The organism is Clostridium formicaceticum (assembly GCF_001854185.1).
GTDB classification, from domain to species: Bacteria; Bacillota; Clostridia; order Peptostreptococcales; family Natronincolaceae; genus Andreesenella; species Andreesenella formicacetica.
Window position 1 is genome coordinate 2825905 of sequence record NZ_CP017603.1, and the last position, 57035, is coordinate 2882939.

Annotated in this window: 70 protein-coding genes (2 of these 70 only partly in view); 58 read left to right on the plus strand and 12 right to left on the minus strand. The window is 33.6% G+C overall.

Annotated features, from left to right (window positions below):
* From BJL90_RS12615 to polX, 3 genes are all read left to right on the plus strand, one after another.
* Positions 1 to 974 carry the 3' portion of a molybdopterin biosynthesis protein gene (locus BJL90_RS12615; RefSeq protein WP_070968524.1) on the plus strand. Its footprint begins 949 nt before the window's first position, so the window shows 974 of its 1923 coding nt (coding positions 950-1923); the start codon falls outside the window, past its left edge; its stop codon occupies positions 972 to 974.
* Positions 975 to 986: 12 nt separating this feature from the next.
* Positions 987 to 1421, plus strand: coding sequence for an MOSC domain-containing protein (locus tag BJL90_RS12620; protein ID WP_070968526.1), 435 nt, complete (start codon positions 987 to 989; stop codon positions 1419 to 1421).
* 108 nt (positions 1422 to 1529) lie between these two features.
* On the plus strand, positions 1530 to 3245 hold the full coding sequence (gene polX, locus BJL90_RS12625; RefSeq protein WP_070968528.1) for a DNA polymerase/3'-5' exonuclease PolX: 1716 nt from the start codon (positions 1530 to 1532) through the stop codon (positions 3243 to 3245).
* Between the two features lie 70 nt (positions 3246 to 3315).
* On the opposite strand, the gene spoVB is transcribed toward polX, so the two are convergent.
* Positions 3316 to 4860 carry a stage V sporulation protein B gene (gene spoVB / locus BJL90_RS12630; protein WP_070968531.1) on the minus strand — a complete coding sequence of 515 codons (1545 nt, stop codon included), beginning with the start codon at positions 4858 to 4860 and terminating at the stop codon, positions 3316 to 3318.
* Between the two features lie 27 nt (positions 4861 to 4887).
* Between spoVB and BJL90_RS23065 the strand changes: the two genes are divergently transcribed.
* The 4 genes from BJL90_RS23065 to BJL90_RS12645 all read left to right on the plus strand — a co-directional run bounded on the left by BJL90_RS23065 (position 4888) and on the right by BJL90_RS12645 (position 6990).
* Positions 4888 to 5022, plus strand: a complete 135-nt coding sequence (locus tag BJL90_RS23065) for a hypothetical protein (protein ID WP_257786384.1) — start codon at positions 4888 to 4890, stop codon at positions 5020 to 5022.
* A gap of 207 nt (positions 5023 to 5229) precedes the next feature.
* Complete coding sequence (locus tag BJL90_RS12635; protein WP_070968534.1) at positions 5230 to 5856, plus strand: diguanylate cyclase; 627 nt, start codon at positions 5230 to 5232, stop codon at positions 5854 to 5856.
* Between the two features lie 86 nt (positions 5857 to 5942).
* On the plus strand, positions 5943 to 6185 hold the full coding sequence (locus tag BJL90_RS12640) for a hypothetical protein (RefSeq protein ID WP_070968536.1): 243 nt from the start codon (positions 5943 to 5945) through the stop codon (positions 6183 to 6185).
* A gap of 112 nt (positions 6186 to 6297) precedes the next feature.
* A complete protein-coding gene (locus tag BJL90_RS12645) occupies positions 6298 to 6990 on the plus strand; it encodes a beta/alpha barrel domain-containing protein (protein WP_070968540.1) in 693 nt (230 codons plus the stop codon).
* 48 nt (positions 6991 to 7038) lie between these two features.
* Here the strand turns inward: BJL90_RS12645 and BJL90_RS12650 are convergent, their stop codons facing one another.
* The 4 genes from BJL90_RS12650 to BJL90_RS12665 all read right to left on the minus strand — a co-directional run bounded on the left by BJL90_RS12650 (position 7039) and on the right by BJL90_RS12665 (position 13223).
* Positions 7039 to 7872 carry a histidinol-phosphatase HisJ family protein gene (locus BJL90_RS12650; RefSeq protein ID WP_070968543.1) on the minus strand — a complete coding sequence of 278 codons (834 nt, stop codon included), beginning with the start codon at positions 7870 to 7872 and terminating at the stop codon, positions 7039 to 7041.
* A gap of 77 nt (positions 7873 to 7949) precedes the next feature.
* Positions 7950 to 9167 (minus strand): arginine deiminase, encoded by a 1218-nt coding sequence (gene arcA / locus BJL90_RS12655; protein WP_070968546.1) that lies wholly within the window; start codon positions 9165 to 9167, stop codon positions 7950 to 7952.
* A 262-nt stretch (positions 9168 to 9429) separates the two neighbouring features.
* On the minus strand, positions 9430 to 11460 hold the full coding sequence (locus BJL90_RS12660) for an ABC transporter ATP-binding protein (protein WP_070968549.1): 2031 nt from the start codon (positions 11458 to 11460) through the stop codon (positions 9430 to 9432).
* Positions 11461 to 11474: 14 nt separating this feature from the next.
* Positions 11475 to 13223, minus strand: coding sequence for an ABC transporter ATP-binding protein (locus BJL90_RS12665; protein ID WP_070968551.1), 1749 nt, complete (start codon positions 13221 to 13223; stop codon positions 11475 to 11477).
* Positions 13224 to 13469: 246 nt separating this feature from the next.
* Here BJL90_RS12665 and BJL90_RS12670 point away from each other — a divergent pair, with 246 nt between their 5' ends.
* The 6 genes from BJL90_RS12670 to hutH all read left to right on the plus strand — a co-directional run bounded on the left by BJL90_RS12670 (position 13470) and on the right by hutH (position 24169).
* Positions 13470 to 13661 carry a hypothetical protein gene (locus BJL90_RS12670; RefSeq protein WP_070968554.1) on the plus strand — a complete coding sequence of 64 codons (192 nt, stop codon included), beginning with the start codon at positions 13470 to 13472 and terminating at the stop codon, positions 13659 to 13661.
* A 115-nt stretch (positions 13662 to 13776) separates the two neighbouring features.
* A complete protein-coding gene (gene pdxR, locus BJL90_RS12675; RefSeq protein ID WP_070968557.1) occupies positions 13777 to 15252 on the plus strand; it encodes a MocR-like pyridoxine biosynthesis transcription factor PdxR in 1476 nt (491 codons plus the stop codon).
* Positions 15253 to 15308: 56 nt separating this feature from the next.
* Positions 15309 to 16199 carry a diacylglycerol/lipid kinase family protein gene (locus BJL90_RS12680; protein ID WP_070968558.1) on the plus strand — a complete coding sequence of 297 codons (891 nt, stop codon included), beginning with the start codon at positions 15309 to 15311 and terminating at the stop codon, positions 16197 to 16199.
* A gap of 353 nt (positions 16200 to 16552) precedes the next feature.
* The gene (locus tag BJL90_RS12685) at positions 16553 to 21946 is read left to right on the plus strand and encodes a diguanylate cyclase (RefSeq protein ID WP_070968561.1); all 5394 of its coding nucleotides are present in this window, start codon (positions 16553 to 16555) and stop codon (positions 21944 to 21946) included.
* Positions 21947 to 22010: 64 nt separating this feature from the next.
* Entirely contained in the window at positions 22011 to 22253 is a 243-nt protein-coding gene (locus tag BJL90_RS12690; protein WP_070968564.1) for a YkuS family protein, read from the plus strand.
* 392 nt (positions 22254 to 22645) lie between these two features.
* Positions 22646 to 24169 (plus strand): histidine ammonia-lyase, encoded by a 1524-nt coding sequence (gene hutH, locus BJL90_RS12695; protein ID WP_070968567.1) that lies wholly within the window; start codon positions 22646 to 22648, stop codon positions 24167 to 24169.
* 34 nt (positions 24170 to 24203) lie between these two features.
* Here the strand turns inward: hutH and BJL90_RS12700 are convergent, their stop codons facing one another.
* The gene (locus BJL90_RS12700) at positions 24204 to 24488 is read right to left on the minus strand and encodes a hypothetical protein (RefSeq protein WP_070968570.1); all 285 of its coding nucleotides are present in this window, start codon (positions 24486 to 24488) and stop codon (positions 24204 to 24206) included.
* A 198-nt stretch (positions 24489 to 24686) separates the two neighbouring features.
* Here BJL90_RS12700 and BJL90_RS12705 point away from each other — a divergent pair, with 198 nt between their 5' ends.
* From BJL90_RS12705 to BJL90_RS12725, 6 genes are all read left to right on the plus strand, one after another.
* Complete coding sequence (locus tag BJL90_RS12705) at positions 24687 to 25472, plus strand: hypothetical protein (RefSeq protein WP_070968573.1); 786 nt, start codon at positions 24687 to 24689, stop codon at positions 25470 to 25472.
* Positions 25473 to 25543: 71 nt separating this feature from the next.
* Positions 25544 to 25714, plus strand: coding sequence for a DUF896 domain-containing protein (locus tag BJL90_RS21505; RefSeq protein WP_081561978.1), 171 nt, complete (start codon positions 25544 to 25546; stop codon positions 25712 to 25714).
* Between the two features lie 176 nt (positions 25715 to 25890).
* Positions 25891 to 26373, plus strand: coding sequence for a hypothetical protein (locus BJL90_RS12710; RefSeq protein ID WP_070968577.1), 483 nt, complete (start codon positions 25891 to 25893; stop codon positions 26371 to 26373).
* A gap of 246 nt (positions 26374 to 26619) precedes the next feature.
* A complete protein-coding gene (locus BJL90_RS12715) occupies positions 26620 to 27771 on the plus strand; it encodes a sensor histidine kinase (protein WP_081561979.1) in 1152 nt (383 codons plus the stop codon).
* Between the two features lie 26 nt (positions 27772 to 27797).
* Entirely contained in the window at positions 27798 to 28442 is a 645-nt protein-coding gene (locus tag BJL90_RS12720; protein WP_070968584.1) for a response regulator, read from the plus strand.
* A 39-nt stretch (positions 28443 to 28481) separates the two neighbouring features.
* The gene (locus tag BJL90_RS12725) at positions 28482 to 29306 is read left to right on the plus strand and encodes a DegV family protein (RefSeq protein WP_070968587.1); all 825 of its coding nucleotides are present in this window, start codon (positions 28482 to 28484) and stop codon (positions 29304 to 29306) included.
* Between the two features lie 212 nt (positions 29307 to 29518).
* Here the strand turns inward: BJL90_RS12725 and BJL90_RS12730 are convergent, their stop codons facing one another.
* Complete coding sequence (locus tag BJL90_RS12730) at positions 29519 to 30418, minus strand: selenium metabolism-associated LysR family transcriptional regulator (RefSeq protein ID WP_070968590.1); 900 nt, start codon at positions 30416 to 30418, stop codon at positions 29519 to 29521.
* 66 nt (positions 30419 to 30484) lie between these two features.
* Complete coding sequence (locus BJL90_RS12735) at positions 30485 to 31402, minus strand: cation diffusion facilitator family transporter (protein WP_070968594.1); 918 nt, start codon at positions 31400 to 31402, stop codon at positions 30485 to 30487.
* A gap of 239 nt (positions 31403 to 31641) precedes the next feature.
* Between BJL90_RS12735 and BJL90_RS12740 the strand changes: the two genes are divergently transcribed.
* Positions 31642 to 32091, plus strand: a complete 450-nt coding sequence (locus tag BJL90_RS12740) for a hypothetical protein (protein WP_070968596.1) — start codon at positions 31642 to 31644, stop codon at positions 32089 to 32091.
* A 71-nt stretch (positions 32092 to 32162) separates the two neighbouring features.
* Here the strand turns inward: BJL90_RS12740 and BJL90_RS21960 are convergent, their stop codons facing one another.
* From BJL90_RS21960 to BJL90_RS12755, 4 genes are all read right to left on the minus strand, one after another.
* A complete protein-coding gene (locus BJL90_RS21960; protein WP_156778778.1) occupies positions 32163 to 32318 on the minus strand; it encodes a hypothetical protein in 156 nt (51 codons plus the stop codon).
* Positions 32319 to 32548: 230 nt separating this feature from the next.
* Positions 32549 to 34114 (minus strand): recombinase family protein, encoded by a 1566-nt coding sequence (locus BJL90_RS12745; RefSeq protein WP_070968599.1) that lies wholly within the window; start codon positions 34112 to 34114, stop codon positions 32549 to 32551.
* Positions 34115 to 34131: 17 nt separating this feature from the next.
* Positions 34132 to 34605, minus strand: a complete 474-nt coding sequence (locus tag BJL90_RS12750; protein WP_070968601.1) for an ImmA/IrrE family metallo-endopeptidase — start codon at positions 34603 to 34605, stop codon at positions 34132 to 34134.
* Between the two features lie 23 nt (positions 34606 to 34628).
* A complete protein-coding gene (locus BJL90_RS12755; RefSeq protein WP_070968604.1) occupies positions 34629 to 35246 on the minus strand; it encodes a helix-turn-helix domain-containing protein in 618 nt (205 codons plus the stop codon).
* A gap of 229 nt (positions 35247 to 35475) precedes the next feature.
* On the opposite strand from BJL90_RS12755, the gene BJL90_RS12760 reads away from it, so the two are divergent.
* The 38 genes from BJL90_RS12760 to BJL90_RS12915 all read left to right on the plus strand — a co-directional run.
* On the plus strand, positions 35476 to 35712 hold the full coding sequence (locus BJL90_RS12760; protein ID WP_070968607.1) for a helix-turn-helix domain-containing protein: 237 nt from the start codon (positions 35476 to 35478) through the stop codon (positions 35710 to 35712).
* Between the two features lie 28 nt (positions 35713 to 35740).
* On the plus strand, positions 35741 to 36277 hold the full coding sequence (locus tag BJL90_RS23190; protein WP_081561980.1) for a BRO-N domain-containing protein: 537 nt from the start codon (positions 35741 to 35743) through the stop codon (positions 36275 to 36277).
* A 15-nt stretch (positions 36278 to 36292) separates the two neighbouring features.
* Positions 36293 to 36481 carry a hypothetical protein gene (locus BJL90_RS12770; protein WP_070968610.1) on the plus strand — a complete coding sequence of 63 codons (189 nt, stop codon included), beginning with the start codon at positions 36293 to 36295 and terminating at the stop codon, positions 36479 to 36481.
* A 114-nt stretch (positions 36482 to 36595) separates the two neighbouring features.
* A complete protein-coding gene (locus BJL90_RS23070; protein WP_257786385.1) occupies positions 36596 to 36718 on the plus strand; it encodes a hypothetical protein in 123 nt (40 codons plus the stop codon).
* A gap of 26 nt (positions 36719 to 36744) precedes the next feature.
* Positions 36745 to 36912, plus strand: coding sequence for a DUF6906 family protein (locus BJL90_RS22415; RefSeq protein ID WP_169824217.1), 168 nt, complete (start codon positions 36745 to 36747; stop codon positions 36910 to 36912).
* On the plus strand, positions 36912 to 37160 hold the full coding sequence (locus BJL90_RS23140; RefSeq protein WP_070968613.1) for an AbrB/MazE/SpoVT family DNA-binding domain-containing protein: 249 nt from the start codon (positions 36912 to 36914) through the stop codon (positions 37158 to 37160). The genes BJL90_RS22415 and BJL90_RS23140 overlap by 1 nt, the downstream gene beginning before the upstream one ends.
* Positions 37161 to 37164: 4 nt before the next feature.
* The gene (locus BJL90_RS12780) at positions 37165 to 37362 is read left to right on the plus strand and encodes a hypothetical protein (RefSeq protein ID WP_070968617.1); all 198 of its coding nucleotides are present in this window, start codon (positions 37165 to 37167) and stop codon (positions 37360 to 37362) included.
* Positions 37355 to 37651: a hypothetical protein gene (locus BJL90_RS12785; RefSeq protein ID WP_070968620.1), complete on the plus strand. Its 297-nt coding sequence runs from the start codon at positions 37355 to 37357 to the stop codon at positions 37649 to 37651. The genes BJL90_RS12780 and BJL90_RS12785 overlap by 8 nt, the downstream gene beginning before the upstream one ends.
* 45 nt (positions 37652 to 37696) lie before the next feature.
* Positions 37697 to 37906: a hypothetical protein gene (locus tag BJL90_RS12790; protein ID WP_070968623.1), complete on the plus strand. Its 210-nt coding sequence runs from the start codon at positions 37697 to 37699 to the stop codon at positions 37904 to 37906.
* A gap of 217 nt (positions 37907 to 38123) precedes the next feature.
* On the plus strand, positions 38124 to 38876 hold the full coding sequence (locus BJL90_RS12795) for a rolling circle replication-associated protein (RefSeq protein ID WP_070968626.1): 753 nt from the start codon (positions 38124 to 38126) through the stop codon (positions 38874 to 38876).
* Positions 38877 to 38895: 19 nt separating this feature from the next.
* A complete protein-coding gene (locus BJL90_RS21965) occupies positions 38896 to 39060 on the plus strand; it encodes a hypothetical protein (RefSeq protein WP_156778779.1) in 165 nt (54 codons plus the stop codon).
* A gap of 18 nt (positions 39061 to 39078) precedes the next feature.
* The gene (locus BJL90_RS12800; protein ID WP_236904911.1) at positions 39079 to 39594 is read left to right on the plus strand and encodes a Holliday junction resolvase RecU; all 516 of its coding nucleotides are present in this window, start codon (positions 39079 to 39081) and stop codon (positions 39592 to 39594) included.
* A gap of 439 nt (positions 39595 to 40033) precedes the next feature.
* A complete protein-coding gene (locus BJL90_RS21970; protein WP_156778780.1) occupies positions 40034 to 40198 on the plus strand; it encodes a hypothetical protein in 165 nt (54 codons plus the stop codon).
* A 6-nt stretch (positions 40199 to 40204) separates the two neighbouring features.
* On the plus strand, positions 40205 to 40429 hold the full coding sequence (locus tag BJL90_RS12805; protein WP_070968629.1) for a hypothetical protein: 225 nt from the start codon (positions 40205 to 40207) through the stop codon (positions 40427 to 40429).
* 39 nt (positions 40430 to 40468) lie between these two features.
* Complete coding sequence (locus BJL90_RS12810) at positions 40469 to 41095, plus strand: sigma-70 family RNA polymerase sigma factor (RefSeq protein ID WP_070968632.1); 627 nt, start codon at positions 40469 to 40471, stop codon at positions 41093 to 41095.
* Between the two features lie 19 nt (positions 41096 to 41114).
* Positions 41115 to 41909, plus strand: coding sequence for a hypothetical protein (locus BJL90_RS12815; RefSeq protein WP_070968635.1), 795 nt, complete (start codon positions 41115 to 41117; stop codon positions 41907 to 41909).
* Positions 41910 to 41921: 12 nt separating this feature from the next.
* Positions 41922 to 42155 carry a hypothetical protein gene (locus tag BJL90_RS12820; protein ID WP_070968638.1) on the plus strand — a complete coding sequence of 78 codons (234 nt, stop codon included), beginning with the start codon at positions 41922 to 41924 and terminating at the stop codon, positions 42153 to 42155.
* A gap of 14 nt (positions 42156 to 42169) precedes the next feature.
* The gene (locus tag BJL90_RS12825; protein WP_205684240.1) at positions 42170 to 42583 is read left to right on the plus strand and encodes an RNA polymerase subunit sigma-24; all 414 of its coding nucleotides are present in this window, start codon (positions 42170 to 42172) and stop codon (positions 42581 to 42583) included.
* Positions 42584 to 42724: 141 nt separating this feature from the next.
* Positions 42725 to 42871, plus strand: coding sequence for a hypothetical protein (locus tag BJL90_RS21975; RefSeq protein WP_156778781.1), 147 nt, complete (start codon positions 42725 to 42727; stop codon positions 42869 to 42871).
* A 178-nt stretch (positions 42872 to 43049) separates the two neighbouring features.
* A complete protein-coding gene (locus tag BJL90_RS12830; RefSeq protein ID WP_070968645.1) occupies positions 43050 to 43598 on the plus strand; it encodes a hypothetical protein in 549 nt (182 codons plus the stop codon).
* A 112-nt stretch (positions 43599 to 43710) separates the two neighbouring features.
* Entirely contained in the window at positions 43711 to 44196 is a 486-nt protein-coding gene (locus BJL90_RS12835) for a hypothetical protein (protein WP_070968648.1), read from the plus strand.
* Positions 44197 to 44440: 244 nt separating this feature from the next.
* Entirely contained in the window at positions 44441 to 44839 is a 399-nt protein-coding gene (locus tag BJL90_RS12840) for an HNH endonuclease (protein WP_070968652.1), read from the plus strand.
* A gap of 84 nt (positions 44840 to 44923) precedes the next feature.
* Positions 44924 to 45451, plus strand: a complete 528-nt coding sequence (locus tag BJL90_RS12845; protein WP_070968655.1) for a P27 family phage terminase small subunit — start codon at positions 44924 to 44926, stop codon at positions 45449 to 45451.
* Positions 45441 to 47009, plus strand: a complete 1569-nt coding sequence (locus tag BJL90_RS12850) for a terminase large subunit (RefSeq protein WP_070968658.1) — start codon at positions 45441 to 45443, stop codon at positions 47007 to 47009. The genes BJL90_RS12845 and BJL90_RS12850 overlap by 11 nt, the downstream gene beginning before the upstream one ends.
* A gap of 26 nt (positions 47010 to 47035) precedes the next feature.
* A complete protein-coding gene (locus BJL90_RS12855) occupies positions 47036 to 48280 on the plus strand; it encodes a phage portal protein (protein WP_335617852.1) in 1245 nt (414 codons plus the stop codon).
* A gap of 13 nt (positions 48281 to 48293) precedes the next feature.
* The gene (locus BJL90_RS12860; protein WP_236904912.1) at positions 48294 to 49043 is read left to right on the plus strand and encodes a head maturation protease, ClpP-related; all 750 of its coding nucleotides are present in this window, start codon (positions 48294 to 48296) and stop codon (positions 49041 to 49043) included.
* A gap of 48 nt (positions 49044 to 49091) precedes the next feature.
* On the plus strand, positions 49092 to 50264 hold the full coding sequence (locus tag BJL90_RS12865) for a phage major capsid protein (RefSeq protein WP_070968664.1): 1173 nt from the start codon (positions 49092 to 49094) through the stop codon (positions 50262 to 50264).
* A gap of 45 nt (positions 50265 to 50309) precedes the next feature.
* Positions 50310 to 50612, plus strand: coding sequence for a head-tail connector protein (locus tag BJL90_RS12870; RefSeq protein WP_070968667.1), 303 nt, complete (start codon positions 50310 to 50312; stop codon positions 50610 to 50612).
* On the plus strand, positions 50609 to 50938 hold the full coding sequence (locus BJL90_RS12875) for a phage head closure protein (RefSeq protein ID WP_070968670.1): 330 nt from the start codon (positions 50609 to 50611) through the stop codon (positions 50936 to 50938). The genes BJL90_RS12870 and BJL90_RS12875 overlap by 4 nt, the downstream gene beginning before the upstream one ends.
* Positions 50938 to 51363, plus strand: a complete 426-nt coding sequence (locus BJL90_RS12880; RefSeq protein ID WP_070968673.1) for an HK97 gp10 family phage protein — start codon at positions 50938 to 50940, stop codon at positions 51361 to 51363. Before BJL90_RS12875 ends, BJL90_RS12880 begins: the two co-directional genes overlap by 1 nt.
* 8 nt (positions 51364 to 51371) lie before the next feature.
* On the plus strand, positions 51372 to 51818 hold the full coding sequence (locus tag BJL90_RS12885; RefSeq protein WP_070968676.1) for a phage tail terminator family protein: 447 nt from the start codon (positions 51372 to 51374) through the stop codon (positions 51816 to 51818).
* Positions 51819 to 51822: 4 nt separating this feature from the next.
* Positions 51823 to 52920 (plus strand): phage tail sheath C-terminal domain-containing protein, encoded by a 1098-nt coding sequence (locus BJL90_RS12890; protein WP_070968680.1) that lies wholly within the window; start codon positions 51823 to 51825, stop codon positions 52918 to 52920.
* 15 nt (positions 52921 to 52935) lie between these two features.
* On the plus strand, positions 52936 to 53349 hold the full coding sequence (locus tag BJL90_RS12895) for a phage tail tube protein (protein WP_070968683.1): 414 nt from the start codon (positions 52936 to 52938) through the stop codon (positions 53347 to 53349).
* Positions 53350 to 53425: 76 nt separating this feature from the next.
* Positions 53426 to 53809 carry a hypothetical protein gene (locus tag BJL90_RS12900; RefSeq protein WP_070968686.1) on the plus strand — a complete coding sequence of 128 codons (384 nt, stop codon included), beginning with the start codon at positions 53426 to 53428 and terminating at the stop codon, positions 53807 to 53809.
* A gap of 20 nt (positions 53810 to 53829) precedes the next feature.
* Entirely contained in the window at positions 53830 to 53973 is a 144-nt protein-coding gene (locus tag BJL90_RS21980; RefSeq protein WP_156778782.1) for a hypothetical protein, read from the plus strand.
* A 10-nt stretch (positions 53974 to 53983) separates the two neighbouring features.
* Positions 53984 to 55987, plus strand: coding sequence for a phage tail tape measure protein (locus BJL90_RS12905; protein WP_070968692.1), 2004 nt, complete (start codon positions 53984 to 53986; stop codon positions 55985 to 55987).
* A gap of 11 nt (positions 55988 to 55998) precedes the next feature.
* Complete coding sequence (locus tag BJL90_RS12910; protein ID WP_070968695.1) at positions 55999 to 56418, plus strand: hypothetical protein; 420 nt, start codon at positions 55999 to 56001, stop codon at positions 56416 to 56418.
* Positions 56419 to 56420: 2 nt separating this feature from the next.
* Positions 56421 to 57035, plus strand: partial view of an XkdQ/YqbQ family protein gene (locus tag BJL90_RS12915; protein WP_070968700.1) — the 5' portion only. It continues 390 nt past the right edge of the window; 615 of the gene's 1005 nt are visible here — the first part of the coding sequence; its start codon is at positions 56421 to 56423; its stop codon lies off the right edge, out of view.

Here is a 57035-nt window from a genome sequence, read left to right on the forward strand (position 1 = left end):
AATACAACCGACAAACCTTATCAGAAGGTCAAAAAATAAAAGCAACTTTAAGCAGGCGAATTGTCTCTTCCCTCAAACATGAGGAATATATTCGATTAAAGTTAGGAAGAGTAAGAGATAAAATGATAGCGACGCCGTTAGAGCGTGGCGCTGGTGTGACGATGTCTTTAGTAAAGGCGGACGGTATACTGGTGGTGCCCCAACAAACGGAGGGTTATGAAGCTGGAACAGAGGTAGAGGTTACGCTACTGAAGCCTCAGGAAGAGATTGATCATACCATCGTATCTATAGGCAGTCACGATCTTGTGATGGATATACTAGGGAATCAACTTCACAAAGAGAATCCTGACATGTTTTTATCTTCAGCTCATGTAGGTAGCATGGGAGGGATTATGTCCATGAAAAAAGGAGAAGGACATATAGCACCTATACATTTATTAGAGGAAAGTACAGGGGAATATAATGTAGCTTATGTAGACCGCTATTTAAAGGGTGAAGATATGGCCTTGCTTAAGTTTGTAAAACGGAGCCAAGGGTTAATGGTTCAAAAAGGTAACCCTAAAAATATTCAAGGGATAGAAGATTTAACAAGAAAAGAAGTACAATTTGTCAATAGGCAAAGAGGTGCTGGAACAAGGATTCTTTTAGATTACTATCTAAAGAAAAAAGATATAGAAGCTTCTAATGTAAATGGTTATGACAGAGAAATGACCACCCATATGGCGGTGGCTGCAGCGGTGGCTAGTGGGTCTGCAGATTGTGGCTTAGGTGTATATTCTGCAGCAAGATCTATGGGTGTAGACTTCATTCCTATAGATTGGGAGGATTATGACTTGCTTATTCCGCAAAAAGAGTTGAATAATAAAGAAATCATCAAGCTTATAGAGGTGATGAAGAGTGAAGATTTCTTAACGCTAATTGAGGAACTAGGTGGCTATGATACAAAAAATATAGGTGAGGTAATAACAATCTAAGGAGGGGTCAAGGTGGCAAAAGTAGTGGCGATTAACATTAGTCAAAAAAAAGGCGAGAAAAAAATTCCTGTTGAGAAGGCAATATTTATTGAAAACTTTGGTATAGAGGGAGATGCTCATGCAGGAGACTGGCATAGACAAGTAAGCCTTTTGGCAGAGGAAAGTGCCGATAAAATTAGAGCAGCAGGTATGCCAGAAATTAAAGAAGGAGATTTTGCCGAAAACATTACAACATATGGCATTGAAGTAAGTAAGCTACCTATAGGTACCAAATTAAAAATTGGTGAAACTCTACAGGAGGTTACTCAGATTGGTAAAGAGTGTCATCAACACTGTGCTATCTATCACCAAGTTGGAGATTGTGTTATGCCTAGAGAAGGTATTTTCACTAAAGTATTAAAGGGTGGCGTTGTAGCTGCTGGAGATCCTATAGAAATTGTAGATTAAGAAAAGTGCTATAAAAAAGCTCTGCGTAGAATCTCGCAGAGCTTTAAATATGTAGACAAGAGGGTATAATGCTATAGAAAAGAAACAAATGAGTAGAGGTGTTGTAGTATGGATAAAAAAGAAGTGAGTAAGATATTAGAAGAAATAGGGATTCTGTTAGAAATACAGGGGGAAAATCCCTTTAAAACTAGAGCTTATTTTAATGGCGCTAGAACAATAGAGTTGCTGAAGGAAGATATAAGCATTTTAGTAGAAGAAAATCGGTTGGGAGAGGTCAAGGGTATAGGCAAGGCTTTACAGGAAAAAATATCGGAGTTGGTAAGGACGGGAAGATTAGCATACTATGAGGAGTTAAAATCACAGCTGCCTGAAGGAATATTTGATTTACTTAAAATACCAGGACTAGGGCCTAAAAAAGTAAAGCTTCTGTATAGTGAACTAGCTATTAAAAATCTAGGTGAGCTAGAATACGCATGTCTAGAAAATAGGCTCTTACATTTAAAGGGCTTTGGAGAAAAGACACAGAATAAAATATTAGAGGGGATTGACCATCTAAAGAAATACAGAGGGCAGCATCTGTTATCTACTGGTATTCTTTTCAGTAGACCAATTCTAGAGAAATTACAAAAAAATCAAGCAATCATAGGGGTGAGTTTAGCAGGAAGCATAAGAAGGCAAAAAGAACTGATTAAGGATATTGATATCATCGCTAGTTGTCAAGAGGAAAAAAGAGAAGCAATTATGGAAGAATTTACTTCCTTTTCAGAGGTGGAGAAGATTATAGCCAAAGGAAATACGAAGTCTAGTGTACTACTATCTTCAGGCGTCAATATAGATTTAAGATTGGTGGAGGAGGAGGAATACCCTACAGCCTTACATCATTTTACTGGCAGCAAAGAGCATAATACCGCTATACGCCATAGGGCGAAAACTTTGGGACTAAAAGTTAATGAGTATGGTATTTTTCGTGGTGATGAAAAAATAAAGGTAGAGGATGAAGAAGACTTTTTTCAGACGTTACGGTTACAGTATATTCCTCCAGAATTGAGAGAAAACAATGGGGAAATAGAGGCAGCTGAAGCAGGAGATATCCCCACCCTGGTGGATTTGGAGGATATTAAGGGGATATTTCATGTACATAGCAATTATAGTGATGGTATAAATACGCTTGAAGAATTGATAAAAGCGGCTATAGATAAAGGTTTCCAGTATATAGGCATATCTGACCACAGCAAAACAGCAGTTTATGCCAATGGTTTAAAGGAAGCAGCAGTAAAGAAACAACATGAAGAAATTCAACAATTGAGAATAAAGTATCCACAGATAAAAATATTCAAGGGTATTGAGTCGGATATCCTTCCTGATGGTTCTCTAGATTATGGTGAGGAAGTATTATCCCAATTTGACTACATTATAGGTTCTATACACTCTCATTTTAATATGGATAGAGAATCTATGACCAACCGTATTAAAAGGGCAGTGGAAAACAAGTATTTAACCATCTTAGGACATCCTACAGGAAGACTATTGCTATCCAGGAAGGCCTATGATGTAGATTTAGAAGCCATCATAGAAGCCTGTAGTGCTAATGCGGTTGCGATTGAAATTAATAGCAATCCCCATAGACTGGATTTGGATTGGAGAATGTGTAAATATGCTAAGGAAAAAGGTGTAAAACTAGTGATTGAACCAGATGCCCACAGAATCTCTGGTTTTGACGATATTGCTTATGGGATTGGTATTGCAAGAAAAGGCTGGTTGGGGGCGGAGGATGTCTTAAACTGTAGAGAAGCAGAGGAAGTGGAGATGTTGTTTAAAAAATAATCATTCGTATGAGCTTAAATAAAAAAAGCCCAGCATATATTAGCCTAAGCAAATGTGCTGGTTTTTTCTCTTAATCTTTGATGGTTTCTATTAGGTGTTTTAAGTCAAAGGTTTTGGTTATAAGTAATAATATAAAGTACAAGCCAGCTCCTACGAAAGAAGAAATGATGGTACTCCATCCATTGCTTTGGGAAATGCTATAAAAAGCTTTATAACTATAAATCATTGAAAGAATCATAAGAATAGATGCTAAAAGTGGCTTCAGTATAGAATGTACAAAAGGCAAATCAATTTTGATATATTTCATCAATGTAACAAGATTTAAAGCAAAAATAGTAAAAGTCGATAATAGAAACCCGATAAAATAACCATAAATGCCGTATTTAGGATTAGGGATTAAGAAGTAAGTACAATAAAGCTGTAGTATCATACCCAGCAGATAGTTAACAGTAGTAACGACTTGTTTTCCCATACCGTGTAAGATACCAGACAATGTATGTTGCATACAGAGAAAGATAGTGCCGTAGCTAATGAGGGAGAGGTATTTACCTACCTCCTCGCAATTATAAACCAGTTCTGCAAGATGATTACCGAAGATAACATAGACAATGGTAGTAGGGATAGCGATTAATAGGGTCATTCTAAGGGCTAAGCTAGACTTATACGTTACATCCTTCCAATTATTTACTGCCAGTTGCTCTGAAATATTAGGTATAATGTTAATCACCAAGGCGGTTGTTACGGTAAAGGGTAAAAACAATAAGGGCATCGCCATCCCTGATATCTTTCCAAAGGTCTCAATAGCGACGGTGGAAGAATAACCTGCTACCTGTAATCTTTGTGGGATAAGGATAGAATTTACTGTTTGCATAATTACAGAAATTAAACGACTTAAGGTGATGGGTATAGCAACATATAATAAATGATTAAGTATTTCAAGAGAAGAATCACTATAGGCCTTTAAAAAGTGTGGTTTCGTTGCTATTTTTTTAAAATTAAATCTTAAAACTAAATAAAGAAAACCAAAGACTTCGCCTATTGAAATACCAATAATCGCGATGGTAGCTGCTGCTACAGGGTTAGAGGGTGTCTTGTAATAGAGATAAGACAAGACAAAAATAATGCGACAGAGCTGCTCAATAATTTGGGCAGTAGCAGCTGGAGCCATTTCCTTTAGACCATAAAAAAAACCTCTTAAAATGCTGGAAAAAGTAATGATACTGATAGCAGGAATTGTCCATAGAACAGGATAATAGAGGCTTGGATTTTTTAATAGCCTATGAACGATAAAATCAATTTTTAAAGATACAAAAACTGAAAGAACAAAAGCAGCTAGTCCTCCCATCAATAGAGAAAGAAATAATACTTTATAAATACCTTCTCGATGATGCACTGACTTTTCTTTGGCCACCAATTTAGAAACGGCAATAGGAATTCCGGCAGTTGGAATTGTAATGATGACCATTAAAAATGGGAAAACCATTTGGTATAAACCAATAGCTGTAGCACCGATCAACCTAGAAAGAAAAATTTTATAGATAAAACCTAGGGAGCGAACGACTACATTGACCAATGCTAATAAAATTGTACCAAAAATAAAAGAAGACTTCTTCAAGGTTATACCACCTCAATTAATAAATTCATGATGATATTCAATAAATATTCTTCATCAGCAGCGATTATTACAGGTGACAAAAAGTATATTTTTCTAAACAAACAAAAAAAAAGAAGTCTTTTATCTGGTGATGAAGATAATATAAGGGATGTATGGCAATGAAAAGACATATATATTTATCAGAGATATTAACTTAACCCAAGGATCTTTAAAAACCCTCTTGGGTTGCCATATTGGGTATAGTGAAGGATATTATTGCATCAAACTAGGCTGTGGAGAAATTTTCAAATGACAAACGATGGATTAAACTAACGCTAATGATATATTACTATAAATGCTACGAAAAGGGAGATAGATGGAGGTTGTTATATGATTGAAAAAATTCAAGGAATTATGATGAAGGAAGAGTTTGATGAAATCGTAGAAGTGAAAATAAATGGTGCTTCAGAAACCTTTACCCTTGCTATGATAGACATCGATAATTTTGAAACGGTAAACAGCTATTATGGGGAAACTGTAGGAGATAGGGTGATACAAAAAATAGCTTCTGTTTTAAAACAAAATCTTAGATCCAATGATTTAGTGGGTAGATACAATAAAGATGAATTTTATGTGTTATTTAGTAATACCAATGCAGAAACAGGTTTTATTATTATGGAGGAAATAAGAAGGTATTTTGATGAGAATACATTTCAGCTAAGCGATCGTAAACAAGATATTCGCATTAAAATTAGTGCTGGTGTGGCTAATTTTCCTAGAGATGCCAAAAATCCCGTAGAGCTTTTAAGAGCTGCCGGTAGTGCTCTTTTTCGAGCAAAGCGAGAGGGAAAAAATAGAGTGTGTCTTGCAGAAAGTGAAAATATGATTTTAAAATCTAATTATTACACAAAGACACAGCTGGAACGGTTAGGTGAATTATCTAAAAAAACGGATAAAACTGAGGCTTTTCTGCTAAGGGAAGCACTAGATGATCTGTTTGCAAAATATAGTAAATAGATAAAAAAATTCGTATTATAGGCATTGAATATAGCCTGCTAGCAGATAATATATTTAAGCATAATATTTAAGGAGGCATGATCTATATGGAAATGGTTTGTCCCATATGCAATGGTTTATCCAGCTATGTGGTAAAATGTTCTTTTTGTGGAAGTACAATGGAGGCTCAAGCGGCCATTCAAGATTATTACGATGACTATAGTCCCTACCTAGATAAAGAAATTACGGAAAAACTAGATGGCGTTTCAAAGGTCCAGTGTCTGCATATATTTTATTGTCCTCAATGCCATAGGGATAAGAGAATACCTATCGACAAAATGCTTATGTAATTATTGTAGTTATAGGAAAAACAGGCAGAGAATAACTGATTGCAATCTTCATGACGAAGGAATATAATAAAAGTATCTCATGGTATTGATATTATTCAAAGGGGGTAGTGTAATGGAGAAAAATAATCAACAAATCAAAAAAGTAAAATACGTACCAGAAATTAAAGGTGTCTTAAGAAGCAATTATATTGAACTACCTACTTGTATTGCAGAAGCCAGTGGCATAAAAATCTTTGGTAAAAGAATGAAATCTATCTTATTTAGTACGGATGTTGCTATCATTAAAAATACCAATGCAGATGCAGTAATAGCAGTATATCCCTTTACACCACAATTACTGATTACGCAAGCTTTAATGCTAGCTTCAGATGTGCCTGTTTTTTGTGGCGTAGGAGGAGGATTAACCACAGGAAAGCGTTGTATTAATATAGCACTTCATGCAGAATTCCAGGGGGCTATAGGGGTTGTTTTAAATAAACCTACACCAAATGAAATTGTAACAGAATTAAAAAATACCATAGATATTCCTGTTGTTATTACAGTTGTATCGGAGGATGAGGACTTTCAAGCAAGGCTTGAAGCAGGAGCAGATATTTTAAATGTTTCTGGAGCGGCTAATACACCAAAAATTGTAAAAAGAATTCGGGAGGTTAGCAGTACTGTACCGATTATAGCTACGGGAGGTAATAGCAGAGAATCCATACTACGAACCATTGAAGCAGGAGCCAATGCTATTACTTACACGCCGCCTTCAACTGCAGAAATATTTACCGAAGCAATGAAAAGATATAGAGGACAACTCTAAAATAAAAAAACAGCTAGAAAAGTGGGTTTTTAGCTGTTTTTTTAATACTTACAAGTTTCTCTGCATATTCCCCCAATCCAATAACTTGTTAATAGGGTGAAAACTAGGCTTCATTTGTTTAAAGGTAGTAATATATTGAAAACCTATTTCCTTAAGTTGTTTTAAAGCATGATGAAAATCAAAGGCTACATGATGAGGATAATGAGCATCAGAACCCAAGGTAATAACTTCTCCTCCAAGACGATGATATAGTGTTAGAATATCCAAAGAGGGATGGTAATCTCCTAAGTTATAACGAATACCAGAGGTGTTTATTTCAATGCCTTTGCCTTTTTCAATAAGTTTTTTAAAAATAACAGTTGTAAATTCTTCATATGTTTCTAAAGGAAGAGAAATATCAAAATTTCCATAGCGTTTAATAATATCTAAATGACCTAATACACAGTAACCATCGTAATTATTTACGATATCTGCTAATTCTTCAAAATAAATTTCATAAGCTTTTTTTTGAGTTTTGCCATGAAAAAAGTTATTTAGAAATAACTCTGATTTTTCAACGGAATGGATAGAAGCGATAACAAAGTCAAAAGGATACTTTTCTATGTCTTCTTGGCATCTGTTTATGATATGGGGCTGCACACCCATTTCAACACCTTTGTTTATGACGATTTTATTAGCATATTTCTTCTGACATGCTTCTATCGATGAAAAGTATTTTTTATAATCAAATTTATAGTTATTACCATTACCATCATAATCATAGTCCATGTGATCTGTAAAACAGATTTCTTTTAAACCTTTCTCGATCGCAGCTTCAACAGCTTCTTCCATCTGCATAAATCCATCTGGTGAAAAATTACTGTGGATGTGAAAATCATACATAAAATTGCCTCCCTAACCATTTATAGTTTATCATCACCTTTTATTTTATCTCTATCTGGCGATGAAGTCAAAGGCAGCTATAGCTTTTCTCTTTTGAGAGGCATACTCATACAACGAGGACCCCCACGACCGCGGGATAGTTCATAGGACTCAAACTCTAGAACCTCCACACCATGTTGTCTTAATGCGGCATTGGTGACATGATTACGATCGTAACAAATAACTTTTCCAGGAGAAAGGGCCAAAGTATTGCTACCATCACTCCATTGTTCTCTACCAGCAGCAATGACATCTCCATTACCACAAGGAATTAAATCTACAGCAGGAAGCTTTAAGTATTTTTTTAGTATAGAAGAAAGCTCGCTAGCTTCGTAGGAAATCTGCAATTCTTTCCCTTTAGATATGCTATAAACATCCAAAGGAGATACAATACCTGGATAGATGGTAAACTTATCATAGTCTACCATAGTAAATACTGTGTCTAGATGCATGTAGGCACGGGTTTTAGGTATATCAAAGGCAAGAACAGTTTCAAAAGGCTCGTTAGAATGAAAAATATTTTTTGTCATTTTTTCAATAGCAACAGCATCTGTACGTTCACTGATACCCACGGCAACTATTTTTTCAGAAAGAACTAACAAATCTCCACCTTCAATAGGATGACTTTTATCACGATTATACCAGCGTGGAATATTTTGAAATCTTGGATGATAGTCAAATAAATACTTTGCAAACAAGGTTTCTCTATTTCGTGTTGTACTGTGCATCACATTCAGCGTAACACCTTCTCCGATGGAAGCAAAGGGATCTCTCTGAAAATACAAGTTTGGAATAGGATCAAGGTAAAAAGGATAAGGGTTTCGTACCATATCACCTAGAGATTTCGGATTGATATCAGCCAGTTCCTCTGTTCTCACACCAGCAATGCATTTTCGAATCATCTCAAGAGGAGACATAGGAGAAAAAAATTCCCTGAGAGCTTCTTTAATTCCTTCTGTTCCTACAGGGGCTTCTTCCATAAAATCCTCCAAAAAGCGATCTCTGACTTCTTTGGAGGCTAGTATTTCTGCCATTAGTTCTGTAAGATATAAAACTTCCGTTCCTTCTTGTCTCAAGAGACCTGCAAACTGATCATGTTCTTTGCGAGCCTGTTTTAGATATGCAATTTCATCAAAAAGTAATCTTCTTAAATAATCTGGTACAATATTTTCGATTTCTTCTCCTGGGCAATGCAGCAAAACACTCCTCAATTGACCTATTTCATTATAAACAGAAATGCCTTCATGCTTTGTCATTACACCACCTATCCTTTCTACTTATTTTATTGTTACTTTATTTTTACTATTAAGTATATCATTATATTTTATCCTTCGGTTACAATTCAGTGGGCGTAAAACTTCCCCCTGGATTAAGTCTTATTTTATAATATTGAGGACACTTCCTATTCTATAGTGTTACAAATTTGCAGCAGATTTATGAGGAAAGTATAAAAGAAAAATATTATGTAATTCTTAATACATAGTAGCATAGAAAGGTGAAGGGAATTTCCTTCGCCTTTCATTTGTTTTGTACTAAATTAATATTTTCCTTATATTGCAGCTGGTAAAGATGGTAGTAGATTCCTTTTTGTTGAAGCAACTGTTGATGGTTACCAGATTCTCGAATATGTCCTTTATGTAGCACAATGATCTTATCACAATTCTGTATTGTAGATAAACGATGGGCAATCGCTATGGTGGTTTTATCTTGTATGACCCTCTTAATCGTGTCTTGAATCAGCCCTTCAGTTTCTGTGTCGATATTGGAAGTAGCCTCATCAAAAATTAAGATAGGAGGATTAAAGATTAGCGCTCTAGCGAAAGCCAATAGTTGGCGTTGACCTGTAGAAAAATTGTTTCCTTTTTCTGCAACGGGCTCGTTATATTGTTGCGGTAATCTTTCTATAAAATGATGAGCATTTACATATTTTGAAACCTTAATGATCTCATCTTCAGTAAAATCTTTATGATTTAAGACAATATTATCTTTAATGGTACCAGTAAACATAAATACGTCTTGCAGAAGGATACCGATGTTTTTTCGCAAATCTTTTAAAGGAATGTTTTTGATATTGATACCATCTACTAAAATTTCTCCTTTTTGTATATCATAAAAACGACCAATAAGTTGGATGATGGAAGACTTCCCTGCCCCTGTAGCACCTACAAAGGCGATGGATTCTCCTGGATGAATTTTAAAACTAATGTCTTTTAAGACCCATTCTTCATCTTGATAAGCAAACCAAACGTTTTTAAATTCGATTTCTCCTTGAAAGCAATGATCTTTGATTACAGAGGCGCTATCCTTAATAGCGGGTTCTTCATCTAACAATGCAAAAATTCTCTCTGAGGAAGCCATAGCCGATTGAAGTACATTATATTTTTCTGTTAAATCATTGATAGGTTGAAAAAACTGTTTCATATAATTAATAAAGGCAAAGAGAACACCAAACTCTATATGTTGACGTAGAATCTGTCTTCCTCCATACCAAAGAATAATAGCGGTACCTAGTGAATAAATAACCTCCATAGAAGGTCTAAAGATAGCAAAAATAAAGTTTTGTTTTTTATGAGCATCAAGGAGTTCTTGATTACTTTGATTAAATTCTTGAAACTGTTGTTCTTCTCTATTAAAAATATGTATGGTTTTTATGCCAGAAAAATTTGCGTTTAAAAGAGCGTTGACAGTGCCGAGTTTTGTTCTTACCTCTCTATAGACGGCTCTAACCTTAGCACGGAAAAAGGCAGCTGAAATAAGAATGATAGGCACTACGCTAAAAGACAAAAGGGCTAACTTAACATTCATTTTCAGCATGATAAATATAATGCCACATAAGACAAAAATATCTTTAAATAAATTCACTAAGACACCTGTATACATTTCATGTAGTGTCTCGGTATCGTTGGTAACTCTTGTAACCAATTGTCCAATGGAATTTTTATCAAAAAAACTAAGCGGCATTTTTTGGAGCTGTTCAAATAATTGATTGCGAATCTGTAAAACAATTTTATTGCTAGTATAATTTAGTAAATAAACTTGTATATAGTTAAAAAGCACTCCTAGGGAAATTAATATAAGATAAAGGATACTTAAGATCCCAAGAGCGTGGATATCTTTTTTTAGAAAGGCTCTTACTTCTTCAGAAGACAGGCTTTGAGCTTCAAAGATCTGATCCTCTGTTACTAACTGATACTGATGATTCACTTTACTGATATGGTAACTTTCTTCACTGCTGTTAAAAGTACCGTTAATTAAGTAGGTGCTTCCCCCATAGCGTATTAACTGTAAAGCAGAAGAGGGGATGAAGCTAAAATCAATAGTATCTTCATACTCAGTAATAGGGCGATCATAAACCCTCATATAATCATCTATCGCTATTTTTATAATATAGGGACGTGCTATATCAATACCAGCAATTAAAGTTAATAACAATATTGATATTGTTAAAAAAATCCAATAATCTTTAGCATATTTCAAAAGCCGAGCCATTAATTTAGCATCATAGGATTTGCCTGTAGTTGCTTCGTTAAAACGATGAAAATTTTTCATAAAATCACCTATCTTTATTCCATATTTATCTTTTCTTCCAACAGCTGTTTTTCATAAAAATCATGATATAGGCCCCTATAGGATAATAAATCTTCATGGGTACCTTCTTCTATGATAACACCATTATCTAGGAGGATAATTTTATCGCAGTGTTTTAAAGTAGAAACGCGATGAGCGATGATGATTGTGGTTTTATCCTTTACCTCATTTTTTAACGCTGTCAATATTTTTTCTTCTGTATGGGTATCCACTGCTGATAGACAATCATCTAAAATTAAAATTTTGCTTTTTTTCATTAAAGCTCTTGCAATAGAAACCCTCTGTCTCTGCCCCCCTGATAGGGTAACACCTTTTTCTCCCACCATAGTTTCATAGCCTTTTGGGAAGCTCATAATATCTTCATGTATTCCTGCTATTGCAGCAGCTTGTTGAATTTCTTCGATCTTATAATGATCTATACCAAATCCTATATTCTCCATAATTGTAGTAGAAAATAAAAAGCTGTCTTGGTCTACAAAGGCAATATGCTCCCTCAAACTTTTCAAAGGAATTCCTTCAATAGGATATCCCCCTAAAAAGATATTACCTTTATTGCTATCATAAAGCCTTAACAATAAGTTTGCGATGGTGGTTTTTCCGCTGCCGGTTCTGCCGATAACGCCTACTTTAAAACCCTGTGGAATCTCTATAGAAAAGTTATTGAGGGCATAATGTTGGGTATTAGGATATTTAAAGAAAATTTGATTGAAAAGGATAGAAGCCTCTATTTCATCAGGTTTTAGTTTAATATCACTATCTTTGATCTCAGGTTTTTCTTCCAAAATTTTATTTAGTCTTTCCATAGAGGCGCTGCCTCTTTGCATAACATTGATTACCCAACCAATAGCAGAAATAGAGGATACTAATAAACCTAGATAAGTAATAAAAGCAACAAAGTCGCCTAAAAGCATGCCTCCTTCGATCACCAATCCTCCCCCATACCAAATAGCGATAATAAAGCTTAGAGAAGATAAAAACTGCACAAGAGGATGAAAAATTCCAAATAACTTAGCTAATTCCATATTTCTATCAAAAAGTGCCTCGCTTTTTTTATTAAATTGTGCAATCTCAGTATCTTCTTGTACAAAGGCTTTGATTACACGTACTCCTGCTAAATTTTCCTGGGTCTTATCTGTCACAGTTGCGAAGGTCTCTTGTACAGATTTGAATTTGGTATGAATTTCTTTACCGAATTTTGTCATAGAGAATATTAAGAGGGGCATGGGTAATAAAGCCAAAAGTGTTAGTCTAAGATTTATGGTTACAGCCATCATCACCATAGCTGTAATATTTAAAAAAATAGCATCTGTCATAGCTACAATTCCTGGGCCAAAGGCCATTCTTACCGCATGAATATCATTCGTAAGATGTGCCATTAAGTCTCCGGTTTTGTGCTGATTATAATAGTTTGTAGATAGGGTAAGTAAATGGGAAAAAAGCCTATTTCTTAAGTGATATTCCAACTCCCTAGAGGCTCCTATAATCAGCATTCTCCATAAAAATCGAAAAAAACCAATACCAATGCCTATGAGAAGAATATAAAGACTATACATAAGTACATCGTTGCTGGTTAAATGATTTTTCTGTAGTTGATTGGTTATACTTCTTAGTACTTCTGGGATAAAGAGTTGTAGTATATCTACAAACAATAACCATAAAATGCCTAGAAGGTAGGGCCACTTATTTTTAATAAGAAAAGGTTTTAGTGTTTTAAAACTATACATATCCTTCACCTCTGAATATAGCCTTTATAAATTCATTATATTTTATACCAAGCGATGACATACATCAAGTTTATATCCTATTTAAGAAAAAAAGTTTTTATATAAATAACAACTTTTTAAAATATTCCTTTATATTCTTTATATTATGAAGGAAGCTGAAAAATTATTTTTTTGATACATAATTGATATTTTAATTTGCAAAACTAACAGTAGCAACAATAATAAAATATAAAGGAGTGTTATAGGATGAATCTTGAGACAAAAGATATGATTACAAAAAAATTATTAGATGCACAGGAAATGGTAAGGGATTATGAAATGTTTTCAAAGCATACGGATGATAAGGATGTGGCAGAAACTTTTAAAAATTTAGCAGAAGAAGCTGGTATGCAGGCTAGAACCCTTCAAAAATTAGTAGATAAGTATAAGAGAGACTAAAAGCAGGCACGAATTACGTGCCTCAATTATTTTCCATTGCTTTTGTAAGAAATACAAACATATGGTATAATGTAATAAAATTGTATGGAAACATTTAAAGTGATGGTGATGAAGAATGAAACTATTTGAAAAAATTAAGTTAGATAAAGACGTATCTTCGCAGCATTTATATATACAGCTATACAAAGCTCTAAAGGGTTTCATCGTGGAGGGGAAGTTGAAGAAGGGGGACAGACTTCCTCCTATCAGAAAATTATCAGAGATGTTAGAAGTAAACAATGTTACTGTTGTTAGCAGCTATAGAATGTTGGAAGAAGAAAAGTTAGTTTATAAAAAAATAGGTAGTGGTACTTATGTAGCCTTTGATCTTCACAATAATGAGGGATTTGATCACGGGCCAAAAACTTCCTTGATAGAACAGGGACACATTCAGCTAGAAAAAAATACGATAAATTTTGCCAGTGCTACACCGTCTACTGATTTATTTCCTGTAGATGATTTTAAAGAAGTATTAAATGAAGTATTAGACCGTGACAAGGGCTCGGCCTTCGGTTATCAGGAAAGTCAAGGATATTACCCTTTGAGACTTGCTTTAAAGGAATACATAGATAATTACAATATTATTACAGATATAAATAACATTCAGATTATCTCTGGAGCGCAACAAGGAATTGATATTATTGCTAAAGGGTTACTGAACTATGGAGATTATGTGATGATAGAAGGACCTTCTTATAGGGGAGCTATGGCGGTTTTTGAATCTAGAGGCGCAAAAATTATAGATATACCTTTAGAAAAAGACGGCTTAAATCTACAGGATTTAGAAAAGAAAATTATTGCCTATCAACCGAAATTTTTGTATATGATGCCTAATTTTCAAAATCCAACAGGGATTTCTTATAGTTTAGAAAAAAAGAAAAAAATATTAGAGATTGCAGAAAAGTACCATTTGTTAATTGTGGAGGATGATTATTTAAGTGATTTAAATTTCTATAACAACGAAAATATTACACTAAAGAGCTTGGATCACAAAGATTTGGTAATATATATAAAGAGCTTTTCTAAAATTCTTATGCCGGGTTTAAGACTTGGTTTTTTAGTGGTACCAAGACTTGTTTATGGAGAGGTGCTATTGGCAAAACATACAACAGATATTTCTACATCGGGACTTTTGCAAAGAGCCTTAGAATTATATTTAAAAAAAGGTACTTGGCAACAGCATATTCGGTATATGGGTACTCAGTATATGGAAAGATTTGAAGCAATGGTTAGGAGTATAAAAGAATATATGCCTCAGGAGGTAGAATATACCTTACCAAAGGGTGGTGTAAACTTTTGGTTTAAGTTACCGAAAGGATTATCTTCTAAGGAATTATATGAGATGACGGTAAAGCAAAAGATTGTTTTTGCCCCAGGACATTTGTTTTTCTTAAATAATAAAGAAACTTCTTATTTTCGATTAAGTACTGCAGCAGTAAACGTCGATGAAATTAAATATGGTATAAAAGAACTTAGTGACATGATTAATGTCTTTATGAGAAAAGAAAATCATCATTCTACACAGACAAATGAGTATACACCTATATTATAATATGATATATTAGACATAGATAAAAGTAAAAGAAGTTGTTGGTGGAAGGGGATACTATGGAAAGAATTCAAATTATTTGTAATCCTAATGCTGGAAGACAAATAGTGCAAAAAAACATTCCTAAATTGGTAGAGCTTTTAAAAAAAGGTGGAAGAAAACAGGTAGATGTGGTTTATACGATGGAGCATTTACATGCAAAAAAATTAGCTTTTGAAAATGCCGGTAAGTACGATTTAATCATAGCAGTTGGAGGAGATGGAACAGTAAATGAAGTAGTAAATGGTATCATGGAGAGTGATATTAAACCTGCTTTAGCGATATACCCTGCTGGAACTGTCAATGATTTCGGCAGCTATTTGAAAGTCCCTCGTCATGTAGATGAATTTAGTAAAATGATTCTTCAGGGAAACCTCATGAAGGTGGACGTTGGTAAAGGAGGAGAACGGTACTTCTTAAATGTAGCAGCGGCAGGCCTACTACCAGAGGTTGCTCATAAAGTTTCTTCTGAGGCTAAAACTGTGATGGGAAAGTTCGCTTATTATATAGAAGGAATTAAAGAATTTTCAAAACTAATGTTTAGACCAGTAAAAATAAAAGTTCAAACCAACGGTCATGAGGAAGAAAAAGAAATCTTATTTTTTATCATAGCCAATAGTCCCTCCGTAGGAGGGTTTAAATATATTGCGCCCCAGGCTAAAGTAGATGATGGGCAGCTGGATTTGTTGATTGTGGAGCATAGTCAATTAAAGGATGTAGCAACGATATTTCTAAAAATTTTCACCGGAGCTCATGCGAAACATCCAGCATTAAAATATTTACAGGTGCAGGAGTTTACCATCCACAGTGATGATGCAATTGATTTAGATTTAGACGGAGAATTTGGAGGGAGATTGCCCACAAATTTCACTGTTGTAAAACAGGGACTAAACATAGTGATACCTAAATAAAAATAACTAAGGTTGAGGTACCTCAACCTTAAACCAGTTTTTGATTATTCTTTTAAAAAATGAATAACTATACATCTTGAATTTCAATTTGCTAAAAACTTTATTTACAGCATTTACTTGTGTTTTTTAGTCAAGGGTGAAACCCATAGACCTTGGCTATTAAAATTTAGGTTTAGAGCATATAACTATAAGGTATCGATTTTAACAAAAGACCTATAGGCTGACAAAGAAAATTTCCAAAAAATCAAAAATATGGTACAATAGTCCTAGTTAGTAATATAAATGTTTATTACATATATATAGATATATGTTTCGTTTTGGTAACAAAAAATGTTTTTTAGGGATGGGATACTATGGAACTAATTAACAATAGATATAAAATCATTCAATCTTTAGAAACGAATCAAAAGCAATATGTTGCAATAGATCTATTTAAAGGAGAGCAAAAAGTTTTTTTATATATTGTTGATGATATTAAGCTCAATAAAGAATTTATTAATTATTGTATAACTTATTTTTATGAAATTTCTTCTCTAATTCATCCCAATATTCTTTCAGTCTATCATTTTAATATTATAGAAACCATTGATGATCAACCTATGAAGAAAACAAAGTATTATTATACGACGGAATACGTTAATAATGAAAAATCTTTAAAGGTGGATACTCCTTTTGATAAGAATAAACTATTACTGTTGTATCGCCAAATTTTTAGTGGGATAGAGTTTTTACATTTTCATGGAATGATCTATAAGTTTATAAGTTTGGAAACATTATTTATACAAGAATCTGAGGATGGTTTTACAGTTAAGCTTTTAGATCTAATCACGATTAAAAAGAAAGAAATAGATAAAAAGTATAGAGAATTTTCTACTGATTCTTTTATAGCGCCAGAGGTAGTTTGTGACTTTGCTTTAGGAAATTATACTGACATTTACTCTTTAGGAGGAATATTGTACTATTTTTACACCTTAGAAGTTGTCAGTGCCAGTAGGTTAACGCAAAAGATTAATTATTTTCACTGGAATGGTGAGAAAAGTTGGGAAATAACCTTGTTTAAGTTAATTCAAAGGATGATTCATACTGACTTAAGCGATCGGTTTCACACCATTTATCAAGTAAACGAAGAAATCGTGAAATTATATGGCATAGAAGAAAAATTCGAAAATCAGAAACAACTAGAGAAGTTAAACTTTAAAACCCCTATCATAGGAAGAGATAAAGAACTACAACAAATACTTTCTCTACAGAAGTCAAATAAAGATAGTCTGGATGAAAATTATAAAAGCTTAGTACTAATTCATGGAGATGAGGGTATCGGTAAAACTAGACTAATAAAAGAAGTTTTGTACAGAGTAAGATTAGAAAAACATAAAACCTTTAACACCAGGATTTTATCAGAAACGCAAGACTTTTATAGTGTAATACCAAAACTTATAAGGCAAATGCTAAGTTTAGCTACGCCAAATATTATAGAAAAATATTATATTGAGCTGCTTAGATTGACACCGGAAATTGGTGTCAATAAAAATATTACCTATGATACAGAACTGTCAGAAGATAAGGAAATATTAAGACTCTATGATAGAGTGACAAACTTTATTATAGATTTATCTTTAAAACACCCTATCATGATTACATTGGATGATATACATTTGGCGGATGTATCTGTTGTTAGGTTTGTAGACTATTTTCATAGTATTAATACTATGAAGAAAGCTTCAGTGACAATCATTGCTACATTTAACAAGGAAAACCATCGCTATACTGAAATAGAAGAGTATATAAAAAGATGGTCTAGGTTGGATTATATTCTTGATATTAAGCTAGGAAGACTTACAGTTGAAGAAACAGCAAAACTAATAAAGCACATATTAGGCTGCAGCAAAGAACCCTTAGATTTTGCTACAGAAGTGATGAAGGATACAGAAGGAAACCCTGGTGTTATAGAGGAGCTATTAGAAGAGCTCTATGCTCAAAACCTATTGACCGTGGATTATTATGATGTTCATAAAGGGTGGTTGTGGAGAGTAACAGAAGATGATTACTCAAAAATAAAGCTATCGAAGGGCTTTGATCAAGCCCTATTAAAACAGATAGATGGGATAGATGATGTACAAAAAAAAGTATTAAAAATCATGGCGGTGTTTAAAACTTCCGTATCTTTAGAGATTATTACTAAATTGTTAGGAGAAGATGAAAACTATATTAATCACATTGATCGTTTAGTGGCATTAAAAGTTTTAGATGAGAAATTAGAGGATTGGGGATATGCTTATAGTTTTCATAGTAAGCAGTTAAAGTACTATATCTATTATAATATAGACAAAGAAGAAAAAAGAAGGTTACATGTTCTTATAAGTGAAATATTAGAAAAGCTTTATAAAAAAGAAGATAGAGAGAATAAAGAAGAATTGATTTATCATTTACTACAGTCAAATCAACGGGATAAAGCGATACATTATTGTATAGAGGCTGGGGATGGAATGTGCCGCTTGAGGATTTATACAGAAGCGTTAACTTTTTATGAAAATGCGTACAGACTGCTAGGGGAAAACGATGAACGAAAGCTACAAATTTTAATTAAACTAGGAAATACCTACCAAAGACAAGGAAAAAGTGAAAAAGCTATTCACTATTATAGGGAAGCAGTTTATTTGGCTGAAGCAGAAGGAGCCTACAAAGCCCTTATCGATATAAAAAATAAAATAGGCTATATTTATCTGCTGAAGAATCAATTGAAGGAAGCTATTAACAGATTTGAAGAAAATATAGAAATGGCAGAAAATCATAGTTATTTCCGAGGATTATTAGAGGCGGGTTATCTTTTGAGTACAGTATATATAAGTACTAGAAGAATAAAAAAGGCTGAGTTTCTTTGTAATACATACCTTAATCTAGCTTATAGTCATAACAGCTTGGAATATATAGGTTTATTCTTGAACCAAAAGGGTGTTATAAAGCATTTAAGAAGCGATGCTCTAGAAGCGATTAGGTTTTTTAAAGATAGTATAGGCTATTTTGAAAAAGCTAACAAAACCCAAGAAATAGCAGGTACCTTAAACAATATAGGAAATGTTTTTGTAGAGTATTTTCAAAATAGTGAAAATGCTAGAAAGTATTATGACAAAGCATTAAAAATTGCTCAACAGTATAACGATTTTGAAATGATGATAAAAATCTATAATAGCATAGCTGTTGCTTATATTTTAGAAGAGGAATATGAAAAGGCAATAGAATTGTTAACAAAAAACACCTCTCTATCATTAAACTTTCCAGACCACACGACAAGATTTCTTTTATACATCTACTTTACGCAATGTTATTTAAATACTGCAGAATATAATAAAGCATATAGCTATTTAATCAAGGCAAAGGAAGAACTGCAATTATATTCTGAAGAAGCTCTATATTTTGAAATGTACTATGAGGTGGAGACTGAATTATATATGGCAATGGGGGCATATGAAGAAGCGTTAGAAAGTTGTAGGATTTTCTTTACGGATTTTAATAAATCTCATCCTAAACGAAAACTAAAAATGAAACTGATGAAGTTTTTTGCTTCTTATTGTCTAAATGAAGAAGATGCAGATATCCTGCTTGATATTATGAAAGAATATAAGAAAACCTTCTATAGTAAAGATATAGGAGAGCTTTTATTTTACTCTACGCTATATTACTGCTATAAAAAAGATGCGGCTAAAGTACAACAAATACTACAAAGAGATCGTGAATTAAAAGATGTTACCCGTACCAAATATTCTCCTTATAAAAGGAGGTATATAGAAGCATTAGTAGAGGATTCTCCTAAGGAAAAAATAAGACACTTAGAAGAAATAGCCTCTGAAAAGTGTCTAGAAGGTTATAAAGAGCTAAAATGGAAAATTTATCAGGAACTAGGAGAAGCTTATTATCAGCTAAGGGATGATTACCATGCTATAAATTATTATTTAAAAGCCATATATACCATTAAGATGATATTTTTAAATGTACCAGAGAAATTTAAAGAGAAGTATATATTAAGTGAAAAAAAATATGATATAAAACTAAAATTATCTACGATAGAAGCATCTATAAAAAACAAACCTTTACCTGATTTAAGTAACAGCAAAGTTGATTTAGATAGTTATTTTAAAATAAGCCACCTACAGCAGCTGTTTAAAAATCCCGACTTTTATGAAAAGGCTATAAAGCAGTATGAAAAAAATTTCCCGGTAGGAATTAACAGTATCGAAGAATTACTAAGTCAGCTAGTATATCATACAAATCAAAACTTAGATTTAGTATTAAAGTTAGCTGCAAAAAAAGTGTTGGCAAAAAAAGCAATCATTGTTAGTGCATACAATCATCAAGAAGAAATTGCGCGTTTTGGTGAAAAAAGCGATATAGAAAAAATAACAGATATCTTAGAAAGCGTTTCTAAGAAACAAAAAGGATTAATCATTGACAATATCAAAAGTTTGATAGAAAGTGATAAGGAGTTTCTCCACTATGAGAGGAATGCCTTTATTTGTTTACCTATTTTTCAGAAGGGGGAACAAAATAAAAATATAGAAAATGACTTAAGAAGGGAAAACGTAAAAAAAATATTAGGCTATTTATATATGGAAACCAATGAGGTATTTCACAATTTTACTTTGGAAGGATATGAGGCCTGCGAAAAACTCTTGCCATTGACTTCGATTTTATTAGATAATTATTACTTAAAAATTTCTTCCTTTGTGGATAAACTGACAGGGGTATATACTAGAAAGTATTTTGAACATATGTTGTTAGAGGAATTTGAAAAAGCAAAAAATCAAGGGGGCACCTTTTCTATTATTATGTGTGATATTGATCATTTTAAAAAGATCAATGATACTTATGGTCATCAACAAGGAGATTTTATACTGACAAAAGTAGGTAAAGTGTTGATGAAGAATATTCGTAAAACAGATATTGTTGGGAGGTATGGAGGAGAGGAGTTCATCATATTATTACCTGATACTACAAAACAAGAAGCTTATAAGGTAGCAGAAAAAATGAGGAAGCAGTTTGAAAAACTGGAGTTGTTGGAGAATAAAGATAAAATTACCTTAAGTTATGGCATAGCTTCCTATATGGAGGAAGGTATGCATAAAGAAGCCATTATCGAAAAAGCCGATCAAGCTTTATATGCTGCGAAGGAAAGAGGACGAAATCAAACGGTAGTTTGGGAAGCGGGTATAGGGTTTACTGACAAGAGAATCGATAAGTTGGCAGGTATTGTCAAAGGCAATATTGTAGAAGATCAACGAAATGTATTAGTATTGATGGAGGCAATAGAACTAATAGGAAGTACTGAGGAAGTTGCTAATAAAATATTTATTTTATTAGGAAGACTGATAGAAACCCTAGAGGCTCAGGAAGGTATCTTATTTAAGGTAGAAAACGCAAGAGTCGTGCAGCATTTTAATAGAAGAAGATTTTGTAATGAGTGGGTAGATGAGATAAATTATAATCAAGATTTAGTAAAAAAAGCACTACACACAGCAAAAGGAGAATATTTAATTGATTGGCAAGATATTAAAACCACCAATATTCTAACTGGAACACCCAACTGGAAGTCTATTATTATCGTGCCTATACTATTCTGCGGAGAAATAAAGGGAATACTGTACCTTTCGGTACCATTGATGGAGAAGGAGTTTGATTTTCAATCCTATAATCTTGCAAAAACAACCAGTAGTATTATAGCACCCATACTAAATACGATGGATGTAGAATAATATCTCTTACAAATTCAAATAATAGTAGTGATGCTATTGAACTTTTAGGAGGTATCTATAAACAATGAAGAAAAAAATTGCTATTGAAGATGGATTAGCAGATGTAAGAAACTATTTGCAAGAAAAAGGTTATGAAGTAGAAGGTCTGAAAAACGATAACTTAAATAAGTATGATGCAATCATTATAGCTGGACAAGATAGCAATGTATTAGGCATGGAAAATGCTGTAACAAAGTCTCCGATTATTTCAGCGCGAGGACAGTCAGCAGAAGAAGTATACCAGCAACTTCAAAGTAGAATAAAATAACTTTTAAAGCCCTGTAGGAATTACAGGGCTTTTTATGAGGAATAATATAGCCCTTAGCATGTTGAGATGCATAGCCGTATATTTATGGCTTTATAACTTTAACCAATTAAAAAGTTAGATTGCTAAATAAATTGTAAATGTTGCAAAAAAATTGTAAAGAAAGTATAATATGAATAGGAAGAAATATCTTTACAATTTGAGTTGTGCAATTATTTAATATCGTACAAAAAATTAAATAGCATGCTTGTGTTTCGTTTTAAGAATTGACGGCGTTAAAATTTTTTCAAATGCTTTCTAATGAATACATTTGATTCTCTTTTAAAGGAACTAGAAAAGTTGTACAAGTGGCGTTTACGGGTATTGTTAATTTTCCATATAAAGGAGCGAGTAGATTGCATACAATTTTAATTGATGGAAACAGTTTGACACTAGAAGCGATTGTAGAGGTGGCAAGAAAGGATTACAAAGTAGATTTAACACCTACGGCAGTAGAGAAGGTGAATAGAACAAGGGCATTAGTAGATAAATTTGTGGAAGATGAAAAAATAGTTTATGGTATTACTACGGGATTTGGTAAATTTAGTGATGTGGCAATTTCTAAAGATGAAACAGCAGAACTTCAAAGAAACTTGATCATTAGCCATGCTTGTGGTGTGGGAAATCCTTTAGAGGAAGAAGTTGTAAGGGGAATTATGTTATTAAGAGCCAATGCTTTAGCAAAGGGACACTCTGGAATTCGTTTAAGCACGATAAAAACCTTGATAGAAATGCTAAATAAAAGAGTACATCCCATCATCCCTGAGAAAGGATCTTTAGGTGCTAGTGGAGATTTAGCGCCACTTTCTCATATGGTACTGGTGATGATAGGGGAAGGGGAAGCAATATATCATGGTAAACGAATGCCGGGAAGAGAGGCCATGGAGAAAGCTGGTATACCAACGATTCAATTAACCTCTAAAGAGGGATTAGCACTAATCAATGGAACACAGGTAATGACTGCAATAGGAGCTTTAACTGTTTATGATTGTAAACAATTATTAAAGCTTGCGGATATAGCAGCAGCGCTTACAGTAGAGGCACAAAGAGGGATTGTAGATGCTTTTGATTGGAAGCTTCATCATATAAGACCTCATTTAGGACAACAGCAGACTGCTAAAAATCTATTAAACCTATTAGAAGCTAGTACTTATACCACAAGGCAGGGAGAGTTAAGGGTACAGGATGCTTATACCTTAAGATGTGTTCCTCAAATTCATGGGGCTAGTAGAGACGCTCTTGCTTATGTGGCGTCAAAGATAAATATAGAAATTAATGCTGCTACAGACAATCCTCTTATCTTTCCTGATGAAGAAGAGGTAATTTCTGGTGGAAACTTTCATGGCCAACCGATGGCATTACCCTTTGATTTTTTAGGTATAGCCATTGCAGAGATTGCTAATGTCTCTGAGCGAAGAATAGAAAGACTAGTAAATCCACAATTAAGTGGACTTCCAGCTTTTTTAACAGCAAAGGGAGGGTTACACTCAGGCTTTATGATTGCTCAGTATGCTGCCGCAGCTTTAGTTTCTGAAAATAAGGTCTTAGCACATCCTGCCAGTGTAGATTCTATACCATCCTCTGCAAACCAAGAAGATCATGTTTCGATGGGGACGATTGCAGCAAGAAAGGCCAGAGAGATCTATCGTAATACGGTAAACGTTTTGGCTATTGAGCTAATGGCAGCAGCACAAGGAATAGATTTTTATAAAGGCTATTCACTTGGGAAGGGAACAAGTAAGGCTTATAAATTAATAAGAGAAAGTATACCTATGCTTCAAGAAGATAGGGTGATGTATTTGGATATTAATAAAGGGGCAACGTTAATAACAACCCACCGAATTGTCGAAGCCGTAGAAAAATATGTGGAACTACTATAGATAGCTGAAAATGAGAGGAAAATCCTCTCATTTTTTAATAGCCCTCCAGAATCTCTAAAATTCTATCTAATTTAGCCTTCTGTTCTTCATCTAAAAAAGGTAGCATCTGGTCAATAATTTCTTGCTGGTTAGGGATAAGGTGTTTAAGCCTACCTAACTCCTTTAGGATTTCTTCTTCAGATTTTTGACTATATTGATTGAAAATATTAAGTGCTTTCTGATAATCTTCTTCAGAAACCATGCTCTTAACCTCCTCAAGTTTTGAATAGTCTCCTTTTTTAGCAGCTTCAAGAAGCTCATTTAACTTTCTTTGATCCATTATTCTCCCTCCTGATTTTTATGAATTCACTTTAATATTTTTCTTAATAATTTTTCTATCTATATAAATTATGCATAGAAGATTGTTTTTGCCACTAAATAATAGGAATTTTATTAAAAGCATTTAAAACTTTAATAATTTTGCAGGCAATGAATATACATTTAATATTGGAGTTTATATATAACAAGGAGGTAATTTATGGAAAAAACCAATAATAAAGAGAAGATAAATATAATGCTGAGTGAGGGTCATATAAAGTTTTTTGGTCTAATATTTTTATTTTTTTTACTAACTTCTGTAAAAAAACCTATCAACAAGTTTAGTTTAACAGAATTAGATGATATAGAATTAGAGAAAAAATGTAGACTCCTTAATAGGATTAAAGGATATATGAGCAAAGAAGAACAGTACGTTGTTCATAGAGCAGAAGTCATTCTACAGATTATTGGTAAATTAAAATTGTTGCTAGAATCACCGCAGTTACATAGTGCTGAGGTAGCTTATCACTCTTTAAGCCTAGAGGAGAGAAAAAGAAATATGTTGCTAGACTTGAGTAAGCATATGGAGGGAGATCAAAGAGAGATCATCCATACAGTTATTGATTTAGATATGAAAACAAAAACTATAGAAAAAAAATTGAGAGAATTAAGTGAGGTTACTCAAAGTGGCATAAATCTGGAAAATATTGAAAAATTTATAGAAATCGTAGAGCCCCTACTGGGAGGAGAAATAAAGGACAAAACAAAAGATATTAAAAAAATCACAGGCATGTTTAAACTGATAAAATCATTGGAGGAAAAGGGCACTTTAAATGAAGAAGACCTTCTGCATATAATATCTCCTTATATAGAACCACAACAAAGAGATTCTTTAATGAGGATGATGCAAATTGCTAAAGCGGTTAGCGGTAGCCTAAATAATCCTCCTTCCAGCGAGGCAAATTCTCCCTCTCAAAAGGAAGAAAATAAAGAAATAGATACCTAATGACCTTTAAAGAATAAAAATTTTGTGGTATATTGTTACTAGCACAAGATTAGTAAGGAGTTGTTTTAGTTATGTTATCAAAAGAAAAAATCCAAAGAATTAATGAATTAGCAAAGCTTTCGAAGACAAGAGAACTTACTTTGCAGGAAAAAAAGGAACAGGATACTTTGAGGAAAGAATATATAAAAGTTTTTAGAAGTTCTTTTAGGAAACAATTAGATTCTATAGAAATTGTAGATTAAGATTTCGGTGTCTCTTCAACAGAAAGCTACAACATATTGTGTGATATTGGATGGATGAAAAAAAATGGCACTAAATGTTGAAAAATTTTTAACCGTTTGTACCAAAATAAACTAAATTTCTTAATCCTCCTTCTTTATAATGAGTAGTAATTAAACAAAAGAAGGGGGATTATATTGTGAAAAAAATAGTAGTACTTTTTTTCTTGGTTGTTTTATTGATAGGGCATGAAAACTTTATCTTTGCTTCCTATAAAAATGAAGAGGTTTCAGAAGAGGAAATACAACAACAATTACAGAAAATTTTTGATAAAAGAATAGATGTATGGAATGCTTTCATGGTAGGACAGTATTCTTCATTGGAAAGCATACAAGGTGATTTAGAAGATTATACTGCGGAGCCTTTATTGTCCATTGACATGAATACTTACGAAGGGATTATGAGCAGCCCTAGTTCCTATGAAATTATTAAAGAAGTGAATATGATAGATTGTAAAGCTATAAAGACCAATAATATAAAAGGGACTTATCTGGTTAAGATTCTTTGGGGGATACAAAGTTATGAAGGATTTTCCTATGAGGAAGTAGAATACATAGTAGAAATGGTCAATATTAAAAATAGATGGTTATTAAGTGATTATCAGTTAGCGACAAAATCATGATAGGAGAGAAATCTCCTATTTTTATTGCAAAAATTATTATAATTATAAAAATTATTATGATAGAATGATTTTTATAATTATAATAATTTTTTACAGTGGTTAGAGAAAAACACCTTTTGTGGAAATAAAAAAGGTAACAACTTCCTATTCGTTATAGAAAATAATTATTCGTGTAGAAAGGAATTATGTCATGCTTTGTAGAAATAATTTATAGTGGAAAAGCTTTTAATGAGGGGAAGGACATCAATGAATAGTCATGTATTGGGTATAACAAAAATGAATGAAATTTTTACTAAAATATTAGTGTCCATAGAGGAAAGCAAGTCAGAAATTTTTGATATTGCTGAGAATATTATGCGAGAATGTAGCCAGTTAGAGGGACAGCTAGAGGAAATAAAGGAGAATATACGACATCTTATTAAAGAAGTAGATGAGTTGGAAGGATTAGAAAAACAAAGCAGAAGGGAACTTCTAAAGGTAAGCAAGGATTTGAAAAATTACCGAGAAGAAGATATTCGCCAAGCCTATGAAAGAGCCAATAAACTGCAGATACAATTAATTGTAAAGCGACAACAAGAAAATGAATTCATTAAAAAAAGAATAGAGGTTGAGGTAAGATTAAAAAATGCAAAAAAGACGCTGGAAAAGGCAGAGGGTCTTACATCAAAAATGGGGGTTGTTCAGGAGTTTTTAGAGGGAAATTTGCAGGATATTAGCAATGCATTACAGGATATTAAACAGAAACATATTATGGGAAGAAAAATTATTCACACACAAGAAGAGGAACGTAGGAGAGTGGCACGGGATATTCATGACGGTCCTGCTCAATCCTTAGCGAATTTAGTAATTAAAGCAGAAGTATGTGAAAAGCTATTAGAGGTAGATATGCAAAGAAGCAAGGCAGAGCTTCAGGACTTAAAAAAATGTATTAGAGAAAGTATCAAAGACATTCGAAAAATTATCTATAATTTGCGACCCATGTCGATAGATGATGTAGGATTTATCCCAACAATTCAGAGATACATAGAAAACTTTCAAAATGAAACAGACATTATCGTAGATTTTATTAGATTATCTGAATTTACATTAGAAGACTCGATTAAAAGCCTATGTCTTTTTCGGATTGTACAAGAGGCTTTAAATAATGTAAGAAAACATGCAAAAGCTACCAGGGTGAAAATTCATGTTGAAATGAATCAAAAGGACATAGCTTTAAATATTACAGACAATGGAATCGGTTTTGATATGGAAGAGATAAAGCTTAGGGAAAAGGAAGTAAGTGGATTTGGCTTGCTTAGTATTCAAGAAAGAGTAGAACTGTTAAATGGTGATGTGGATATAAAGAGTGTCTCTAATAAAGGCACAAAGATTTCAGTAACAATACCGATACAAGATTAAACATAGGATGGAAGTGAGGAGCTTATATGAACAAGATTCAAATATTATTAGTAGATGATCATTCTTTAGTAAGACAAGGATTAAAACAGATACTAGAATTAGAAAATGACCTACAGGTCGTAGGGCAAGCTGGAGACGGAGAAGAGGCGCTACTAAAAGTGCAGCAATTAAAACCAGATATAGTTTTATTAGATATAAATATGCCTAAACTAAATGGAATACATACACTAAGGCGATTGAAGGATATGGATAGCACAATAAAAGTAATTATGTTAACCTTTCATGAAGACAGAGAATATCTTTTTGAAACCATCAATTTAGGCGCTAATGGTTATGTACTAAAAGATGCAGAAGGGGATAGTTTAATAAAGGCTATTAGAGATGTATACAATGGTGTTGCTTATATACATCCCAGCATAGCAACGGATTTAGTAAAGGCTTTTAATAACAGAACTACAAAAGAAGGAGAAGAAGTAAAGCTAACCAAGAGAGAATATGAAGTGTTGACCTTAATTGCTGATGGATTAAACAATAAAGAGATTGCCTGTAATCTCTTTATAAGTGAAAAAACTGTAAAAAATCATGTTTCTAATATATTTAAGAAAATTGATGTAAATGATCGAACGCAAGCGGCAATTTATGCATATAAACATAATATAAAGAAAATATAAAAGTAGATAAGAGTAAAATGTGAATGGAGGTCAAGTTCAATGCAGATTATAACCGATAGTTCCTGTGATTTACCACAGGAGTTACTGAGGGAGCATGATATCTTAGTGGTACCCTTAAGCATCGAGATTGATGAAAATAATTATGTCGATTGTGTTGATTTAAGCCATGAAGACTTTTATAAGAAAATGGAAGCCTCAGAAAATCCTCCGAAAACTTCTCAGCCTTCACCTCAAAGTTTTATCGATACCTTTAAAGAGGGTTTGCAAAAATGCGGAGAAATTCTTAGTATTCATTTATCATCTAAATTAAGTGGTACATATAGCACTGCAATGATGACGAAAGATATGGTGAATGGAAAGGTTGAAGTTTTTGATTCTTTGAGCGGCTCATTAGGCTTAGGGCTTCAGGTATTGAAGGCTTCACAGCTGGCTAAAGAGGGATGGAGTGTAGAGAAAGTCATAGAAAAGCTAAAGGAATATAGGGAAGAAATGAAGGTAATTGTTTATTTAGAGACTTTAGAAAATGCGGTTAAAGGTGGAAGAGTAACAAAGACAAAGGAAATTGTTGCGAACCTGTTGAATCTAAAGCCAATTGTTCATGTAGAAGAAGGGTATGTAAGAATATTAAAAACAGTACGTGGAAAGAAAAAAGCTATGAGGACATTGATTGATATGATGGAGGAAAAAAATGTTAGTTTTAAAGATCGTATCATAGGTATTACCCATTGTGATTGTTTAGAAGAAGCTTTAAAGTTAAAGGAAGAAATTATTGAAAAATTTAATCCAGCTCAGGTTATGGTTACCACCATGGGTCCAGTTATTGGTACGCATTCAGGGTTAGGTGGCCTTTTGGTTTGTTTCTAATAAGAAACAAACAGGCTCTTTACTCCTATAGGTATATGCTTATTATATATCATTGAATTTTTATAGTGAGAATCTATGATTACACCCTTGACTAAGAATTTAATCAAGGGTGTAGCTGTAAATCGTATACGTTTGCAGGAAATAGCCACAATACTCAATTCATGTAAGTAAAAAAGTCTTGAAGAAATTTGCATATTAGCTGGAGCTTTCACTTATGCATTAAAATATTCCCATACAAATTTTCGAAAGGCATCTTCTAAAGGAGAGGGAGATCGATATTTGTGACATACTAAATAAAAGTTTCGATCTAATTCCATATCTTTTATTTTAAAGGCCTTTAGTAGATGATGCTTTACTTCATCTTCAATAGCATGCTTAGATAAAAAAGATACGCCTAGTCCCTTCCTAATACACTGCTTAATCGCTTCGGTATTTTCTATATAAGCAATGATCTTTAGATCGTCTATATCTACCTTATGTTTTTTTAAAGTAGTTTCTAATAACGCCCTTGTCCCAGAACCTCGTTCACGGAAAATGAAGTTTTCTTGTAATATATTCTCAATGTTTATTTCAGATGCAAAAGAGTCATAGGGTTCACCACAGGGAGTAACTAAGACAATTTCATCATTGGTTAGTTCTGAATATTTCAACTGACTATGGGCTATTTTCGCTCCTACCATACCAAAGTCTATTTCTCCGTGGAGAATACCCTCAACCACCTGCTTTGAATCATAGTGAAACATATTAAAAGTAACATCAGGATAAGCTTTATTAAACTTACAAATAATATCAGGAATAATGTACTGCTCAGGGATTGTGCTGCAGGCTATTTCTATATTCCCTGTAATCTTTCCTTTGAATTCCTCCAGTTTAAATTTTGCATTTTCTTTTAAGTTAATAATATTCACAGCATAATCATATAAAACTTCTCCTGCCTTTGTAAGAGAAATTTTTTTATTGGTCCTATTAATAAGGGTAGTTTTTAATTCTTTTTCCAAATTAATAATATGGCTGCTAATAGTAGGCTGCGTTAGATATAAATAATCTGCAGCCTTTGAAAAACTTTTGAACTTTGCAATGGCTACGAAGGATTCAAGTTGTTTAAAGTCCATAATAAGACCCCCTTACTATTCTTCATAGTCCAATAGTAACATGCAAAAACTAAAAATTCAATCTCATCACTCATATTTCAGCCTGCATTCTTTACAATTTTCCAGTTCCATATGCTTACAAGGGTTCACATGGATAAGGACATCTTGAATATCATAGTTGCTTTGCATAAGATTTTTCTTAGCTCTAGCAGCAGCCCCATGCCCTTCTTCTACAGTAATATTGGGGTTGACACAAACCTTCATGTCTACAATGAGCTTTGAACCATATTGTCTTACTTTAATATCCTGCACCTCTTTAATTCCCTTTGCTTGAAAGGCGGCTTCTCTGATTTGTTCTAATACTTCTCTTGAAGGAGCTGTATCCATCAAAGCAAGAATCGCTTGCTTATAGATAGATATACCAGTTTTTAGTATAAGGATAGATACAAAAACCCCTGCTAAGGGATCCATCACTGGATAGCCATAAAGAGCCCCACCTATTCCTATTAAAGCAGCTATAGAGGAAAAGGCGTCGGTTCGATGGTGCCAGGCATCAGCAATAACAGCAGGACTATTAATTTTTTTTCCTATTTTTACTGAATACTGATATAAAGCTTCTTTAAATACAATAGAGATTAAAGCGATATAGATTGCCATGGAGTCCGGAGGTGCAATTGTAGGATCTCGTAAAACTTTTAAAGCTTCATATCCGATACCTACGGCCGTAAGAATCAAAATAATAGCCAAAAGTTTTGATGTAATTGTTTCTGCACGATGATGACCATAGGGGTGTGATGCATCTGGAGGCTTATGAGCAATTTTTAATCCTTGTAATAAAATAATAGTGCCAAATAAATCAGATGCAGAGTGAAAGGCATCTGCTACTAAAGCAGTACTTCCTGCTAAAATTCCTATAATTGCCTTAATGATGGTTAAAAAAACATTTATTACTAGACTAATAATAGATACCTTCTTAGCTTCTTGATATCTTTCCTGATCTTGCATAAAAAAATCCTCCTTTTGAAGTTCTATAAAACAACCACAGTACATATTATCTGAATACAATTGCAACTATATGCAAATACTTTTATATATAATATATGCTCCTATACTTGAATTTTAATATATAGGATCTACGATTTTATCCTCCGCTAAAAAATTTAGGCTAGAACCGTAAATGTAGCCCTTAGTATACCAAAATTTAGAGGCATATATTGATAAACAAAATGGTGGGAGGCAGCAAAATGGCACAAATTATCAGTTTAAATGATTATAAAATTACGAAGCAAAGACAGCTTATTAACAACATGTACCACTTTTTCAATGAAGGCTTGGAGAATCAATTGGATAATATATTAATACAGTTTGAAGAAGCGTTTGCTAATTTATGTAATAAATATGATTTTCATCATGAAAATGTTGCTTATTTTAGATTACCCATAATTACTTTCATTGTAACAGTATTTATAAAGAACAGTGAAGTGTGTGATTTTTTTTCTGAGGGATTAATATTAGATAATGATGAAAATAAATATCTATTTAAAAATACACTTGTTAGAGTATTGGAAGCCTTTGAAGATAATTATCATAGTAACAGCAATAAGCTTTTAATAGAAGAAGAAATAGAAAATATTATTGAAAAAGGAATAAAAAACTTATTAAAAATTATGCCAGAAAATATTTATTTAGTGTAATAAAAAGACTTCTAGTGGGTTTGCTAGGAGTCTTTTTATAGATATTGAAGAAAGATTATATGTATTTTTAGCTACTTTGTAGTTGCAATAGATTTATCTGAATAAGTTTTAATAGTTTGTAGTTCCCTAAATTCTTTATGCTTAAAGCTTAACTCCTTTAGGAATAGCAGTAAATCACTAGACTTTCCTATAAAACATATTCTTTTCTCACTTGTTAATTTAAACATACTATTCCCTCCTTAAAAATAAATTATTTTAAATATTTATACCCAATTTTGTTTTTTAAAAACTTACAAAGTCGAATCAAAAAATGAGAATATGCAGAAAACCAACGTTAAAGGGGGGACTAAAACGTTGTTCATCATATTCTCATTCTTAAATAGATTATTGCCGAGTATTAGGAAATTATACATGCTGAAGATTGATTAAAAGAGTAATTTAATAGAAATCAGGTTATTCAACATAAAAAAACCTTTAAGCTCATATTTAAATATGAGTTTAAAGGTTTTTCTTTTGGTGCCGTGGAAGTGGATGCAGACGTACGCACACAGTTTAATTCTAGCCTTTGAGTAATATAATCCATTAAAAATTCAACAAATACATCATCTTTTGAGACTGTTACCCTCTTAACAAATTTTCTAATGAATTTTGAACACTCTTCTATGTTTCTTTCTTCAATACTGGTTTTGTACCTACCTAGCAGTTCCGTAATCGCATCTTCAGGTATAAGGTATGTGTTTACTGAATGTTCTAATTCTATCAATTCAAAAGACAGATCTCTTTTAACTTGTTCTAAGTCTTTTAGCTTTTCTGTTAAAGCTTCTGATAGTCCAATTGTAGATATAGCATTTACTATGTTAATTATCTCTGTTTCTACTCTTTTTAAGTCTTTTCTAATTAGAACCATATCATTATCTTTACCCTCAAAAGCAGCCCTTGCAAACTCATTAAGTTTTTTAGTTAGTCCTTTGATAGCTTTATCTGTAAAATATGTTTCATAAAGCTGATATAAAACAAAGTCTTCCACTGTGTCTTTCTGAATTGAATTTGGACAACCTTTAGCACATCGGTAATAATGATAATTATGGTAGCCGTTATTCCTTGTATTCCCATGCATCTTACTGTCACATTCACAATAAATAATTCCTGATAATAAATAAGTAACTTTAGCTCGGTACTTAGCTCTACTCTCTCTGTTGCTTTTCATTCTTTCTTGACATAGATTCCAGGTATTTAGATCAATTATTTTAGGCACAGCGTCTGGAATTCTAATTATTTCATCTAAGTCCTTCTGTTTTCTAGAATTACGCTTACCATACAGTCTAGGAGCTGTTTTGTTGTAAGAATAAATACCTATATATTTTTCATTGTTTAGAATAGAATGAAGACTATTCTTGGTAAAGTCTGCTCCCCTTTTAGTTTTATATCCTTTGAACTTCAAACTAGCAAAAATTTCTCCGTAAGTTTTTCCAGAAGCGTGCATATCAAATATTAATTTTACAACTCTTGCCTCAACCTCATTAATTACATATTTTTTATCTAGTACATCATAACCAAGAGGTGGTATGCCACCGTTAAATTCAGCTCTCCTAGCTTTAACTTTTAAACCCTTCATAGTTTCATTTGCTAAGTTTTCGCTGTAATATTGTGCAAAACTCTCTAATATGCCTTCCATAAGCCGACCTTCGGGATTGTCGCTTATAGATTGACCTGCATACTGAATTGATACACCTTGTCTTTTTAACTGTGCTTTATGGATAGCACTATCGTACCGATCACGACCAAAGCGATCTACTTTATGGACTAATACAATATCAAACAGTCCTTTTTTAGCGTCACTTAACATTTGTTGTAGTGCTGGGCGTTTATCAGTTTTCCCAGAAATAGCTTCATCGCTATATATTTTTATAATTTGTATATCGTGAGTATTAGCATATTTTTGAATCTCTTGTAGCTGGGCCTCAGTACTATCTACAGACTGCATATCTGAACTAAATCTAGTGTAGGCAACACCTTTTTTCATATGTATATCACACCCTTTTATTCAAAACTCTTATAAACATATAAAGGACTAAAAAATATCGTATATTCTCCTATAGTATAAGAATGACCATAGATTCCCTTAAAATGGTCTAATGCCGTTTCGATAAAATCTTCTGTTACATCAAGAAACTCTGCTAATTCATGACGATTTCTAACTCCTGCTTTAAAAGCATCTATAAATTGCTCGACTCTGATCAAGCGTTTTACTGCCCATCTACGAGCCTTTAATTCCTGCTTTCTATTTTCCACTTTGGTTTGATCGGTAATATCACCAACAGTGGTATAATGATGACCAAATTCCTCCGCTAAGACACATCGCTTTTCTTTTGTAATTTTAACTTTCTTACTGATAAGAATAACTTTAGCTACAGTTGTTTCCACATAAAAACCTTTTGAATCATCTTCTAAATCAGCTTGATCATAAATAATAATTTCTGGTTCCTCAATAAGTAATTTCTCATAACTATTCATAGATAATCCCCCTGATTATTCCATTACTTTTTAGTATTATTATTAGCCAGTGCGATTCTAATAGCTAGCTTTATTTTTTCTATTTCTTCTTCTGATAAAGGTCCTTCATGTCCGGCTCGGTGTGCTGCTAAGGTTAAAATTTTATCGTCATCAAGCATATTTGCTAGAATATTATCTACACCTTTTAATTCAATGGTTTCATTTACTCCATTGTTATTGTTTTTGTTTTCAGGATCAGGTTGTTCTTGTCTTGCTAGAGCTATCCTTAACGGTTTAGGATGCATCTTCAGAGTTTGAGCTATTAAATTTATAATTTCATAATCCTTATCATCTGGTGTTTTATCATCTAAGGTTTTTAAATACATCAAAGGAAGATTAGTTTTTTCAGCTAGCTCCTCTAATGACATATTTAACTCTTTTAACCTGCTTTCAATTAAACAACTAACTGATTTAGCCAATAGATAATCTACTGAAGTATTTAAAACTTCTGCTATATTTTCTAACATGTTTAAACTTGGGTTATATCTACCGTTTTCTACATCACCTAAATAAGAACGAGATATGTTTGCTCTTGAAGCTAATTGACTTTGTGTCAAACCTAAACTGTTTCTTATTTTTTTAATACGCTGACCTATTTGCATAAAATAAGCTCCCTTCCGTTAAATGACGAACATACCGACTTTTTTCTATTATAGACATTTTTTGCCGGAAATACAATATCAAAATTGACGGAAATACAATTAATCAAAAGCGAATTGACGGATTAACAAGTATTTACTACGTAATTCGCAAATTTAATTTAAAATGCTTATTTTTAAGTTTTTACACAATGACGGAAATACAGTACAATAATTTTAGGAGGTGAATGACATGGATAAACAGGAAAAGAAAAAAATTATAGGTAGAGTGATCAGTGATAAAAGACAATCTAAAAAACTTACACAGTTAGAACTTTCAGAGCTTACAGGTCTATCAAGAAACTATATATGTGATATCGAAAATGGTAGATATATGCCCAGTTTAGATGCCTTAACAAAATTAGCTTTACCTCTAAACATCGATCTTAATTTTTTGCTATCTATGACGGAAATACAATTCAAATACTAGGGTTAAATAAATTGAAGGAGGTGAAAAAATGAAGGGCTTAAAAATTTTTAATAGCCAAGAATTTGGACAGGTAAGAACATTAATTATTCAAAATGAACCTTGGTTTGTAGGTAAAGATGTAGCTGAAGCATTGGGGTACGCAGAACCAAGAAGTGTCATATCAAAGAAGGTGGATGAAGAGGATAAAGGTGTTGCTAGAATGGAAACACCTTCAGGAATGCAAGAAATGACCATCATCAATGAAAGTGGATTATACTCTCTAATATTGTCATCCAAATTAGAATCAGCTAAAAAATTTAAACGTTGGGTTACATCAGAAGTGTTACCTTCAATAAGAAAAACTGGAAGTTATTTGCTTAATTATAAACCAAAAGCCACCAGCGTAGGAGAAGTAGCAAGTCTAATTAAAATTCTTAAAGTTTCGATGAAAGATCAAGGTAGTGCTGCACATGAAATTACTTCTATGGAAAAAATGATCTGTGAACAGTTTAATATCGATTTACCGGAAAACTTTGTAAAGAAACCAGCATACATGCAATTGACTCTTACCTTACCAATTGAATAAAAAAGAGGTGAAATCATGTGTAAAACAACTGAAACTATAACCATTTACACTCAACATAAACTAAATAGGCATACTGGAGAAGTCATAAGGTCAAATCCTGTAGAGCTTACGGAAGAACAGTTTTTAGATTGGGTGGAACCTGCAATACCTCATTTAGTTAGGATTCTACTTGATTCAATGAAAGATAGAAAGGAAGTGAAATAGATGGTAGCACTGACAATTTAAAATGGTCCATTGAAAAAATTACAAGAGAAAATAGAACAGATGAAGGAGCAGTTCATGGAGGAAGGTGCGGAAATTACTTTTTAAGACGATACATTGCTTCAAGTTAAGTTAGGAGATACCGCTATAAGTTACAGGATTAAAAGCGAAGCAGATATTGATCGATGCTTGAGAGAAAATGATGAATATTTATTATTTCAAGAAGTTGCAAAACCTTAACTGCATATGAAGAGGGGGGAAATTAGTTGAAACATGGAAAGAGGCTAACTAAAAAACAGAAGTTGTTTTTAGCATCAAAGGGGCTAAATCCAGAAAATTGGCTATCTGTAAAAAACACTTCTGAGAAAATGGTGTTTGTACATAGGCAGCGTGAAAAAACTAGGACTTTCGATAAAAAAGGGGAGGGACTGTAATGAAATCAACAGGAATTGTAAGGAAAATTGATGATTTAGGTAGATTGGTAATACCTAAGGAAACTAGAAGAAACTTAGGCATAAAAGAGGGGGATCCAGTGGAGTTTTATGTTGAAGATGAAAAGATCATTATTCAAAAGTTTCAAAGGCAATGTATTTTCTGTGGCAATCAGGAAGATCTAAAGTTGGTATTGGATAAGCCAGTATGTGCTAGCTGCCTAGATACTATAGGCAAGGAAAAGGAGTGATAGCATGTTTCAAATGTGGGGACAGGCTAACGCTTATGCAAGATTTTTACTGCTGATATTTTGGACATCCCCAGCATGGTTCAGTGTAGCAACGTGGATTTTTTGCAAGAAAAAAGCCCCTGTCACCGCCAAGCAAACAAGGGCTTTAAAAAACACTATTAATCGTATTTTAACAGATCAGGAGGGATTTATCAATGGATAAACTACAAACGGTTCTAGAAACTCGACAAAAATTTGTTAATGCATATAAAGAAAGTTTGATTATATCAATTGATGGTTCACGCGGTAAAATACATTGTGCCAAAGAATATTTTAAAGAATTGATCTTAGAACATTCTGTGAAATTAGTAAATGATGGCACAAATAAATATCCCATTCGAGCCAGTATTATAATCCAAGAAATTGAGTTCTTTACTTTATGGGAGGAAGAAGAATTCAAAGAAACCTTCCCAAAGTTGATTTCACAAGTGGTTAGAAAAGAAACGGTATGATGCGTCTATCAGAAATGGAACAAAATCAAAAGGGTTAATGATAATATGAAAAAATTACTAAATAAAGTCAGGATTATTAAATCCTCAGAAGCAACCTACTGGTATGCAGCTTCCATAGGAATTGTTCTCGGAGTAGTTGGAATTTGGAGAGGAAATTATATGACGGACCATAAGGAAAAGAACGGCCTATACATGGTGGACTTTAAGGATTGTGAAATCATTGAAGATAAAAGTTATAAGCAAAAAAACATATAAAAGCACATTACACTCTCAGACCAAATAAGCGTAATGTGCTTTTTAATAAAAAACATGCAGGTCCTTTCGTCCTCGTAATAGGTATTATCTTATCAACGATAATAAAAAAACAAAGGAGAGATTAACAATTAAGAAATAAATTCAATAAACAATAAATTCTATTTTTCCTATATCCATAAAGGGATTATGGGGGGACCAAAAGGGGACGGGAAAAGAGATGCCATACAGAGAGAAAAAAATATATTCTGGAGAAATGTTTGAAGCAGAAATGTATCCTATTTCAAGAGAAGAAAAAAAACAGCCAAGGACAAAAAAAGAAAAACTAACAGTACCAAAGCAAAAAAACCTGAATAACAAAAATGCTGTGAAACATTTAATTAGATTATTGAATAAAAATTTTACAAATAGAGATCTAGCAGTCCATCTTACATATACAGAAGAAAACATACCTATGAGTGAAAAAGAGGCAAGAAAAGATGTAGCAAATTATATCAGAAGAATAAATCATTACAGGAAGAAAAATGGATTACCTCCATTAAAATACATAGCAGTAATTGAGTACAGAGAAAAAGAGGAAGAAGGAAAAACAGTTAGACTTCATCATCATATTGTAATGAGCGGTGACATGGATAGAGATAAAGTAGAGGAGCTTTGGGGAAAAGGAAGAGCCAATGTAAAAAGATTACAATCTGATGAATTTGGATATGAAGGACTAGCCAGATATATATCCAAGGATCCTAAAGGAAGAAAAAGATGGACCCAATCAAAAAACTTGAAACAGCCAACAGTGAGGGTGAATGATAATAAATTCAGTAGAAAAAAGATAGAAGAAATAGCAAGAAACCCAGAGGATAAAGAATTTTTCTCTAAGCTATATCCAGGATATATTTTGAACTCTTGCAAGGTAGAGGTAAATGAAATCACAGCTGGGATTCATATACACGTGAAAATGAGAAGGCTGCAAATATAAAAAAAGGGAGGTAAAAGTAATGAGTCAAGTCAGTAAAAGTTGTGGAGGTTGTAATTTTTTCAACAAAGGTCAGCTGGTACCAACGATAGGAAAATGCTTTATTACTGGTGAGACCAAGAAAGCTAATGAATACTGCACAAAAACAGAATATTACAGACCAAAGGATCAAGAGGCAACTCATTAGCCAGAGGAGGGCATAAGGTTGAAAAATTATTGTATGGCCAATAAGGGAATGTTCTTTGAAAGAGAAGTTATAATGGCAAATCATCAATACAAAGAAAGAGGAATTGCTTTAATACAAAAGATCAGTACTCCGTGGAAAGTACTTAGAGAAGGCAAGAAAATAATATCAGCATTTCCTGAGGGAAAAAGCACATTAGACTTCAGAGGTACCGTATCAGGAGGAATTTCCATCTCGTTTGATTGTAAAGAGACAACGGAAGAAAAGGGGCTACCTTTACAAAACATAGAAGCTCATCAAATAGAGTACATGAAAAAAGCCATAGAGGTAGGAGAAATCACATTTATATTATGCTGCATCCTACCACGTGATAAGCGGTTTTACATAAAAGGTGAAGTTGTCATAAATCATTGGGATAAGTGGCAGGGAAATAAAAGAAAGCATGGATATAATTATATTCCAGTAGAAAAAATGCTAGAGGTTAGATCTAAGCAAGGGATCGTGTTAAATTATTTAGCTGTATTGGATAAAGAGTAGTTTTTAGATTATGTGACATTATGTACCTTAGTGGGGTTCTCTAGGAGTAATTGCTAGATACATATAAGAAAAAAGAATTGTGTTAATTATCGTAGATAAAGATGTTGTCTTATCATAAGTAAAACGCAAGAAAAATATAACAGATAACACTATTACTACAAGTGCTATTTTATATTTGGTAGTTGAGCCAAAAAAATTCACTAACTTGGTTTTATATGAGTATTTTCTTTCAAGCATATAGAGGAGTGATATGGAGAGGCTTGGATAAAAAAATAGTGATAGAAGATTCATAACAAACACAACCCTTCAAACAAAATGTAAGTTAATTATAGCATAGCAATTTTAAATACACTATGCATTAAAATAAGATTTAATGTCGCACTTCAAGATTTACTTGAAATAGAATTTTGAAATTATTAAAGAAAGAGAGGTCTTAACAATGAACGATTTCGGACACTGTTATTATTGCGGTGAAGGAATTATGTTAGATTACCCCAAAGAGGCTACACCAGAAGAAAAAAATAAAGTGGCAACCAAATTCTGCAAATGCCCACAAGCAAAGATGGAAGCAGATAAAGAACTTGAAATAGAGAGGGCAAAATAGAGGATCGTGCAGCTCTTCGGAGAAAATGCAACAGAAATGGGTCTTAGTCCTATTCCAAAAGAAGAAATTCACAATCTGATGAATAGAGTTGTTGAGTTAATATCTAATCAATTCATTAGAGGATGTACCATTGAAATTAACAGTGTAACCAAGGCTAAAATCTCAGTCTCATCAAAAGGCAAAATTAACATTGAACGGGCACAGGCCATAAAATATAAGCTTGAAGCTTAGTGATTAATTGAAACAACAGAAAAAGGGGGGTATAGGGAAATGTTATCGATAAAGTATCCTCAAGTATTAGAAGAAAGTGAACTTTTAAGATTATTCCGGGAGTATAGAGAAACAAGAAGTACATCCATAAAAGCCAGGTTGATTAAACATAATCTTAGATTAGCTTCATATGTGGGAAACAAGTATAAAAAAGATGATGATGATGTATTTCAAGTAGCTTGTATCGGTTTAACTAAAGCAGTAGAAACCTTTGATCCAGATAAAAAAGCAAAATTTAATACTTATGCCATTAGATGCATGACCAATGAAGTATTCATGTATTTCAGAAAAGACAAAGATTATGGTAGAATTCAAGTTTATTTAGACAAAGAGATCATCAATCCTCAAGATGGTAGTAGCACAGCAACTCATGAAATTATACCCAGTGATATGAACTTAGAGGAAGACTACATGGAAAAAGTTCTACTAGAAACAATCATAGAGGTATCAGATGAACTAATTTTAAAGAAAAATAAAAAACATCAAGAAATTATAAAGCTTAGGCAAAATGGAATGAGTCAAGTAGAGATAGCCAAAAGATTTAATTTATCTCAATCCTATATATCTCGAATAGAAGCAAAGCACTACAAGGAGTTAAAAGTGAAAGTAGAAGCTATTTTTAAATAAAAAAAGAGGGCAGGGAGCTATGGAGACTAAGGAAATTAAGCACGAAGAAGCTGTATCTATAATTCGAACCAGGCAGCCGCTAGGAAAATTCTATGAGTTTGATGGTCATCGTGATGTTTACATAGGAATTGACAACAGTACTGGGGATGCTCAGACAGAAGAATTTGAAAATGTAGCAGATTGTATCACATGGCTACAGGGTAAAGATGAAACTTATCTAGAGGGACAAGAGTACCAACTAGAGGAAGGCAAACAGGTGTTGGACTGTATTATCCTACAAGAATACGAAAGCTATATAACTATGAGAGAAAAGAGCAAAGGGTATCCTGTAACGATTGAAAAGTACAAGTTATTGAATGGGCAAGCAAGATTAATCAAGAAAGGGGAGGATGACGTGGCAAGGGTAAAAAAAGATCCAGAGGTTTATGAAAAGGTGAAAGAATTGGCACTAAACACAGACATGACAGCAGGTGAGATCAAGAATGAAATAGGGATATCTTGGTCGACAGCTCAAAACTATATCAATAAATATAGAGAGAACCAACATAAGGCTGAAAATGAGAAAAAAGTAGAGGTAGAGGATGATGAAAAACAAGAGGCACAAGAAATAGCAGAGGAAGAAAACCAAGAAGAAAAAGAAGAAAGGGATACAGTCTTACAGAGGATGTTCATAGGAAAACTCACAGGAACCCACTACAGTATCAAGAAAAATGGCATCATCATAGAGGAAGGATTTCATAACGCACTGATATGTAAAGACACCTTAGGGGCTATTATTCAGGAATTAGAAGAGATAAAAAAGATGATAAGTTAAGAAGGTGATTCAGTGAGTATACTAAAGTGTTCTTGCTGTAAAAGGTTCTCCAGAAATGCTATAGGGCTAATCGTCATTGGAGACAGATCCTACTGCAGCAAGTGTATAAAAAATATAAGAGTTAGGAAAACAGGAAAGAAAGTTAAATACTATACAAACGTGGGAGCTAGGTGCTTTGTGCAAGCAAATGGATACATAATAGAGGAATATCATGTAAAAGAGCTAAGGATAGGTAATGGGGCATAATGGGGGGTGCAGAAATGACTAAGAAAAAACTTCAACAGATAAAGGGATTACATAGCGAAATAGAAATGCTAAAAAACCAAATAGCTAGCATAGAGCCTCAAATGACTTCTGACAAAGTGAAGGGTTCAACGTTAGGTCATCCATACATACTTCACGAGATAACTATACACGGGATAGATAAAAAATACTATAACCGTAAACGAAAAAAGTATGAGAAAAAGTTGCGGCAAAGACTAACGGAATTAGAAATACTAGTTGAGGAGATAAATGAATTTATAGAAGGGGTAGAGGATAGTCTTACTAGACAGATATTGATACTTAAATATGTAAAAGGGTTGAGTTGGGAGCAAGTAGCAGCGTACATAGGTGGGGGCAATAAGGCTGAAAGCCTACGGAAAAGAGTAGAAAGATTTTTAGGCAAAAACTGAAGTTGTCCCGATATGTCCGTTTTACATGTGCTAATATGGTATTAAGGAAAGATATAACCCGTCCCCCTTTATTATTAGAAACCCTGTTCAAGTTGAATGGGGTTTTTGTTTTATTATTTATTTAATTTGGGGTGATTTGCCATGGAGAGGTATAGGGTAAAGGCAAAGTTTGATCAGGGTAGAATTGTATGTATATCTCAAATTTTCTCTACTGATTGCTGTGAGAAAGATAAGTATGAGGATATAGATTTGTATATAGATAGTAAATACGAAGGGGTTAAGGACTGAATGACACATGATTCGCATAAGAAGAACAAGAGGAAGACTAGGCAAAAGAGCTGGAGAAAAACTTGGATATTGTTGGGTTTAAAAGTATATACGAATCATACCTTAAACTTTAGAGGATTTGGTCAATCTATGTAGAAATATTAAGTAATGCAAGAAATGGTAAAATGAGGGGGATTACATGAGGACGATAAAAAAAGCATTGCTTATTTATATAGAGAGAATAAGTTTAATGGTGTATTTAATAGCAAAGTATACATTCGTTTGGGGAGCAGCGGCAGATATATTATCCATGGCTTTAAGCAAATTAAGCAATATACAGATAAACGAAGTATTAAGTTTAAATATCAAAAGAAAAACACTAAATCAAAATATTAGTTTCAAAATGTATTTTAAAACATGGAAAAAAGACTATTATAAAAATAGAGATGAACTTCAAAAAGAGCTAGACAAATATAGTTTAAACGATTTAAAAACAGAAAAATTTCATAAATATGAAAATGCTGTCTTTAAGTGTAATACAAATTCGCTTTTCTATAGAAAGCATTTAAAAAAACTAGGGAATAACCTTTTAATTGATGAAAATTCTACAACAGAGAAAACTCAAGTTTATGTAAGGTTGAATTTCATTAATTCATGGGCACTATGGAGAAATTCTTTTAGCAAAGAGTTTTGGAGATTTATTTTTAAAAAAGTGATCTTGAAAGACTATTATTTTAAAATTAATTGAAATGGTAAATAAAATATCGAAATGGATTTTTGTTTAATTGTCGAAACTTGCTATCGAAAGATAGAGGAATCCACGTCTCAATAGGTAATATAATATGCAAGGAGGGAGGATTATGAAAAAAAAGATATTAATTTCAGTATGTAGTATTTGTATTTTATTGTTACTGTTTGCTCGCTTATCTAGACCAAATGAAATTACATACAATATTGAATTACCTCAGAATGAGTTAAATACTGATATTTCACTAAACCAGCAGCTTAATGTGTATAAAAATGAAGTTGAACAAATGTATCGAATACATCTAGATGTTTTGGATAAAAGGTTTAATATGTTTTTAATGATAATAGGAATTGCTGTTACTACTTGGATTGGATTGAATATTTATAATGCAGTTGAAAAAATGGAAGTTGATATGCTTAAAAGAGATAAGGAAACATTAAAAGCAGATATGGAAGCTATAAAACTCGAACTAATTGATGTAAAAAGTCAATATCAGGATTATACTAATAGGCTTGCTGAAATAAAAAATGAATATGAAAGAATAAGTGAAGAAATAGAAAAATTAAAAGAAGATGGGGTTTTAGCAAAATTTGGTTAGAAAATAAAAAATCAGTATAGATTAAAATTGAACATAATTAGGCACTCAATATGAGTGCTTTTTATTATGCAGAAGGAGATGATGATATGGCAAGTACAATAAAAATAATAGGAATTCTATCATTTACACTTATCTTGTTTATCATTACAAAAAACTATGAAACACTAATGTTTGCATTTCTAATTTTACTGTTTCTAAAAGATCGATAAGCCAAACCGGTTCTTTTTCTTTTGGAGTTGATAATATGCCACAAAAACCATTAAGACCTTGCAAAAAGGCGGGATGTAGAAATCTAACAAGAGAAGGCTATTGCAAAGAACATAAGCAGCTTGAATTACTTGATAAGCAAGAAAGAAATAAATATTACGATCAACAGGTCAGGCATAAAAGAGATAAAAAATATACGGAGTTTTATCATAGTAAAGCGTGGGGAATAGTAAGACAGCAAGCATTAATAAGAGATAATGGATTATGCCAACACTGTTTAAAAGAAAATAGAATTACCCTAGCGGATATGGTACATCATATTAAATCGATTAAGGCTGCATGGCATTTAAGATTAGTGCTGAGCAACCTTATTTCTTTATGTAATAGCTGCCATAACAAGATAGAACGGAGGGAGGGGGCACCTGAAAAGTTTTAGAGAAGTTTCCAGAAACCGATTGGCCTCCTTCGTGTGAGATTTTTTCCCAAAATGAAAATCGTTTTAGGCTAGGAGGTGAAAATCATGGCGGGAAGATTAAGTAAACCTGTACAGCTTCTAAAGGTGGAAGGGAAAAGCCACAGGACAAAAGAAGAATTAGAGCATAGAGAGAAGATGGAAAAGTCACTTTACACAGGAACAACATTTAAGGAATCCCCCGTTGTGAAGGAGGATCCTATAGCCCATAAAGAATTTCTTCGATTAAAAAAATTGTACAAAAGTATTCAGTATGTAGACGGGTTAGATGAGCAGGTGATTAATCGATACTGTATGATGATAAGTCAGGAAAAAGCTATGCAGAAGTTCATAGAGAAGATGAATGAGGATATCGACAAATGTGAGGATTTTTCAGATCGATTAGATCTATATAAAACAATCTCAGGTGCTACTGCTAAACTTGTTCAAATTAGAAATATGCTTATTAAACTGGAGGATCGGCTTTTTCTGAACCCCACAGCCAGAATGAAGTCTATACCAAAGACACCACTGGAAAAAAATAAAGAATCACCCATGGCAGAATTTTTAAAGAGAAGAAATAACAATGGTTCATGATAAGAGTAGAGCTTTAGAACCGATAGAATTCATACAAATGCTAAAAGCGGTGGATGACTTTTATGGACAGCCTTTTATACTATTAGATTGGCAATATAATATATTGTGGGATGTATATGGAACGGTAAAAGAAAATGGGTTGAGACAATATCGATATGCCTACCTAGAAGTTCCAAAGAAAAACGGAAAAACATCTTTAATTGCAGGTATTGCCCTGTATCATCTTGTATGTGACGGACCTGGGGGACAAATATACTGCTGTGCTGCAGATAAAATTCAAGCAGGATTAGTCTATAAAGCAGCTCTTGGAATGATTGAACAGGAACCAGAGCTAGAAGCAACCTTGAAGGTTGTAGATTCTAAAAAAGAGATCACAAACAAATACACTGGTACTATATTGAAAGTCCTTTCAGCAGAAGCCTATACAAAGCATGGACTAAATCCAACAGTAGTTATTTTTGATGAACTTCATGCCCAGCCTAATAGAGATTTGTGGGATGTCATGACTTTTGGTGCTGGTGCGGCTAGAAAAGAACCACTTTGGTGGGTGATAACAACTGCAGGAGATGATCCAGATAGAAAATCAATAGGTTGGGAAATACATGAACAAGCCACCAAAATAGTTGCTGGTGAAATAGTAGATTCCACATGGTATGCAAAGATATACGGGGCACCAGAAGATGCTGATATTTGGGACGAAAATACCTGGTATACGGCTAACCCAAGTTTAGGACATACAATTAATATAGAAACTGTACGACAAGAAGCAGTAGCAGCACGGAATAGTGAAGCAGCTGAAAAGTTATTCCGTTGGCTCAGATTAAATCAATGGGTATCGATAAAAAGGCATGGATGGCTACCGTTAACCTTATGGGATGCTACCACCGGGAAATGGGATCTATCAGAATTGACAGGAAAAAAATGTTACCCAGGCATGGACCTTTCTAGTACAACTGATATAACTGCAGTTTGCTACTTATTTCCACCTCAAGAGGGTATACCTGATTGGAGGGCGATATTTGAGGCATGGATCCCAGAAGACAATATGAAAGAAAGAACTCAACGTGACCATGTTCCCTACGATCAATGGGTTAACGCTAAATTTTTATATGCTACTCCAGGAAATGTAGTGGATTACAACTTTGTAGAAGCTCGTATACTTGCTGCTAATCAACAGTATGATATACAAATGCTGGGTACTGACCCATGGAACAGCAGGATGTTAACACAACGTCTGATGAAGGAAGAAATTAATGTTGTAGAGATTCCCCAGAATATGAAACATATGAGCCCATCAATGAAAACAATAGAGCGATTGATAAAATCAGGAGGTTTAACACATGAAAAAAACCCAGTGGCTAGATGGTGTTGGGGGAATGTAGTGGTAGCTGTTGATGGAAATGAAAATATTAAGCCAATGAAAAATTTATCTCGTGATCGCATTGATTTAACAGTAGCAATGATAAATGCTATGGCTACAGCTATGCTGTTTGAAAGCGTAGAATTTGATGTAGATAAAAGTACAGAAGATTATCTAAAGATGATGGGTTGGAGTTAAAACTTGTAGGAGGTGAAAAATTGAATGTGTTGAAAAAGACCTATTTTAAGATAAAGAACATGATTATGCCATCTAAAACAGTGGACATGAAAAGCGAAGAACTATTGGAGTGGCTTGGAATAAGTACTACTCCTAAAAAATTAATCAGTGAAGTGACCTATTTCACATGTCTTAAAATGCTTTCTGAAACTTTGGGAAAAATGCCACTGAAGTTCTACCAGGAAACCGACAAAGGAATCTTAAAAGCAAATTCTAATGAAGCACATAAGCTTTTAAAAGTGCGACCTAACCCCTTGATGACACCATCAACCTTTTGGGCAACCATTGAACAAAACAGAAATCATTATGGAAACGCTTATGTATGGATTCGAAGGACATTTAAGAAAGCACGCTATGGAGGAAGTTATAAAGTCCAAGATATGTGGATCATGCCTTCGGATAGTGTACAGGTGCTTATCGATGATGCTGGATATTTTGGCAACAAAGGTCGCATATGGTACTCTTATGTGGATAAATTTTCAGGGCAGCACTATGCTTTTAATAGTGATGATGTCTTACATTTTAAAACATCTCATTCCTTTGATGGTATAGTAGGAACACCTGTCAAAGATATCCTTAAAAGTATGGTAGAAGGAGGTTTAGAGAGCCAAAATTTCATGAACAACCTGTATAAAAGCGGCTTGACAGCAAAGGCTGTGCTGGAATATACAGGGGATTTGAACGAAGAAGCAAGGAAAAAGCTTGTAGCAGGATTCGAAGCCTTTGCAAATGGATCTAAAAATACAGGTAAAATTATCCCTGTTCCATTGGGGATGAAACTGGTTCCGTTGGACATAAAACTTACTGATAGCCAATTCTTTGAGTTGAAAAAATTCAGTGCCCTTCAAATAGCTGGAGCCTTTGGAATTAAACCTAATCAAATAAATGATTATGAAAAAAGTTCCTATGCAAATTCAGAAATGCAACAGCTCAGTTTTTATGTGGATACAGAACTTTTTATCTTAAAGCAATATGAGGAAGAACTTAATTACAAGCTCCTTAACGAGGAAGAAGTGGATCAAGGATATTTTTTTAAGTTCAATGAAAAAGTTATTTTAAGAACTGATAGTAAAACCCAAATGGAGGCATTATCAAAGGCAGTTAATAACGGAATTTATACACCAAATGAAGCAAGGGAGTTTTTAGATAAACCGGCAAAAGAAGGGGGAGATCAACTGGTGATGAATGGGAACTACATTCCTATTACTAAGGTTGGAAAACAATATGACTAAGGAGGTGGTGGTAGTGCCTGAGAATAAAAAGTATTGGGAATTTAAGAATAAATCAGCCGATGAAGCAGATTTGTATTTGTATATTGAAGTAGCTTCATGGGGAGGAGGTTATTACGCACATTCAGCTAAAAGTTTTAAAAGAGACCTAGATGCTTTAGGTGATATAAAGACCTTAAATATCTACATCAACAGTCCTGGCGGGGATGTGTTTGAAGGAAATGCTATTTATAATATGCTAAAGCGTAAAGCTAAGAATTGTCAAATTAATGTCTACATTGATGGGTTGGCTGCAAGTATAGCATCTGTAATTGCCATGGCAGGAAATGTTTTTATGCCAAGTAATGCTATGATGATGGTCCATAATGCATGGTGCCTTACTTGGGGAAACGCTAAAGAATTAAGAGACACAGCAAATGCTCTTGAAAAAATCGATACCTCCATTAAGCAAACTTATCTCAACAAAGCAGGTGATAAGCTTGACGAGGAAACCTTGACGGATTTATTAGACAATGAAACATGGTTAACTGCCCAAGAATGTCTAGATTATGGCCTGTGCGATGAAATTATTGGAGAAAAACAGGTGGCGGCTAAATTTGACAACTCAATTTTTAAAAATTATAGAAATGTCCCTAAGATTTATAAGATTGATGATGAGAACTTGAAAGAACCCCTGAATAATCTCCCAGATGAGTCATTAGAATCGCCAAAACAAGATATTGAAGCTGAAAAAGCTAAGCTATTAATGGAATTAGAGTTAATCTAGTTCTTTTTTGATGCTTTAAAATAAAAACCTAAGGAGGATAAAACAATTATGAATAAGGAATTACGAGAGTTATTAAACAAAATTAATGCAAAAAAGGTAGAGGCTAAAAACCTACTGGCTGAGAATAAGATTGAAGAAGCAAAAGCAGCAAAAGAAGAGTTGGAGCAACTACAGGCTAAGTTTAACATCATGAAGGATCTGTACGATGAAGAGGAGGGTGAAATTCAGAATCAAATTGAAGATGGTACAGCGAAGGCAGCAACAGATAAAAAAGTTGATGCAACAAAAGCTTTTGTAAATGTTTTTATAGCAGCTGCACAGAAAAAGTCTATCAATCCAGAAGATATGGAAGTTTTAAATATGATGACTCAAGCAGATCCAGTGGAGGGGATATCCGATGGAGGTATCACTGTTCCTAAGGATATCAGAACGCAAATCAAAGAATTAAGAAGAAGCCAGGATGCACTAGAAACCTTGGTAAATGTGGAACCAGTAACTACTCTAAGTGGCTCAAGAGTAATGGAAGTCAACGCTGATCAAGTTCCTTTCGATAATGTTGAAGAGGCCGCAGAATTTCCAGAAGTTGCAACGCCTCAATTCAGAAATATTGAGTATAAAGTGAAAAAGAAAGGGGGCATCTTGAAAGTAACAAGAGAATTGCTTCAAGATACTGCAGAGAATATCTTAGGATATTTAAGAAGATGGATCTCCAAAAAAGCTAAAACCACCAGAAACTTCTTAATTCTAAGTCAGCTAGAAGAAAGCTTTGGTGGAGATAAAACAATTTCTGTGGCGAGTATCGATGATCTTAAAGATATATTTAATGTAAAGTTGGACCCAGCTATTGCTCTTTCTTCTAAAGTTTTAACTAATCAGGACGGTTTTAACTGGTTAGATAAATTAAAAGATGAAGATGGTAAATATATTCTTCAGCCTAACCCTACTAATGCAACAGAAAAGAGGTTGTTTGGTAGATATCCAGTGGTGGTAGTGGCTAATAAGGTGATGGCATCCGAAGAAGGGCAAGTACCTATATTCTGTGGTGACTTTGCAGAGGCGGTTACTATATTTGATAGAGAAAACCTATCTATTGAGTTTTCTACAGAAGCAGGAGATCTTTGGTCTAAAGATTTAACTGGTGTTAAAGTTAGAGAAAGACTTGATATCAAGACAGTTGATGAAGAAGCTGTTATTAAGGGTGAGATTACAATTGAAGTATAATCTTAAGGGGTTGCTAAGCCCCTTCTCCTTTAAGGAGGTAAAAAGATGATTTTAGACTTACAACAAACAAAGAATTGGTTAAGAGTAGATGGAGATGAAGAAGATACAGTAATTGAGACATTGATTGCAGCGGCAGAATTGTATCTTAAGAATATGACAGGTATTGAATTTGATAGTACGAATAAATTAGCAAAATTATTATGCATGACACTTGTGTCAGATTGGTATGAAAATAGAGCATTAGTTACAGTTGCTGTCGGTCCTAAGACGAGTGAGAAAATGAGGCGTACAATAGAATCTATGTTACTCCAGCTGCAATACTGTTACCCACGGGAGGGTGAGGAATGAATCCAGGAGAGTTAAGGCACAGAATAGAAGTTTGGGGAAAAGAACAAATAGAAACTGAACTAGAAGAAATGGATTTCATAGATAGCAAACTAAAAACCATATGGGCTTCTATCATACCCCAAACAGGAAACCTTCAAAAAGGACAGGTAGAAACAATACTCACTAATACAACGCATAAAATAATATGCAGATATTCAGCTGCAAAAGATATTACATCAGATATGTATATCAAATTCAGGGGACAAAGATTTGATATAAAATATATTCTTAATCCCTATTTTAAAAATGAATTGTTGGAAATCTTTGTAGAGCAGGTGATAGAGTAATGGGTAATGGATTTGATTTTAGTGAGTTGACTAAATTTCAAAAAGACCTACTAGCAGCTTCTCAAGAGTTTGAAAAAGGCAAACATGCTAAAAGTTTTTTGAGAAAGCAAGGTAATAAGCTAAACAAGGAAAACAAGAAGCAAGCGAATAAAATAGGTAAAAAAACAGGTAACTTCATGAAAGGCTTTAAAGTAGGAAAAGTCTATAAGTACATGGGACAGGATCTAAGTATTCGTGCTTACAATAGCAGTTCTCATGCTCATTTACTGGACCTAGGACACAGGATTGTAGATAAAAATGGCAAGGAACATGGTTTCAAAGAAGGATATCATTTCATGGAGAAAGCTAAAAAAGCCGTTGAAGAAGGTCACTACAAAGATGTTCAAGGATTTATTGATGATATGCTTAATAAGCATGGGTTGTAGGTGATAAGATGGTTAAATATAAAGAGATTCACAAGGCAATAGTAAACAAAATTAAAAGTAAGTTTGAAGATATAGAAGTAACGAGTACTGACGTAGCAGAAGGCATTACAAGACCTTCTTTTTTTATTAGTTTTGATAATCTAAAAGCTACTGATTTTATGAATGAAGCCTTGGACAGAGAAATAACTGTAAGGCTTTATTATTTTCCTAGAGATAAACATAAAAACAAAATTGAGCTACTGAACATGCAGGATGATTTGAATGATCTATTTTTAAAGGATAATACCTTAAAGATTAATCAGTGCACTAATGCAGAAATAGAGGAACTAGCACTAGATATTGTTGATAAAGTACTACACTGCTATTTTGACTTAAGGTTATCTGAAGAATATGACAGAAGCGAACAGGAACATGAAGTAGAAAATATAGAAGAATTACAAATAGGAAGGATTTGATAGTATGGCTGATATCGGATTACCAAAGATAGACATTATCTTTAAGGGTCTTGGTGTAAGTGCTGTGCAAAGAGGCAGTAAAGGGGTTGCTGTGTTAATCATAAAAGATGATACTGACAAGACATTTATTTTTGCAGAGTATAGAAGTATTGCTGATTTTGAAAGTGCAGAACAGGCAAAATATACAGCAGAGAATGTGGAGTACATCAAAGATGTCCTAGAAGGAGCTCCACTGAAGCTTATTGTAGCAAGAATGGATACAGAGGGGACATTAACAGATACCCTAAAGGCAGTGAAAGGGAAGGTGCCTATGAACTGCTGGATTGCTATGGCAGATGCAACTCAAGGAGAAAAAGATGATTTGGTGAGCTTTATAAAAGCTTCGAACCAAAATGATAAGAAAAGATATAAAGTATTTTTGAATCAAGCAACGATCAGTGATGATATCCATGTTGTTAATTTTACAAATCCAGAGATTACATTTAAAGATGCTAGAGGTAAGAAAACAGCAGATAAAGCTGTGCCATGGCTAATGGGTTATCTTGCGGGATTATCTCTTGATATGAGTGCTATTGCAAGACCATTACAGAAATTTGAGAGTGTGACTGAGCCTGAAGATTTAGAAGCAGCTGTTAATGCTGGGGAATTTGTACTTTTTAACGATGAAGGAGATGTAAGGGTTGTAAGAGGCATTAACAGTCTAGTTACAACAGGACAAGGTGTTACAGATGATATGAAGTTTATCCTTATTGTGGAGGTCATGGACCTAATCTACACCGATATCTTCACTACATGGAAGAAATTCTACAAAGGCAAATACAAAAATTATTTAGACAATCAGATGCTGCTTATTGGTGCCATCAACAGCTATTTCGCAGCATTGGCGATAGATTTGTTGTTAGATCCTAATTTTGAAAACGAAGCTGTTGTTGATGTGGAAGCGCAAAGACTTGCAAACATTCCTAAGTATGGGAAAGAAACAGTAGATACTTGGGATGATGAGAAGATCATGCAGATGACAGTAGGAACAGATGTATTTCTAAACGCAAATATTAAAATATTAAACGCTATGGAAGACTTTAGATTCAACATCTTTATGTAAAGGTAGGTGGATGTAATGGCAAAAGGAAATAAATACTGGACTGGCAGTAAGGGTAGGATATGGATCAATGATGTAAGCTATGCAGAATGTTACAAAGCCGAAATGAAGAGAACTAATAACTATGAAGAAATTCCAGATCCCGAGGGTAATGGCATGGTGCAAATTCCTAATGGATATTCTATTGCTGGTAGCGTTACAATCAGAAAAACAGGCAATGAGCAGATATTAAAAGAGTTAAAAACAGACAAAAACGGCGATCTTGAAATTAGCGTTATTATCAAAGAGGAAAATGCACTTACAGGGCAGATGGAAAGAGTGAAGTATATTGATGTAACGGTGGATGAATTTCCTCTTAGTCAATATGAATCAAGAACAGTTACGGAGATAGAGCTTCCATTAAAAGCCAGAGATTATAAAGTATTACAGTAGATATATCTAAAATAAAAATAAAACGCCTTAGAATTTAATCTAGGGCGTCATTTATTTAAAAAGGAAAGGTGAAAATATGTCAAAATTAAAAGCTACATTAGCAGAGATTATAGCAAGAAAAAAGCAAGGGGAAATAGACAAACTACAAGTAAAGCACTATGATTCAGAGACCCTAGGGATGCAAATTGAAATTAGAAAAATTCCACTGGCAAAATACATGAACATTGTGGAAGGTCTAGAAGATGAAAACCTAGGAGGCATGAACACATTAATCTATGAATGTTGCCCTATGTTTAGAGAAAACACAAAGGAAGCTATGGAAGTGTATGGTGTAGCAGAATCTACTGATTTACCAGCTGCAATACTAGAGGAGCAACTCAATGAAATGAAGGACATTGTAGAAATTATTAATAGTTTTTATGGACTAGACAAGATTGGTGATGAAATAAAAAACTTATAAGAGATGATGGAGAGTGTAATATGTATGCCTACTACTTAAGTAAAGGACATACGCTAAACTCTTTATTATCTCTTTCTTTTACCGAAAAATTATTCTATGTAGAAGCTATGAACTACATGATAGAACAAGAACAAGAAAAATATAAGGCTATGTTCGGAAAGTAGGTGAGGCCTAGTGAGCAGAACCATAGCAACGATATTAGCATTAAAAGACAAAATTTCAAGCCCTTTAGTAAAAGTCTCTAAAAATGTAGACAAAGTGACTAGGGAAATGAAAAAGTCACAAAATCAAGTAGAGCGTTGGAAAAACAAAAGCGTAAAGGCAATGGATAATGTCATTAAAAAGACAGCTAAAGTTGCATTAGCTGCAGGAGCTCTAGCTGGGGCTTTTGCAGTAAAGGTAGGTTTTGATGGACTACTGGAGCTTGAAGAAGGTGCTGCTAAAGTAAAATCTATTGCTAAAAATTCCTTGGATTTAAAGGATATACAAAAGGACCTTCTTAAATACAGTACAGCTACTAATGTAAGTGTACAGGAACTTGCAGAAACCCAGTACAGTGCTATTTCCGCAGGGGTAAAGGCTACAGAGAGTATAGAAGCTAGTGTAACCGCTACAAAACTTGCAAAGGCAGGATTCACAGATGCCAATAGTGCCCTCAAGATTATGACCAGTACCATGAATGTATTTGGGCTTGAAGGAACAGAGGCTATGCAGCAAATATCTGATAAGCTATTAGTTACTCAGAACTTAGGGGTAACTACGGTGGCAGAACTCTCTCAAAGTCTTGGACCATTAACTCCAATTGCTAAAAGTGCTGGGGTATCTATAGATGAATTATTTTCAGGGATGGCTGCTCTCACGAAAAATGGTTTAGAAACCAATGAAGCGGTAACGGCCTACAAAGGAGTTTTAACATCCGTTATTAAACCAACCAGCGAAGCCAGTAAAATGGCAAAGCAATTAGGCATAGATTTTAGTACATCAGCTATTGAATCAAAGGGAATGGCTGGATTTTTACAGGAGATCAAGGAAAAAACAGGTGGCAATACAGAAGTTATGGGTAAGTTATTTGGTAATGTTAGAGCTTTATCAGGAGCCTTGATCCTTACAGGAGATGGGATTGATGACTTTAATAGTACCCTAGATGCTATGAAAAACAGTGCTGGTGCTACCGATGAAGCCTTTGAAATTATGACCAACACTATAGGTTTTAAACTAAGCAAGATGAAAAATACAACAAAGAACATATTCACCAGCATCATGATGTCGCAGTCAGGTGCCATCGGTGAGTACATAGACAAGATAGACGGTTGGGTGACAAATAATGAAGAAAGAATACAAGGTTGGGTTAAAAACATAGGTGATGGCATCACAAAGGTTATAGAATTTATAAAAGGCATATTAAACTTTATCAAAGAGCATGAAAAGCTCATCAGCACCATTTTAGTATTTATTATGTCCCTATATACAGTTATTAAAGTCATGGGCATATTAAAAACTGTACTTACCGGCCTTCACACCATATGGTTGATCTTTAATGGCACCCTAGTGGTTTCACCTATAGGGTGGATCATATTAGCTATAGGAGCTTTGATTGCTATTGGTTATGCATTATGGAGGAATTGGGATACAGTAAGCGAAAAAGCAGGGCAACTATGGGAAAGTATTAAGGCAGCCTTTAGCCCTATTGGCGATTTTTTTAAAGGAATATGGGAAGGTGTCAAAGTAGGATTTAAGTCCTTTATAAATTTCTTTATCGATGGGATCAATAAGGTAATAAGCGGCATAAACTCTGTTAAGGTTAAAGTGCCTGATTGGGTACCCAAATTTGGAGGACAAGAATTTGGCATTAACATAGCCCAGCTTCCTAAGTTTGCAAAAGGTGGAATTGCAACAGGACCTTCCATATTTGGTGAAGCAGGACCTGAAATTGCTATTCCTTTAAAGAAAACAAAACGGTCACAAGATCTTCTAACTCAAGCGAATATGCTAATTAATAAAAACAAAGGAAGTGCTACTACAAATCAGTTGACTAATAATTACAACACATCTAGCAAAAAAGATGTGTCAATTAATGTGTATTTTCAAGGAGTTACTGTGGGTGAGGAAGAATTTTTTGAAAAGGCAGGGCAACATATAGCCAATAAGATAAAATTAGTAATAGGAAATACGGTATAGGGGGTATAACTGTGAATATTGTAGTATCTGCAAATAACAATGAAGAAGTATTGATTTTTCCTGTTATACCATCTGATATAGAAGTGCAGAATCCGCAAAACAACGAAGAGTTTCAAACGATTAATAATGGCACCCTAAATCTTATAGGAGATATAGGCCTTAGAACGCTGTCAATCACTTCTATATTCCCTACCCATCCTTATAAATGGCTTAAAGCTGGCAGTAGTTCAGATGGATGGGCCTACGTAGAATTTTTCAAAAAATGGAGAAGTGCAAAGGTACCTATTCGTATTGTTATGAGTAAAAAAGATGAGTCTGAGTGGCTAAATATGCCTTGTACAATAGAGAGTTTTTCCTACGGACTCATGAGGAACGGAGATATCCGGTACAGCTTAGATTTAAAAGAATATAGATTTGTAAAGGTGGTGTAGTTATGACAATAGATAATTACACCATCTTTCTAATTAAAAACAATCCGCAAAGTTTAAATATCACACAATTATGTGCAAGTCTTACTTGGCGTGATAGTTTAGATACTTTAGGTATGCAGTTTTCTTTTGATGTAGCAAGAAACAAAGAAGATAGATATATGACAAATTGGGACCTGGTGGAGATTGGAGATAAATTAATATTAACGAATAATAATATAGAAGTATTTAGAGGAATTATTACAGACTTAGGAATAGAGAGATATAAGAAAACTATCACAGCTTTTGATTATGCTTTTTATCTCAATCAATCTAAAATTATTATTCAGTTTAAGAAGATAACTGCTACAGATGCAATTAAGCAATTATGCTCTAAATTCAATGTTCCTGTAGGAAACATCACAAGTATATCTACACAGATTACAAAGATATATAAAGATAAAACCGTGGCAGAGATTATTAAAGATATTCTGGATCAGGCTACAAATGAAACAGGAACAAAATATAGATTAGAAATGCGAGAAGGAAAGCTCTATATAGAAAAATATGAAGATTTAATAGTCATCCCTATATTTAAACCTGCAAGTAACATAGCACCTTTTAATGCATTAAATGCCATA

What these genes read in the sequence shown, in the direction of transcription:
- BJL90_RS12770 (WP_070968610.1), top strand. Translation starts at nt 36,293, where the DNA reads ATGTGTAAAACAACTGAAACTATAACCATTTACACTCAACATAAACTA.
- BJL90_RS12885 (WP_070968676.1), top strand. Translation starts at nt 51,372, where the DNA reads ATGGTTAAATATAAAGAGATTCACAAGGCAATAGTAAACAAAATTAAA.
- BJL90_RS12850 (WP_070968658.1), top strand. Translation starts at nt 45,441, where the DNA reads ATGGTTCATGATAAGAGTAGAGCTTTAGAACCGATAGAATTCATACAA.
- BJL90_RS12795 (WP_070968626.1), top strand. Translation starts at nt 38,124, where the DNA reads ATGCCATACAGAGAGAAAAAAATATATTCTGGAGAAATGTTTGAAGCA.
- BJL90_RS12720 (WP_070968584.1), top strand. Translation starts at nt 27,798, where the DNA reads ATGAACAAGATTCAAATATTATTAGTAGATGATCATTCTTTAGTAAGA.
- BJL90_RS12895 (WP_070968683.1), top strand. Translation starts at nt 52,936, where the DNA reads ATGGCAAAAGGAAATAAATACTGGACTGGCAGTAAGGGTAGGATATGG.
- BJL90_RS12790 (WP_070968623.1), top strand. Translation starts at nt 37,697, where the DNA reads ATGAAAAAATTACTAAATAAAGTCAGGATTATTAAATCCTCAGAAGCA.
- BJL90_RS12900 (WP_070968686.1), top strand. Translation starts at nt 53,426, where the DNA reads ATGTCAAAATTAAAAGCTACATTAGCAGAGATTATAGCAAGAAAAAAG.
- BJL90_RS12865 (WP_070968664.1), top strand. Translation starts at nt 49,092, where the DNA reads ATGAATAAGGAATTACGAGAGTTATTAAACAAAATTAATGCAAAAAAG.
- BJL90_RS12680 (WP_070968558.1), top strand. Translation starts at nt 15,309, where the DNA reads ATGGAAAGAATTCAAATTATTTGTAATCCTAATGCTGGAAGACAAATA.
- BJL90_RS12880 (WP_070968673.1), top strand. Translation starts at nt 50,938, where the DNA reads ATGGGTAATGGATTTGATTTTAGTGAGTTGACTAAATTTCAAAAAGAC.
- BJL90_RS12810 (WP_070968632.1), top strand. Translation starts at nt 40,469, where the DNA reads ATGTTATCGATAAAGTATCCTCAAGTATTAGAAGAAAGTGAACTTTTA.
- polX (WP_070968528.1), top strand. Translation starts at nt 1,530, where the DNA reads ATGGATAAAAAAGAAGTGAGTAAGATATTAGAAGAAATAGGGATTCTG.
- BJL90_RS23065 (WP_257786384.1), top strand. Translation starts at nt 4,888, where the DNA reads ATGATGATATTCAATAAATATTCTTCATCAGCAGCGATTATTACAGGT.
- BJL90_RS12780 (WP_070968617.1), top strand. Translation starts at nt 37,165, where the DNA reads ATGTTTCAAATGTGGGGACAGGCTAACGCTTATGCAAGATTTTTACTG.
- BJL90_RS12785 (WP_070968620.1), top strand. Translation starts at nt 37,355, where the DNA reads ATGGATAAACTACAAACGGTTCTAGAAACTCGACAAAAATTTGTTAAT.
- BJL90_RS12650 (WP_070968543.1), bottom strand. Translation starts at nt 7,872, where the DNA reads ATGTATGATTTTCACATCCACAGTAATTTTTCACCAGATGGATTTATG.
- BJL90_RS21965 (WP_156778779.1), top strand. Translation starts at nt 38,896, where the DNA reads ATGAGTCAAGTCAGTAAAAGTTGTGGAGGTTGTAATTTTTTCAACAAA.
- BJL90_RS23190 (WP_081561980.1), top strand. Translation starts at nt 35,741, where the DNA reads ATGAAGGGCTTAAAAATTTTTAATAGCCAAGAATTTGGACAGGTAAGA.
- BJL90_RS12635 (WP_070968534.1), top strand. Translation starts at nt 5,230, where the DNA reads ATGATTGAAAAAATTCAAGGAATTATGATGAAGGAAGAGTTTGATGAA.
- BJL90_RS12730 (WP_070968590.1), bottom strand. Translation starts at nt 30,418, where the DNA reads ATGGACTTTAAACAACTTGAATCCTTCGTAGCCATTGCAAAGTTCAAA.
- BJL90_RS12685 (WP_070968561.1), top strand. Translation starts at nt 16,553, where the DNA reads ATGGAACTAATTAACAATAGATATAAAATCATTCAATCTTTAGAAACG.
- BJL90_RS12755 (WP_070968604.1), bottom strand. Translation starts at nt 35,246, where the DNA reads ATGCAAATAGGTCAGCGTATTAAAAAAATAAGAAACAGTTTAGGTTTG.
- BJL90_RS12745 (WP_070968599.1), bottom strand. Translation starts at nt 34,114, where the DNA reads ATGAAAAAAGGTGTTGCCTACACTAGATTTAGTTCAGATATGCAGTCT.
- BJL90_RS21980 (WP_156778782.1), top strand. Translation starts at nt 53,830, where the DNA reads ATGTATGCCTACTACTTAAGTAAAGGACATACGCTAAACTCTTTATTA.
- BJL90_RS21505 (WP_081561978.1), top strand. Translation starts at nt 25,544, where the DNA reads ATGTTATCAAAAGAAAAAATCCAAAGAATTAATGAATTAGCAAAGCTT.
- BJL90_RS21975 (WP_156778781.1), top strand. Translation starts at nt 42,725, where the DNA reads ATGGAGAGGTATAGGGTAAAGGCAAAGTTTGATCAGGGTAGAATTGTA.
- BJL90_RS12640 (WP_070968536.1), top strand. Translation starts at nt 5,943, where the DNA reads ATGGAAATGGTTTGTCCCATATGCAATGGTTTATCCAGCTATGTGGTA.
- BJL90_RS21970 (WP_156778780.1), top strand. Translation starts at nt 40,034, where the DNA reads ATGAACGATTTCGGACACTGTTATTATTGCGGTGAAGGAATTATGTTA.
- BJL90_RS12835 (WP_070968648.1), top strand. Translation starts at nt 43,711, where the DNA reads ATGAAAAAAAAGATATTAATTTCAGTATGTAGTATTTGTATTTTATTG.
- BJL90_RS12825 (WP_205684240.1), top strand. Translation starts at nt 42,170, where the DNA reads ATGACTAAGAAAAAACTTCAACAGATAAAGGGATTACATAGCGAAATA.
- pdxR (WP_070968557.1), top strand. Translation starts at nt 13,777, where the DNA reads ATGAAACTATTTGAAAAAATTAAGTTAGATAAAGACGTATCTTCGCAG.
- BJL90_RS12890 (WP_070968680.1), top strand. Translation starts at nt 51,823, where the DNA reads ATGGCTGATATCGGATTACCAAAGATAGACATTATCTTTAAGGGTCTT.
- arcA (WP_070968546.1), bottom strand. Translation starts at nt 9,167, where the DNA reads ATGACAAAGCATGAAGGCATTTCTGTTTATAATGAAATAGGTCAATTG.
- BJL90_RS12645 (WP_070968540.1), top strand. Translation starts at nt 6,298, where the DNA reads ATGGAGAAAAATAATCAACAAATCAAAAAAGTAAAATACGTACCAGAA.
- BJL90_RS12740 (WP_070968596.1), top strand. Translation starts at nt 31,642, where the DNA reads ATGGCACAAATTATCAGTTTAAATGATTATAAAATTACGAAGCAAAGA.
- BJL90_RS12665 (WP_070968551.1), bottom strand. Translation starts at nt 13,223, where the DNA reads ATGTATAGTTTTAAAACACTAAAACCTTTTCTTATTAAAAATAAGTGG.
- BJL90_RS12760 (WP_070968607.1), top strand. Translation starts at nt 35,476, where the DNA reads ATGGATAAACAGGAAAAGAAAAAAATTATAGGTAGAGTGATCAGTGAT.
- BJL90_RS12700 (WP_070968570.1), bottom strand. Translation starts at nt 24,488, where the DNA reads ATGGATCAAAGAAAGTTAAATGAGCTTCTTGAAGCTGCTAAAAAAGGA.
- BJL90_RS12690 (WP_070968564.1), top strand. Translation starts at nt 22,011, where the DNA reads ATGAAGAAAAAAATTGCTATTGAAGATGGATTAGCAGATGTAAGAAAC.
- BJL90_RS12725 (WP_070968587.1), top strand. Translation starts at nt 28,482, where the DNA reads ATGCAGATTATAACCGATAGTTCCTGTGATTTACCACAGGAGTTACTG.
- BJL90_RS12830 (WP_070968645.1), top strand. Translation starts at nt 43,050, where the DNA reads ATGAGGACGATAAAAAAAGCATTGCTTATTTATATAGAGAGAATAAGT.
- BJL90_RS21960 (WP_156778778.1), bottom strand. Translation starts at nt 32,318, where the DNA reads ATGTTTAAATTAACAAGTGAGAAAAGAATATGTTTTATAGGAAAGTCT.
- BJL90_RS12735 (WP_070968594.1), bottom strand. Translation starts at nt 31,402, where the DNA reads ATGCAAGATCAGGAAAGATATCAAGAAGCTAAGAAGGTATCTATTATT.
- BJL90_RS12875 (WP_070968670.1), top strand. Translation starts at nt 50,609, where the DNA reads ATGAATCCAGGAGAGTTAAGGCACAGAATAGAAGTTTGGGGAAAAGAA.
- BJL90_RS12845 (WP_070968655.1), top strand. Translation starts at nt 44,924, where the DNA reads ATGGCGGGAAGATTAAGTAAACCTGTACAGCTTCTAAAGGTGGAAGGG.
- BJL90_RS12670 (WP_070968554.1), top strand. Translation starts at nt 13,470, where the DNA reads ATGAATCTTGAGACAAAAGATATGATTACAAAAAAATTATTAGATGCA.
- BJL90_RS12870 (WP_070968667.1), top strand. Translation starts at nt 50,310, where the DNA reads ATGATTTTAGACTTACAACAAACAAAGAATTGGTTAAGAGTAGATGGA.
- BJL90_RS12815 (WP_070968635.1), top strand. Translation starts at nt 41,115, where the DNA reads ATGGAGACTAAGGAAATTAAGCACGAAGAAGCTGTATCTATAATTCGA.
- BJL90_RS12840 (WP_070968652.1), top strand. Translation starts at nt 44,441, where the DNA reads ATGCCACAAAAACCATTAAGACCTTGCAAAAAGGCGGGATGTAGAAAT.
- BJL90_RS12705 (WP_070968573.1), top strand. Translation starts at nt 24,687, where the DNA reads ATGGAAAAAACCAATAATAAAGAGAAGATAAATATAATGCTGAGTGAG.
- BJL90_RS23140 (WP_070968613.1), top strand. Translation starts at nt 36,912, where the DNA reads ATGAAATCAACAGGAATTGTAAGGAAAATTGATGATTTAGGTAGATTG.
- BJL90_RS12660 (WP_070968549.1), bottom strand. Translation starts at nt 11,460, where the DNA reads ATGAAAAATTTTCATCGTTTTAACGAAGCAACTACAGGCAAATCCTAT.
- BJL90_RS12750 (WP_070968601.1), bottom strand. Translation starts at nt 34,605, where the DNA reads ATGAATAGTTATGAGAAATTACTTATTGAGGAACCAGAAATTATTATT.
- BJL90_RS12715 (WP_081561979.1), top strand. Translation starts at nt 26,620, where the DNA reads ATGAATAGTCATGTATTGGGTATAACAAAAATGAATGAAATTTTTACT.